The following is a 57,671-nucleotide window of genomic DNA, read 5'->3' as shown; positions in this document are numbered from 1 at the left end:
ATGGGATCACGCCGTAAATCATCACCAGGAATGCACCAAAGAATACTGACATGGTCAGCTTCTGCTTAGAGGTGAACTCGCCGTTGTCATCTTTTATATGAGAAAATTCATCATCAAATTCAATATCACTCAGCACTGAATTGGATTTGTCTGCTTTGACCTTGGCGGCATAACGCATCACATACCAGGAAGCCATGGCGATCAAGATGACGAGCTGGATCAGACGCAGGCCAATACCCTCACCGATCGGCAAATCAGCAAAACCGGATGCGATACCCGTTGCGAACGGATTCACCGTCGAAGCGAGTACTCCGACTCCGGATCCTAGTAAAATAATGCCGGCTGCCACCATACGGTCATAACCTGCCACGGCCATCACCGGTAAGATCACCGCCCAGAAAGCCACGGTTTCTTCTGCCATGCCATACGTCGAACCACCGATGGCAAACAAAGTGATCAATACCGGGATCATCATTTGCTCACGGCCACGGAATTTACGGACAATCGCCGCGACTCCCGAATCCATTGCTCCTGTGCGCATGGTCACGGCCAAGAAGCCGCCGATCACCAGGACAAATAACGCCACGTCCACCGCTTTATGGAAGCCTTTTATCGGCGCCATCAAGACATCAATCACCCCTTGCGGTGACGATTCCAGTTCCGTGTAACTGCCCGGGATCGGTAACAAACGTTCGCCCCCGTCGTAGGCAAGTACTTCAGCCGCCGGGATCACCTGATCGGTACCGTTGACAATATAGTCATACTTGCCCGACGGCATTATCCAGGTCAGTAACGCAACCAGTGCGATAATGATAAACAGGATGGTATAAACCGTAGGCATTTTAAATGATTTTTTTAATTTTCCAGATTCAGTTGCGGTGGTCATAATTCTACTCCCTGCAATTGATAAATCGCATTTGCATACACATTCATCGATTTAAGCATGTCATCAATAATCAAATATTCATTGGGCATGTGTTCCACTTTGTCACGTCCCGGAAATATCGCCCCGTATGCCACGCAGTTTGGTATCGCGCGGGCATACGTTGCGCCGCCTGACGTCATTGGCTGGCTTTCCAGATCGCCACTCACTTCCTGATATGCCGCCATCAAGGTCTTAATTACCGGGCTGTCTGCCGGCATATACAGAGAAGGCAACACATCAAATTCTTCGTATTGCAGACCATATTGTGCCGCTACGGCCTGAATATCGTTGTCATAGTCGTCTTTACTAAAAGTAACCGGCACCCGAATATCAATACCAAGCTTACTGCTCTGGGTATCAATGTATAATTGCGCCACATTGAACGTCAGGCGCCCGCTGACATCTTCAACCGGACCAAATATTTCCGTCGCGTTGGCATCCTGGCCGACTTGCTCTGCAACAAAGCGTACCATTGGGTGCATCACCCCGATTTTCTGCAAAGCCAGACACAAACGGGCAATCGCATTGACCCCTTTTACATCTGCGGAAGCCGAATGCGCAGCTTTACCCAGAACAGTAATCTCGCCATCTTCGACGTGAAAATCAAAGCCCAGCTCATCCAGAGCCCCGGCTAATTCCTCCCACAAAGGCCCTTGATATTTAGCCAGTTCGGGCACAGCATTTAATGCGCCACCACACTCTAATTCGACGTCAAACGAACCTGCGCCATGTAACCAGGATTGGATCAGCATTTTTTCAGCATGAATTAAAGGAAAGACAGAGTCAGGGGTGAAACCGCACTGAGGGGTTTCTTCTTTTTCAAGGTAACGGTCGATACAGCGCCACAATGTTTCTTCATCAGTACCGAAAATAAAGCGGATCCGCTTACTGAACTCAACGCCGCTTTCCTGCAAGGCTTTTACCGCAAACAGCGTCGCGAGTGTCGGCCCTTTATCGTCCTGCGTTCCACGACCATATAAACGACCGTCTCTGATCTCCGGCTCAAAAGGGGCTGATTTCCAAGTCGATAGATCCCCGACCGGCACCACATCCAGATGACCCAATATGCCGATCATCTGCTCCCCTTGCCCGACTTCGGCATACCCGTAGTAACCGTCCGGATCCTGATAAACGGTAAAACCTAACTGCTGGCAAAGTGCCAGGGTTTCGGTCAGGCAGTCATCAATAGGCTGACCAAAGGGTTTACCGCTATTGTCATCCTGATAGATGCTCGGTATTGCCACCAGACGTTTCACCGCGGCAATGTACTCATCGCGGATACCGTCAATATAAGATGCTACTGTTGCTTTCATCGTATCCCTCTTTGCTTCCTCCTGTATTTTAGCCTGCTCACCAACAACCATGCAGGTTAAAATAATGAAGGTTATTTAATTATCGGCATAAATATTAAGCACTTTTTCCTTGTACCGGTGAATTCTGCTACAGAGTTGCATAATGAACTGTGACAACTTTCACTCGATTCAGGATCAATATGGGATGTAAGTCAAAAAGCCAGCATTCTCTTTATTTGGTATATGGCAAGTTCTTCAGTTAACACAATAAAGAAGAAAACAGCGGCTAAATAGCAATTAATAACGCCGGCGAATAAGCTGGCCAGCACCTTGAAAGACGTTAAGGGATAAAGCTTGATTCATTATCTGATTCGACGACTGATGGCACCACTCTGCATCCTGCATATTGAGATCACTCGGGGATAGCTTTCTGACGTCCGGTTAGTTTGTGTATATACTTTGCGCCACTCAATACTGAGGAAAGCTTTTACTGATGAGACGTATAATGCAAACATTTATCCCGGGTAAAGAAGCCGCGCTTGAAGAATCGATTGAGCGTTACCAAACGCAATTAAAAAATTTAGGTTTCAACATCGAAGAGATCTCCTGGCTTAACCCTGTACCTAACGTCTGGTCAGTACAAATTCGTGACATCGATGCCCCGATGAACGTTTGCAGCGGTAAGGGGACAACAGAGAAAGCAGCACTGGCATCGGCTCTGGAGACATATTTCGAGCGTCTGTCTACCAACGATTTCTATGCCGATTACTATCTGGGGCAGAAGATTGCTGAAAGTGAATTTGTTCATTTCCCCAATGAAAAGTGGTTTGATATTGATGAAGATAACCTGCCGCCGGAAGGCATTTTGGATGAGCGCTTAACCCAGTTTTACGATCCAACCCTGGAGCTGCTAGGCACCGATTTGGTCGATCTTCAGTCAAGTCATATGGCGCGTGGGGTTTGCTGTCTGCCTTTCGAGCGCCAGGCCGATAACGAAACGGTCTATATTCCGGTGAACATCATCGGTAACCTGTACCCGTTTAACGGTATCGCAGCTGGTCATTCCAAATCCGAAGCGCGTAGCCAAGGCCTATCAGAAATATTGGCGTACGGACTCAAAAACCGCATTGTGGCCGAAGGTATCAGTCTGCCAGAGATCCCTGCTGACGTAATGGGTCGCTTCCCGGCCATCAAAGAGACGATTGATACATTAGCAGCGAAAGGCTTCCCCGTTGTTTGTTATGACGCATCACTCGGCGGTAAATACCCCGTTCTTTGCGCGATGCTATCCATCCCCGGCAATGATCTATGCCTGGCTGCTTTTGCCGCCCATCCTCGCTTTGAGGTTGCTCTTGAACGAGCGGTGACCGAATTACTGCAACACCGCGCTCTGGCACTTGCTCTAACAAACGATGCAGGCATCATCCCACAGCCTTCAGTCGATACTGAAGCCGTGGCCGCTCACCACGATCAAGCGGCACTGGTTAGTTACTCAACAGCGATGGTTTCTTGCGATCTGTTTAAAGCCGATGCTGATAATGTCTTTACCGACTGGAACTTCACGGGAAGCTCGGAAGAAGAGTTTGCTCATCTGATGGGGATGTTAACGGAAGACAGGGCTGACGTTTATATTGCAGATTACGACCATCTGGGCGTGGATTGCTGTCGTATTATTGTGCCTAGCTGGTCGGAAATTTACCCTACCGAGGCACTGATAGAAAGTAACAACAATGTCGCACTGGAGTTACGCGAGACTCTCCTGGCTTTACCGAGTGTGGATTGGGAAGGCGAGCAGTATGCTGAAATGTACGCGATTCTTGACGAAGAAGGCTTCGATGATAGCGTCCTTCTCCATGAGATTATTGGTTTGGTACCTCAAACCGGTGAAGCGTGGCAGACATTGCGAATTGGTGAGCTGAAATGCCTGTTGGCACTCGCTGGCGGTGATCTGGAATTGGCCTTAGAGATCGCCGCTTGGTGTCTTGACTACAATGTATCCACCTATAGCCCGGCCCGAACACAGTTCTTTCTCTGCGTTATTGCGAGCTTAAAGCTGGCTCTCGATGAAGACCGTGCTCCGGCACATGCTAAGGCTGAGTTCGAACGCCAGTATGGAACAGAGACGGTGGCCGCGGTATGGGGCTCAATTGAAGGCACGGTACGCTTTTATGGTCTGACGGCTGGTGATTTGACTATGAGTCAATTCCCGGCCCATCAAAAGCTGTTGGCCTCATACCATAAACTTCAATCCGCAAAAAAATTGAACATTCAGTAATTTTATTACATTTGTGTTAGCAAAGGGCTAATTCCAGCCAGCAATATCAATGCCAGCAAATTTTTGCTGGCATTCCGCGTTCTGGTTCTATTTACTGAACACCGCGTTCAAAATTTGTACGGCCCCTGCTACCCTTGGTATCAGGGAACCTATAGCCCGAAAATTACGAGCTACAAGCAATAATCTGTTACAAAATAAACACTTAACCCCAAAAATACCAACTGTGAGCTCATTCACATATTTATTTTTGTTATGCGCTTTCTTTCATTAATCATAATAACTGCTCTTCCCGCTCAATTTTTTTTGGTGATTTTCCTACATTTTTTTAAGCGTAGTGATCGAGATCAATTGTATTCGCGAGGCCAAGCTGTAGAATTTAGCAAAATTTGGTGAAATAATATTACACTAATAACTAACTCAAGGCTGAAGTGAAGAAGTTGTTCTCAGGTAAGAACGCTACATTACAGCAATAAACACAAGAATTATTTTATAACGTAGAACGAGGCAATTATGTCATCTGAAGAAAGAAGTTATCAGGAGCAACACCGCCCTGCCTCTGACTTCTCAAGTCGATCGGACTATCTTGACAACGAACTCAAGATAATGAAACCACGCCGCTTTGGCTTAAACCTGCCAGGCCGTGACTTCCGCTTTGAATGGGAAGACCTGGTACCCGCTTTAGCCGGTACTATTGGTATTATCGCAATGTACTCTGCGGTAATGATGTCTTGGGCTGACGGGCTGACCCAAGCCTGGGATCATGTTAATCTTGGCAAAGAATTCGCCATTGAAGTGGCACGAGTCGAAATGCTTATTCCTGCATTTCTTTTCTGTATTCTGGCATCCGGATTTATTAACCCCCGCGCCAACCTGGCAGGTAACCACGGTCCAATGATTCCGTTGATCGGTACCATTGCCCTTGCCGGTGCACACCCTCTTGCTCTTGCTCTCCTTCTTGGTGTATTCGGTCTGCTACTTAGTTACTTTAAAGGTGGCTCTAAACTGGTTAATCTGACCGGTGAGGGGGTTGCCGGCGGCTTGTTAGTGTTCCTTGGTTTTACCGGGGCCATGAGCCAAATCGGTCAGATCCAAACTTGGGCAACCGGCCTGGAAACTGCCGAAATTGCTAAAGGCAGCCTAGGCTATGTTGGCCTGGTTGTACTGGCGGTTAACATCGTGCTTTACGCTTTCCTTGCCCGTATCAACAAGCGTTGGTTAGCTATCCCGGCTTGTGCAGTAACAGGACTTCTGGTTGCTCTGGCGTTTGGTACCGGCTTTGACCTTACTTTCGAAACCAAAATGGGTCTGCCAAACCTGAACCCTGTATACTGGTGGGGCAGCACGGAAGAAGGCTGGATGCTTGGTCTGCCCAACCTGCAGCACTTCATTGCATCATTGCCATTTGCCATTCTGGCAGTAGCAATGTGGTCACCTGACTTCCTGGGCCACCGTATCTTCCAAGAACTTAACTACCCTAAAGGTACTGACAAAGTACTGATGGATGTTGATGACACGATGACGATGTGCTCTATCCGTCAAATGGTCGGTACTGCGGTCGGTGGTGGTAACATTACATCATCTTGGGGTACGTACATGATCCCGGCAGCAATCGCTAAGCGTCCTATCCCTGGCGGTGCTATCATTCTGGGCTCTTTGGTAATGCTTATCGCAATCCTTGGCTTCCCGATGGATGTTGCAGTATGGCCACCAGTAATGCGTATTGCTCTGCTAGTCGGTGTATTCCTGCCGCTGCTAGAAGCCGGTATGCAAATGGTTAAAGACACCAAAGATTCACAATCTGCTGGTATCTGTATCTTTGCTTCTGCAGTTGCCAACCCGGTACTGGCATGGGCACTAACTATGCTGCTAGATAACAACGGCCTGATTGGTGACAAAGAGCGTGCGAAGAAGCTTTCGTTCATGGACCGTATTGTTATTCCTGCCTCTGTGCTTATCATCTGTCTAATGGCGATGCTGGCGGTAGGTATGCTTGAAGGCAAGTACGGCATTCCAGCACTACTATAATGTGATGAGGGCAGTACGCTGCCCTCTCTTAACTAGGTTATTAGTACTAATACGAATAATGAAATTATCATTTTTGTTGAACTGATAGATTTGATTATCCGTATTATTGTTAAAGAAGTGTACTGTCCACCACTCGATGGTGATTAGCTCAACGGCTTCAAAATCAGTACGTATTTTTTCTACTAAAAAGGTAGGTATATCATGGCAGAGCAATTTGCTAAAGCTTGGGAAGGTTTTGCTGAAGGTGAATGGCAGAACGATGTTAACGTTCGTGACTTCATCCAGAAAAACTACACCCCGTATGAAGGTGACGAGTCTTTCCTAGAATCTGAAGCGACGCCGGCGACAGCTAAGCTTTGGGCTCAAGTAATGGAAGGCATTAAACAGGAAAACAGCACTCACGCTCCTGTTGATTTTGATACTTCTGTTATCTCTACCATCACTTCACACGATGCTGGCTACATCAACAAAGATCTAGAGACTATCGTTGGTCTGCAGACTGATGCTCCGCTTAAGCGTGCAATCATCCCTAACGGCGGTATCCGTATGGTTGAAGGTTCATGCAAGGTATACGGTCGTGAACTAGATCCAATGGTATCAAAGATCTACACTGAGTACCGCAAGACTCACAACCAGGGCGTTTTCGATATCTACACGCCAGATATCATGAAGTGCCGTAAGTCTGGTGTTCTGACAGGTCTTCCAGATGCATACGGCCGTGGTCGTATCATCGGTGACTACCGCCGTGTTGCACTATACGGTATCGACTTCCTGATGAAGGACAAGTTCGCTCAGTTTACGTCTCTGCAAGAGCGTTTCGAGAAAGGCGAAGACCTTCAGATGACTATGCAGCTTCGTGAAGAAATTGCAGAGCAGCACCGTGCACTAGGCCAGATTAAAACGATGGCCGCTAAATACGGTTGTGATATCTCTGGTCCTGCAACTACCGCACAAGAAGCGATTCAGTGGACTTACTTCGGCTACCTGGCTGCAGTTAAATCACAGAATGGTGCGGCTATGTCTCTTGGCCGTACTTCTACGTTCCTGGATATCTACCTTGAGCGTGATATTGCTGCTGGCACAATCACTGAAGTTCAAGCACAGGAAATGATTGACCACTTCGTCATGAAGCTACGTATGGTTCGTTTCCTACGTACGCCTGAGTACGATGAGCTATTCTCTGGTGACCCAATCTGGGCAACAGAATCAATGGGTGGTATGGGTCTTGACGGTCGTACACTGGTAACGCGTTCTAACTTCCGCTTCCTAAACAGCCTGTACACTATGGGTCCTTCTCCAGAGCCGAACATCACTGTTCTTTGGTCTGAGCAGCTACCTGACGGCTTCAAGCGTTTCTGTGCAAAAGTATCTATCGATACCTCTTCAATCCAGTACGAAAACGATGATCTGATGCGTCCTGACATGGAATCAGATGACTACGCAATCGCTTGTTGCGTATCGCCAATGGTTGTTGGTAAGCAAATGCAGTTCTTCGGTGCGCGTGCTAACCTGGCTAAAACGATGCTGTACTCTATCAACGGTGGCGTTGATGAGAAATTGAAGCTTCAGATTGCTCCTAAAGCAGCGCCAATGACTGACGAAGTGCTTGATTACGACAAAGTAATGACAAGCATGGATTCGCTAATGGACTGGCTTGCTACGCAATACGTGACTGCTCTGAACAGCATTCACTTCATGCATGACAAGTACAGCTACGAAGCGTCTCTAATGGCACTGCACGATCGTGACGTTAAGCGTACAATGGCTTGTGGTATCGCTGGTCTTTCTGTTGCGGCTGACTCACTAGCAGCAATCAAGTACGCAACGGTTAAACCAATCCGTGACGAAAACGGCATTGCTATCGATTTCGAAATCGAAGGCGATTACCCTAAATTCGGTAACAACGATGCTCGCGTAGATGACATTGCTTGTGAACTAGTAACAACGTTTATGGAGAAAATCCGTAAGCTTAAGACTTACCGTGATGCTGTGCCTACTCAGTCTATCCTGACTATCACTTCAAACGTGGTATACGGTAAGAAGACGGGTAACACTCCGGACGGTCGTCGTGCTGGTGCTCCTTTCGCTCCTGGTGCTAACCCAATGCACGGTCGCGATGAGAAAGGTGCGGTCGCTTCACTGACTTCTGTAGGTAAACTACCGTTTGCTGATGCTAAAGATGGTATCTCATATACTTTCTCTATCGTACCAAATGCACTTGGTAAAGAAGTTGAGTCTCAAAAAGCTAACCTTGCCGGTCTGATGGATGGTTACTTCCACCATGAAGCAGGCAGCATCGAAGGCGGTCAGCACCTGAACGTTAACGTTCTTAACCGTGAAACGCTTGAAGATGCAGTTAAGCACCCAGAGAAGTACCCACAGCTAACTATCCGTGTATCGGGTTACGCCGTGCGTTTCAACTCTCTGACCGTTGAACAGCAGAAAGACGTTATCGCACGTACTTTCACTGAGTCTCTATAATCTAGAGTTCAGTCTCAAGGGGTGAGAAACTAGAGTCTGATAACTCGAAATCCGCCACTTAAAAGTAAGTTTAAAAGCCGATCTCTGATCGGCTTTTTTTGTTTTTCTGGATTATCCCAATATATAAACCATCCGCCCCTTCGTGCACCCGCTCCCCAAAATTATGGCAACACCTAAGCCACGTCAAAATACAGGCTTCAGCACATCTTGAAGCCGTTTAGGCATACTTATTAAAGACAACAGCAACCTCGCTGTATTATTGCTACTTTAGCCTGCCATTCTGTAATAAAATGACAGGTATAAAAACACGCCCATGCGGAGAAGTAAGCAATGTCAGTAAAAGGCCGAATCCACTCTTTCGAATCTTGCGGAACCGTCGACGGACCAGGCATCCGTTTTATTGTATTCATGCAAGGCTGCTTGATGCGCTGTCAGTATTGCCACAACCGCGATACCTGGGATCTTAATGGCGGGAAAGAAATCACTGTTGAAGAACTCATAAAGGAAGCCGTTTCATACCGCCATTTTATGAACGCCTCTGGCGGTGGTGTTACAGCATCCGGGGGAGAGGCGATGCTTCAGCCTGAATTTATCCGCGACTTTTTCCGGGCGGCTCAAGCAGAAGGTATCCATACCTGTCTCGACACTAACGGGTATATCCGTAAACATACCGATGTCATTGATGAAGTTCTAGACGCAACCGATCTGGTCATGCTCGACCTAAAACAAATGGACGATACCATCCATCAAAATCTTGTTGGTGTTCCGAACAAACGCGTTCTGGATTTTGCCGAGCATCTGCACAAGCGCGGGCAAAAAACCTGGATTCGCTACGTGATTGTTCCGGGGTATACCGATGATGAACGCTCAGCCCATATGCTGGGTGAATTTATCAAAGATATGGACAACATCGAGAAAGTTGAGCTGCTGCCATACCACCAGCTAGGCGAACATAAATGGGAAGCGATGGGTTACGACTACCCGCTCTCTGGGGTAAACCCGCCATCAAAAGAAACCATGGAAAAAATGAAAGACATTCTCGCCAGCTATGGCCACAAGGTAATGTACTAGCGCGAAACGGCCTGATACTAAAGGTGCTGAAGCCGAAAGAAACATCAAAACCGATACAACACTAAGCCATTATGAGCAATTGGTTATAAAAAAGCCTACCCGCATATCGCGGATAGGCCTTAGTTAATTCGGGACATTTTACGAAAATGCTTACAACGCAGTTTCCAGTACCTTACGGCTAACTTCTGGTGTCATGTCGCCATGTTCACCCAGTGCTGTCATCCCGTGAAGTTCAAGCTGCTCCAGCACATTTTCAATACTGGCGGCATCGAGAGCTTCATCACTCAGGCGTACCGGCATGCCCATCGCTTTGAAAAATGCTTCTGTTTTCGCGATAGCCTGATCAATCACTTCTTCTTCAGTACCGTCAAACAGGTGCCAGACACGTTCTGCGTACTGGATTAATTTACCGCGTTTCTGCTCACGCTGTACTTTCATTACCGCAGGCAGAATAATCGCCAATGTACGCGCATGATCCATACCGTACTGACCTGTCAGCTCGTGGCCGATCATGTGGGTACTCCAGTCTTGCGGCACACCCGAACCGATTAGACCGTTCAGGGCCATCGTTGCCGACCACATCACATTCGAGCGCACTTCAAGATCATCGGGGGTTGCCAGGGCTTTAGGACCTTCCTCTATCAGGTTCATCAGTAAGCCTTCGGAGAAACGATCTTGTACCTTTGCATTTACCGGGAACGTTAGGTATTGCTCCATGGTGTGAACAAACGCATCAACCACGCCGTTAGCAACCTGACGCTCAGAAAGGCTCAGGGTCACTTTAGGATCCAGGACGGCAAAGATCGGGCGTACATAAGGCGACATAAATGCCAGCTTCGTCGTACCGCGGGTAACCACGGAGCCGATATTACTTTCCGAGCCTGTTGCCGGCAGGGTTAATACACACGACAGCGGCACAGCGTCTTCTACTGGTGCATTTTTCGCCAGAATATCCCAAGGTTCATCCCCCTCAAAGCGGGCCGCCGCTGCAATAAATTTAGTACCGTCAACGACTGAACCACCGCCAACCGCCAGCAAATAAGTAATTTGCTCAGCTTTAACCACTTCCACAGCTTTCATTAAAGTATCATATTGCGGATTAGGCTCGATGCCTGAAAATTCAATCCAGTTATGCTCTTTCAGCGCATTGCTGACCTGCTCATATACGCCGTTGGTTTTGATAGATCCCCCACCGTAAGTGACGAGAATTTTAGCATCCGCGGGGATCTCTTTTGCGATAGCTGCTATTTGGTCTTCGCCAAAAAAGATTTTCGTCGGGTTATGAAACGTGAAGTTAAGCATTGCTCGTTCCTTTGTATTCAAGGGATTAATTATTAATTTGTCTCTATTGCTCTATGTATATTTAGATCTTCGTTTATCTGGCTAACAGGGTCAGAAGTGCTTCTGCAACCGCTTCTGATGATGCAGGGTTCTGCCCTGTAATTAACATACCATCTTGAATGGCGAGCGGATTCCAGTCTTGTGCCGATTCAAACTGTCCGCCTCGGGCTTTTAATTCATCTTCCAGTAAGAAAGGGACTACCTCGGCCAGACCAACAGCCTTTTCTTCTGAATTGGTAAAGCCCGTGACCGCTTTGCCAGAAATGATATATTCACCGTCTTGATCCTTCGCATTTAGCAGCACCGCCGGGGCGTGACATACCGCCGATACGGGTTTTCCTGCTTGCCAAAAGGCCTCAATCAACGCGATTGAATGGCTGTCGCTCACCAAATCCCACAATGGCCCATGACCACCAGGGTAGAAGATAGCATCGTAATCTTTTTCATTTACGTCGGCCAACTTTAAGGTATGTGCTAACACCTGCTGCGCTTGTTCATCGTGATTGAAACGCACTGTGGCCTCGGTTTGTGATTGCTCTAATTCACTGTTGGGATCAATCGGAGGCTGACCACCTGCAGGTGAGGCGAGAGTAACGTCAGCATTGGCATCTAAAAAACAGTAATACGGCGCGGCAAATTCTTCGACCCAAAAGCCCGTTTTATGATCAGTCTCACCCAGCTTATCGTGGGATGTTAGCACCATTAAAATTTTCATTATCAACCTCGTCTTGTTCGATTAAGCGCGTGATGAAAGTCTATGCCTGAACGATTAATCAAACAATGGTGATAAATTGAGAATCATTGTTTTAATAATTAGAACAGTGGATACTATTGGCGTATATGCATCACTCATTCAATCAACAACAGATAAGAGCAGAGTCAAAATGGATGTTTCCTTTGAGCAGCTAAAAAGCATGGTGGTATTCGCACAAATTATTGAGCAAGGCAGCTTCTCGGCTGCTGCAAGACAACTGGGACTGTCCCGCGGGGTAGTGAGTTACCATTTAAAAAAGCTCGAAACGCATATTGGGATCCCCTTGCTCAACCGTACCACCCGCAGCATTAGCCTGACCGACGCAGGCCAGCGTTATTACCAGCGTTGCAAGAACATCAGTGACGAAGCGGCCGCAGCCAATCAGCAAATCGAAAATTTGCGCGAAGAGCCGGAAGGAAAACTCATTATCACCGCTCCGGTTAATATCAGCATGTATACCATAATACCGGCTCTGGATACCTTCAAAAAACAATACCCCAAAATTGAAATCGATCTGAACCTGACCGATGAAATCGTGAATATCATACAGGAAGGTGTCGATTTAGCGATTCGGGGAGCGCCTCTCGCGGATTCAGGCCTGTATGCCCGTAAGCTAATGACCATGAAAAATATTCTTTGTGGTGCCCCGAGCTATTTTAGTCAATACGGCCTGCCCCACACGCCGGCAGAGCTGGCTAATCATGAATGGGTCGTCTATAAAAAAACGTCCCGCATTCAGACCCTGTCGAAAGGCAGCCGCTCATACAATGTCAGAATGCAAGGCAGTATTGCCACCAACAGTGCATCGGCAAGAACGGCTTTTGTGTTGGGCGGCCATGGCATCGGGCGATTACCCATTTACGATGCCCAGCCATTAATCACGTCGGGACAACTCACCCCGATCCTGGAGGAATACCAGCTGAGTGATATCAATATTTACGGTGTTTACCCGCCGAGAGCCGCCAATTCCAAGAAAATGCGCTTATTACTGGCACACTTGCAGGAATATTTAACCAAACTCCCGGCTGCACTATTTCAAACCTCAAGCGCAACAGACCATCAAGGATATGAATACCAATAAGCAATTAGTTTTATATTTATTTCTTATGTCCAACCCGACGTAAAATCCAGACACGGCCTTTATGCCAGCCTGTTATATAAACAGACCGATATACCACTTCAGGCATATCAAGCCCAGTAAAGAAGCCACGGAAGCTCGCGTTTGGTAATTGAACGTGTCAAACGCCCAAATAAAAACACAAGTTTATATAAATTATGCGCATATTGATGTATCAATAAAATTGATAGTGATTACATCTCTCTTTTGCTTTCTCGAATCATGCGCAGAGCTTCACGCTTAATACAGTCGCGTAACGGATTTTCGACAGAATCAGCTCGCCATATAAACGACAAGGTCCGCTCCATATTTAATTCTGGCACATTCAAGGCAACCAGTTCACCGCGCTCAATGAACTTGACAACATCCAGGTATGGCAGGCAGCTCAAGTACAAACCATTCGCGACCAGCGTACGAAGCACGGAGACTTGTTCATATTCACGGCAGACATCAAGGTCATCAATCACACCATGGATGGCACTCTCGAAAATTTTCCGTGTGCCAGCCCCTTGTTCACGCAAGACCCATTTGGCCTGCTCCATTTGGGCAAAACTGACTTTTTCATACTTTGCATACGGATGATGTTTAGAAGCGATAATCACTAAATGGTCGTGGCACCACACTTCTTGCTGGAGACGGCTATCATCACAGCGCCCCTCTATGACACCAAACTCATAATCAAAGTTCTTTATACCATCGATAACTTTCTCTGTATTTTTTACTATGAAGTTAATACGCAGCTCAGGAAAATTGCTATCTATATTGCTGATGAGCTCAGGCAACAAGTGCTCTGCGGCTGTCTGGCTTGCTGCCAGCGCAATTTCGCCACTGATTAAATGCTGCTCATAGAAACCTAATTCGATCTGCTGGGCGTCAAATAATAGCTGTTTTGCCTTTGGCCTTAACCATGTTCCCCAGTATGTCAGCGCCATTCGCTTTCCCTGACGCTCAAACAACGGCCTGCCAAGTAATTTCTCTAACTGAGCTAATGCCATACTGGCTGCTGACTGAGTAAGCGCTAACTGATCAGCAGCTTTACTGACACTGCCCGAGCTGGCGACTTCTTCGAATACCGCCAATTGCTTCAAAGAGTATCGCATTGCGACTCCTTCCTTCCTGAACCCTATGATTAACCGGTACTTTACCATTATCTAGTATCAATTTTTATGATTAGCCATAAGAAAAAAATCAATTTTACTCACACCTTTATCCCCCCTTAAGCTGAAGTCACGTTAAACACACATCTCGATATAAGGAGAAGCTATGACTCAGTTACCCCCTTTTTTGTTTAATTCACCCGGCAACGTTGTCGAATCGACCTGGAGATCATATCGATGAGCTCGGCAATCAATACTGATTCCAATTACAGCCCGATGGAAATGATGAAACAGGCTGAAAAATATGCTGTCAGTAAAGCATCAAAGTCGACGAGCAAAACAATCGCATTAGCGATCACTGCCGGAGTTTTCATTGGACTCGCCTTTGTTTTCTACCTTACGGTGACGACAGGTAATGGCGAAATCAACTGGGGGATCAATCGTTTATTTGGTGGGTTAGCCTTTAGCATGGGGCTGATTTTAGTCGTCATCTGCGGCGGTGAGCTGTTTACCAGCACGGTGCTGTCTTCTATCGCCAGAGCCAACAAACATATCACCACCGGACACATGCTAAAAACATGGGCAAAAGTGTATTTCGGCAACTTCCTGGGCGCGATGCTGCTATTGCTTCTGGTCTCTATGGCCAGCCTGTATCAGCTCGACGGCGGCCAGTGGGGATTAAATGCACTAAACGTTGCCCAGCACAAACTGCACCACCAGCCTTTGGAAGCTTTCTCTTTGGGTGTTTTATGTAACCTATTGGTCTGTCTTGCCATCTGGATGACGTTTTGCTCAAGCAACATGATGACAAAAATGGCAATCATGGTTTTACCGGTTGCGATGTTTGTCAGCACCGGTTTTGAGCACAGCGTCGCCAACATGTTTATGGTGCCACTGGGTATCACTATCCAGAACATCGCCCCAGACTCATTCTGGCTAAATCTCGGTGTCTCGCCGGAACAGTATGCCGATCTCAATATCCACAACTTCATCTTTGCCAACCTTATCCCCGTTACGCTGGGCAATATCGTTGGCGGCGGCGTTCTCGTCGGTCTTAGCTACTGGGCTATTTTCAGCTCGCCTAAAGAACACCATGCAACAGCTACCATCATCACACCCGACTTCTCACATTCTACCGTTTTAAATAAGGACACTATTATGCTTCAGGACAACCTGCTTGTTAACGACCACATGCACCCTGCAACGACAACCCTTCTACCAGGCATGCCTGTTGCAGAAGCCCTTGATATCCTGATTAACCAAGAGCTTTCAGGTGCGCCGGTACTCTCAAGCGATAAGCGTCTAGTCGGTTTCTTCTCTGTCCATGACTCCTTGGTTGACCTTTGGTGTAGTGACTATATGCCAAATGCTGAAAGCAAAGTGCAAGACTTAATGAAGCATGAAATCCAGACCGTTAGCCCGGATAACACAATTCTTGATATTGCTGAGTATATGAGTATCGACAAAAATATTCTGTACCCGGTCACAAGTGGCGGTATTGCAACCCGACTGACGACGCTTTCATTGAATGAACGTGCCCGTACTATGGTGGTAAACCGCCCGCACAGCTTCCCTGTCGTTAAAGATGAGGTACTCGTCGGTATGATCACCCGCAATGACATTATCAAAGCGCTTCGCCCGGTCTATGGCAAACAAATACCCGTTATCGCCCCAGAGAAAAAATCCCAGGAGTGTGAAGTCGCCTGATAAGCAAACCCACAGACTATTACCCCAATCGGGGGTAATAGTCTGGCTCTATACCTCGTATCTCATACCTCGAGCATCACGGATCGCCTTCACGCCAAGCACCAACATTTATCCCGCCATTACTCTATTTATTCATGATAAAATTATGGTATAAACGCAAAGCAAACGATTGCGCTCCTGTTGAAGCAATCTGATGCAGTATATCCGTTGTCACGATTCACTGTTGTCATTGCTATGAGGAAATGAGCCCATATGAAAAGCGACATTCAAATTTGCCGCGACACCCTACTCACTCCTATCGACCAGATTGCCGAAGTTACAGGGATAAAAGCTGAAGATCTGACCCTGCAAGGCTCCTTGAAAGCCAAGGTTAAGCCTTCGATTCTTAAACGTCTGGCTGATAAACCTGAGGGGAAGTTGGTGCTAGTGACAGCCATCACCCCGACGCCACTCGGTGAAGGTAAGACGGTAACTACCATTGGCTTATCTCAAGGGCTAGCCAAAGTGGGGAAAAAAGTCATTGCCTGTATTCGCCAGCCTTCTATGGGACCGGTCTTTGGCGTGAAAGGCGGCGCGGCCGGCGGAGGCTACAGCCAGGTCGCCCCGATGGAAAAGCTAAACCTGCATTTGACCGGTGATATTCATGCAGTCACCGCCGCCCATAACCTTGCGGCGGCAGCAATTGATGCCCGCCTGTACCATGAAGAACGCCATGGTTATGAGCAATTTTCCCGGCGAACCGAGCTGACACCGCTGCGTATCGATATTAACCGTATCGTCTGGAAGCGAGTCATGGATCATAATGACCGCGCGCTGCGCAAGATCACCGTGGGGCTAAATGAACCGGGAAAAACCATTAATGGCTTGGAACGCGAAGACGGTTTTGACATTTCTGCCGCTTCGGAGCTAATGGCAATTCTGGCCTTATCCAGAGATCTTGCCGATATGCGTGCGCGAATCGGCCGCATCGTACTGGCTTATAATATTGATGGCCAGGCAATCACTGCCGACGATCTTCACGTTGCGGGTGCCATGGCCGTCACTCTGTGCGAAGCTATTGAGCCGACACTGATGCAGACGCTGGAAGGTGTGCCGACCCTTATTCATGCCGGACCATTCGCCAATATTGCCCATGGCAACTCATCCATCATTGCCGATCGTATCGCGCTGAAATTAAGTGAATTCACCGTTACCGAAGCCGGTTTTGGCTCTGATATGGGGTTAGAGAAAGCCTGTAACATCAAAGCGCAACAAGCCGATCGCGGCCCTGATTGTGCGGTCATGGTTGCCACACTGCGCGGCTTAAAAGCCAACTCAGGGCTGTATGATTTACGTCCGGGTCAGCCACTGCCCGACGCGATTTTCGCCGCGGATGAAAAAGCACTCCACGCGGGTTTTGAGAACCTCAAATGGCACATCCATAATGCCGCCAAATACGGCTTACCGGTTGTTGTTGCCATTAACCGCTTCCCGCAAGACAGTGATGCCGAACTTGCACAGCTAAAAGCGATGGTTAACGACCAGGACTTTGGTACTTATGTGGATGTGGCGATCAGCGAAGCTTTCGGTAAAGGCGGTGACGGGGCCATTGCACTGGCTCAAGCCGTGGTGACAGCCTGTGAAACACCGGCTGACTTTAAACCACTTTACCGCCTGTCACAGACTTTAGAAGAGAAACTGATGACGGTCGCCGAGGTGGGATATGGCAGCCGGGGGATTGAATTATCTGAACGAGCCAAACAACAACTGGCAGAGCTGAAAGCTCAGGGCCATGATAATTTAGCGGTCTGCCTGGCAAAAACCCCCTTATCAATCACCCATGATCCCAGCGTGAAAGGTGCCCCGAAAGATTTCCTTCTGCCGGTCCGTGAACTGAAACTCTGTGCGGGAGCGGGATTTGTTTATGCTTTATGCGGCAATGTCATGACTATGCCTGGCTTACCTGAAAAGCCGGCCTATATGGCGTTAGATCTTGACGACAATGGTAATATTATTGGCTTAAGCTAACCGTCTTAAAGCCAGTAAGGCACAGAACGCCTCCTGTCATCAAACGCTAAAGGGCTACACTCAGTGGCTCTTTCTTTGGCCTGCCCGCTGTAAATTTGTCATTCCGCCTCTATTGCCTTCCCCCCGATCCATTACCTACACTACGATTGTAGAAGGGAAAAATGATGCAGTACCCTTATAAAAATAATGGTTAAAAGCCTTGTGAATCAACAATATAATCACTTACTGCTTAAGCTTTCATCACTCGGTTTTATTTAGTGAAAAATCAGCGACCACACGTCGTCAGATCAATATTTTTTAAACTTAACCTGATAATCTCAACTTCAGAATATAACAATATTAAGGCCTTCTATTATGGAAATGACAAACGCTCAACGTCTTATTCTTTCTAACCAGTATTCTCTGATGTCTCAGATGAGCCCTGAAAACGCAGAAAAATATCGCCGGCTTCAGACCATTGTTGAGCGCGGTTATGGCCTGCAAATGCGCGAACTGAACAAAGACTTCGGCTGCCTTCCCGAAGAAGACTGCCGCAATGTTATTGACTTCATGGAAATGCATCACGCGCTGCAGGAATCGTACAAAATGCTCGATGAGGCCAACCAGCAACTGGTTGAACCTCGCCGTCTGCAGTTTCTGGGCTTTGATGCCGCCACGGAATCACAACTGGTTCACTATGTCCGGTTCTTAACCGATGAAGAAGGTCTGTATCCTCAGTTTGATAAATCTGAGCACCAGTTCAACAGCCAGGTACCATTGCTAGAAAAATATCAGCGTATGCTGCAAACTTGGCGCAACTGTCCCCGCCAATACCATTTATCCGCTACTGAGATCCAACAAATTCTGAATGCCTAGTGATATTTTTATCTAGCAGTATTTGGACATAATATTCTTCTGTATACATTTAAAAAACCGGAGTCCATCCTCCGGTTTTTTTGTCTACAAACAAACACCTAGTGGCAATAGAACGAAACCAAAACACTTAAATCCCTCCCTCACCGGTCAATATTTTGTTGTATCGGTTACCGTTATAAATACGTACCCTCACCCCGATAATGAGTCAGTAATGACACATCCAAATCATTCGACCGATAAAAACCACCAACATCTTAGAAGATTGAAAATAAGCGCCGTTATTTAGGTATAATCTCGCAAACTAACCTTGTATATAAAACCTATCAATAAAAAGGATAGTATTCACTACCATGATTCGATTGCTTCTGTTATTGCTAATTATTTCACCAGGTTGCATTGCTGCACCAACGAATCATTTAATTATTCTGACAACATTTACAGAATCATCCATTACGCCGATACTTCTGGAATTTCAGCAGCAATACCCAGAAGCAAAGATCAATGTTCTTCACCGCCGGGTAGAATCCGGTGTTCGCTTACTGGAAAAAAACAGTCCTAGTATTGATATTGTGATTTCATCCTCGCAATCTTTACTCCAACCTTTGATTGAACAAAACAAGCTAATTGAGCTGAATGCCAATATCGCTCACTCACAACTCATCGACCCATTTAGGCAGAGTCAGTCAGATAACATTGTTAGCTTCGGTTACTCGGGCTATGGCCTAATGTGGAATTATGATTACCTAGCCAAACATAATCTTGATATCCCGGCCCGTTGGGAAAGTCTGACCCACCCCCAATATTTTCGGCATGTGATCATGAGTAGCCCATACCGATCTGACACCACGCATCTAATGGTTGAAAACATTCTGCAACGCCATGGCTGGAAAAAAGGCTGGAAACTTCTCTTACAAATTGGTGGTAACTTAGCTTCGATTTCTGCCCGCAGTTTTGGGGTAAGCGATGCCATTTCTCGCGGCCTGGCCGGTATTGGTCCCGTCATTGACAGCTTCGCCTACGAAAGCCAGAAACAGTTCCCTTTTATAGGGTTCAATTACCAGAACCACAGTCCGAAGATCCCGAGTTATATCGCAGCCGTCAACAATACCCATCACTCCAAGCACAGCCTGGCATTAATTAATTATTTGCTCTCTGATGAGGTGCAGGAAAAATTGCCGACGAGTTCGCTGCACAAATATGGCTTAAAGCAAAAAACGGTACAACCTTATGCACTCCAACCACTGGATATGACCCTGACTCGTCACCGGGAAGTACTGGTAAAACAACTATTTGAACAAACAGTCAGTCACCAATTAGTCTTATTGAACCAGGCTTGGCAGCTGATCCACAAGCTCAACACGGCGCAAAACCTGACAGACGAACAACGCCGCCAATTCAATTTAGCGATCCGCCTTGCTTCGACTCCACCGGTTACTGAAACTCAGGCCAATAGCGATAGCCATCATGAACTGTCGCTATCCCGTACACATGTGCAAACTGCAAGGCGCATTAATGCCTGGCGCGGTATTATGAGTAGTCAACTTATGCAATCAATCGCCCTCAGCCAGAAAATCATTGCTGAGCGCGAAGGGAGCAAATGATGCTTCGCAGGAAAACAATTGGATATCGCCTGATTGCCGCGATTGCCTTTATGGCTTTTCTCACCATCAGCGTAAGCTTAATTTCCCTGGTCAACTGGGAAGCCATCGATAACCAGATTAAGACTATCGTTGACAAAAATATGCCCACTCTCAAGGCAAGTTATCAGCTAGAAAGAAACACCGCTGGCCTGCAGGCCAGCCTCCATCGGCTCAGCCACAATACCGACCCCGTCACGCATAACGATCTGAAGCTGAAGATCAACATTAAGCTGGAACAGATCACCAATGCGATCACTGACACCGTCGGCCTCAATTCTTACCCATCGATAAAGACTCAGCATGAAATCTTGGTACAAGATATCGCTGTTTTCGCTGACTTACTTAACCAGCGTAACACGCACCTGTACTCGCTAACACAGACCGAAAACACCATCAGATGGCTCCATCAGGATTTGGTCGATGAACTGACCCCGCTCCGTCAGGAGGTGGAATGGCAATTAACGCGGATGCTACCCAATGCCGTTAACAGTGACGTCATGGCTGATGTCATGACCGAGTTTTCGCTGATCCAATCGATCACCATTAATGAAAATAAGCTGCACCAATTGGTTCTGGAAATCATTCAGCAACACCAACACCGTGATCTCAGTAATGCGTTCTATTTTATTGGTTACAAAACCAATGAAATCAGAACAATGAGTCAAAAACTGCATCACTACCCCTCAACGATTTCATACCGGCAATTACTGCAAGAATTTATTGGGTTAGTTGAACCTGGCGGTGTACTTGAAAAGCGGCTTAAAAAAAATGTACAGTTGCATATAGATATCAGCCGGCATGAAAAACGTATCCAGACCCGGCTGCAAGATCAGGAAGGTCGGATCCAGAACATGGTGGAACAAGCCGATACCTCACTGCAGCAATTAAATGATGAAACCAGACAATCCATCATATTTAGCCGTGCGATGATGCTTGGCTTCGTGTCTCTGTCGATATTATTATCCATTATGCTGTCAATCCACTTGGTTGGCAGGGGAATTGTAAAACGCCTGAACCTACTAAGTCAGGATCTTGATTCAGTTACCAAAGGTAATTTGAATGCCAATATTCAGGTTACTGGCGATGATGAAATCGGTTTGCTCGGTGATAACCTCCGTTATTTCTGTCGCCAGATGCAGGAAATGCAGCAAAGTAATGCCCTGAACCTGATCAACAACACGCAAGCCTGCATCATCACCTGCAATTTAAACGGTGTTGTGGAATCCGTAAATCCCAGCGCCTTAAAGCTGTTTAGCTACGATACCGCCATGGCCGATATAACCATTTGGGATTTCTTTAATGAAAACATGCAGCAAAGGCTTAAGTACCTTTTTGCTGATGGCAGCCCGCTAGTGGAAAAAGGGGCCTGTAACCTCACCCTAAAACAGAACTACCAAGAAAAAACACTGTACCTGAGGCTTGATTTTCGTTTATTTAAACAAGGAAATAGCGATAAGGTTATCATCACGATGACAGATATCACCGAGCAGGAAAATGCCGCTCGCTGGTTAGAAAATATGGTACGGGAAAAAACACAGTCTCTGACCAACAGTAACCGACAGTTGAGGGCAGAGGTGGATGATCGTAAGCGGGTTGAAGATGACTTACGCGCAACACAAGATGATCTCATTCAAGCGGCAAAAATGGCGGTAGTCGGCCAAGCCATGACATCGCTCGCACATGAATTAAACCAACCTCTTTCAGCCATCTCAACCCATGTTTTTGCGACTAAAGTGGCAATTAAAAAGCAAAATCACGATCGGCTGGCAACGAGTCTGGACAAGATAGAGCACCTTACCGTACGAATGGGCAATATTATTTCCAGCTTACGTAATTTCGCTCGCAAACAATCAGCGAGCAACCCGCTGATACGCGTTAATATCCATGAATCAATACATCAAGCCATGCTGATTGTTGAAAGCCGGGCGAAAGTTCAAAAAACAACCATTATCAATGAGGTTGATACAGCGCTCTATGCGCTAGCCGATCAAGTGCAGCTAGAGCAGGTTCTGGTCAATTTAATGGTGAATAGTTGCGATGCTGTCGCTGCAAGCGAACGGCGAGACATCACGATAAGTACGCTTGACACTATCGGTAGCCCTCTGCGTATGATGGTCAGTGACACCGGGGAGGGTTTTGCTGCCGAGAGCATCAAGAAACTTTTTATTCCTTTTACTACAACGAAAGACGTCGGGCTTGGCCTGGGGTTAAGTATTTGTCGTTCAATTATGACCCGTTTAGGGGGCGAGATTTTCCTGGCTTCAAACCTTCACGGTGGAGCTATGGTCGTATTGGAGTTAAATAATGATGATAATGAATGATGATATTGAAGTACTGATTGTTGACGATGATCAGGATGTTGTAGATGCTTATCAACATTTGCTTGAAGTCTCTGGCTATAAAGCACAAACCACGACAGATCCGACCCAGGTTTTGGGGATGCTAGATAAAAACTGGCCGGGGGTCGTCGTTACCGATATGTATATGCCTGGTCTGAACGGCATAGAATTACTGGATAAAATTAAAAGCCTGGATGAAGAGTTGCCCGTTATCATGATCACAGGCCACGGTGATATCCCGATGGCGGTCGATGCGGTAAAAAAAGGGGCAATCGATTTTTTACAAAAGCCACTACAGCCAGCGGATCTTCTGGCGTTATTAGAACGGTTCCTGCCTCAGCGTAAACAGGTCGTTAATCAGCGTAGAACCATCCACCATACTTCATCAAAACAATTAAATGGTGACAGTCCGTTAATCGTTAAAATTCGTGAGCAGGTAACACAAATCGCACTCACAACCAAAGATGTGCTGATTGAAGGGGAAACCGGCACCGGTCGTCATACTGTTGCCAAACTGCTGCATAAAAATAGCATTATTCATCAGGGACCTTATATCAACATCAATGGTTCAGCCATTACTTGTACCCCGGATCTGCAACGGAGCATGATTTCCGCCCGTAGTGGCTGTTTGTGTCTCAACAATCCGCAGGACATGCCAATTGAAGCACAACAGTGGTTATGTCGTTTCTTGTTGGAGCAAGAACGCCAGTGCAAAAAGGAAGTGAGGGTGTTAGCCATTGTCGAAGGCGAGGCGGAAAAGGTGGTAGAAAATGAAAAAATGTTACCTGAACTGTTCTACTTCTTGAGCCAGGTACGCTTTTCTTTGCCGCCCCTACGGCAACGCAACTGCGATATTACACCGTTATTCCGACAGTTCTTGAAGCTGAGCTGCCAAAAGCTCAATAAGGCGATTCCTGCTGTTGATAAAGCCTACATCAACACCCTTAACCGTCATGAATGGAAAGGGAATGTACTGGAACTGAAAAACGTCGCAGAACTGTATGCTATTGGTATTGTCAAGCTGACCGGACAAGAGCGCTCTAAGCCATTAGAACAGATGAGCAGTCCGTTAGATGACCTGGTCGATGACTATGAAAAACAACTCATCGAAGATGCATTGTACCTCTTTACCGGACGTATCAATGAAGTGTCTTCTTACCTGCAGATACCACGCAAGAAACTGTACTTAAGAATGAAAAAACATGACTTGGATAAAGCCGAGTTTAAAGTCCGGCCATCGAATTAACGGCGAAAAAAAACGCTCGCCACTTTTTGCAAAGTAAGGCGAGCGAAAATAATCGATCAATAACGCCAGTCAAAGCCAACAGTGATCACTTCGGTGGAGCGCGAAGTATCACCACTAAACAACACACCGATCTACCGGCAAGAAATCAGATTAAGCGGCTACTGGCTCCGCCGTCTTCGTTAATTTAATGAATCGACAAATATCGGTATCCCCAACATTTTCGAGTGATTCAAATTGCGTTAAGATCAGCGAATCAATATCGTTTAACATCTCGGCATAATAGAGAACAGATTTCACCTCTTCTGCCAGCACTAGCCCTGACTTTCCGGCATGCTCGAAATAAACCGGCGTAACACCTCGCAATAATGCCAATTGACGTAAAACACGAGGGTCATGAGACAGTGCCCAAATCTGCTGCTTGCCCTGCCAGCGAGACATTAAGCGGGGTGTGTCACCCTGCTCGGTAATAATGGCCACACCTGATTTTTGGGTTGAGTTTGATACCGACAGCATGGCCGCTAACGCCATGCTTTTTCGCGGCTCTGAGCATAGATTCAGTAAGTTTTGCCAATTGTCACTGGCTTCGCTGATACGCTCTTCTGCGCTACTTGCAATATCAGCCATATAAGCAACGGCTTCAACCGGGTATTTACCCGCGGCAGATTCGGCCGATAACATTACGGCATCCGTCCCATCAAGCACCGCATTGGCAACATCCAATACCTCAGCTCGCGTTGGCATCGGATTCTCAATCATCGACTCCAGCATTTGAGTCGCCGTGATCACCGGACGGCCATGATAACGCGCCCGCTCAATCAACCGCTTTTGTATCAGAGGTAAATTGACATCACCGATTTCAACGCCCAGGTCCCCCCGTGCAACCATAATCACATCAGACGCTAAAATAACATCATCCATTGCTTTCACTGAGGCCACCACTTCAGCCCGTTCCACTTTTGCCACGATTGCGGCATGACAGCCAGCCGCTTTAACCAACTGGCGAGCTTCATGTAAATCAGCTGAATTACGAGGAAAGGAAACGGCGATATAATCGGCATCAAGAGCCGCTGCAGTGATGATATCCTGCTTATCCTTATCGGTAAGCGCAGGTGCCGAAAGGCCACCACCAAGCAGATTGATCCCTTTTCGATTAGACAGCACCCCAGCATTTAACACTGTGGTGTGAACTTTCCCGCCATCAATGCCCGTTATTTTCAGACGAATACGTCCGTCATCCAGCAGTAGAATGTCGCCTTGCTGCACGTCGTTGACTAATTGGGGAAAGTCCAAACCGACGCTGTTTTTTGTGCCGGCATCTGAGGCCATGTTTACATCAAGGGTAAATGTCTGATCTTTTTCAAGCATCACCTTGCCATCACGAAAAGCAGCAATGCGAATTTTAGGCCCTTGCAGATCAGCTAATACCCCAATATGGCGCCCTAACCGCAAAGCAATTGCCCGAACTAATTCAGCGCGGGCAATATGCTCTTCAGCGGTACCATGAGAGAAATTCAAACGAACGACGTTCACACCCGCTAAAATTAATTTTTCAATCGTTTGCGGATCATTACTGGCGGGGCCTAGCGTGGCAACAATTTTGGTTTTGCACATAGGTATTACCTTAGAGAATACGTAATTAGACAAGTAGCGGCATCACGCCGCTACTTAAAATCATTTATTTCACAACTACTATTTCGCTAGAGCAGGCTCGCCAGGTTCATCAATCATGGTTACCTTCTTGGCATTCCAAACCGTTAAGGCTAAGAATAGCGATACAATTGATGCACCAATCCAGAAATACTGTGCAGCACCAAAGTCATACACTTTCATCGTTTCACCGGCCTCATTCACTACTTCAGTTACCGTGATAAGGTTTGATGAAATCAGCTCCTGCGCCGATGCTGCCATGTACGAGAACAGACCGATGAAGCCTTTCACCGCACCCACTGCGTTTTTAGGCATAAGATCACATGCTGTCAGGCCAGCCAGGAAGACAACCAGACCACCAATTGCAAAGCCAATCAGTGTCAAGGCTGCAGCATCCATCATTCGGCTTGGTGGAGCAAAGAATAGTAAGAACATCCCGATCACGTTGGCTATTCCATATAACAACGTTGGAATATGGCGGTTCGCGTTAAAGATTTTGTCTGACACAATTCCTGATAGAACCGCACCGACAAGACCGGCAATCGGGTAAGCTGACATTGCAAAACCAGCATCAATCAGGCTATAGCCTTTGACTTCCTGCAGATATAACACCGCCCAAGAAGAGATTGCATATCGTGAGGTGTACATCGCCGCACATGCCAGTGCAATCAGCCACACCGTAGGTTGCTTCAAAATGAACAGTTGAGCGCGGCGGGTTTCTTTCGGATCATTGCCTTTTTTAAATTCAGGCTCTTCACCAAACGCAGTTGCCGCATCAGGCAGACCATAAGTCTGTGGGCGGTCACGCAGAACGAAGAACATGCATAGCCCAGCAATCACCGCAGCAATACCGGCACCAATGAAGCCTGCACGCCAACCGAAGTAGCTCACCATGGTCGCGGTCAGAATCCAGGTAATACCTTCACCGATATTACGAGAGCCGCCCCAAATCGAGTAACGGCTGCCTCGCTGCTTGGGAGAGAACCACTGGAAGAGGGAAACGCATGAAGGCGCCGAGCCTACAGATTGGAACCAGCCGTTTAATCCCCATAAAAGGATAAAGAAAAATGCGGTGGTATTCATCCCCATCGCGACGGCTGTAAAGCCAGACAGTATGAGAGAAAATGACATAAACCGACCGATGTTGGCATAATCGGACATAAAGCCATTCGAGAACTTACCAATTGCATAAGTGAAAAAGAAAGCCGAACCCATAATACCCAGCTCTGCTTTGGTCACAATTTCCGCATCCAGCATCGGCTTTTTCACAACGCCCAAACTCATACGTACCACGTAGAAAACGGCATAGCCAAAAACTAAACCTAAAAATACAGACCATTGGTGGCGTTTAAAAACGGACTGAATTTTATCAGGGCTTCCTTCCATAACCGGTTTATCCGGTCTGGTTTTAAAAAAATCAAACATATTAATCTCCATGCATATACTGTTATTTGTAATGTAAAATAATCAAGCTGTCGTGCTTTGAGATGGATAATAGGCCGTTATTCATATCCGGCAAGGAGGCGGTTTTGGGATCAATCTTTCCCAAAATTAATTTAACGTCGGACAACAAAAGGACATTTAAACTGGAGAAGTCTGGTTATATCAAAGATAATGATTCACAACGGACTTGAGAATGTCCCAAGAATGGACCATGCCCTTTTCTAAATAATATTCTCTTATTCCCGTAATTTTGATAGGGCGCACAAAACGCTAAATTTAGGGTCTATTTTCACTATGTATTATTTAAAAGCGACCATCATGGCCAAGATGAAGATTATTAGAACACTCACGACACTGTTAATATTCTTATTGGTTACGGGGAATGTTTTTGCCACTGAAAGTAAACCAATCGTGATACTTACAACCTTTTCCGAGTACACAATTTCTCAACAAGTCGAACAATACCGGCAACTGTTCCCGAATACTGAAGTACGTGTCATATTCAGGCGTACCCGCTCGGCCTTACGACTGTTAGCAAAAGATGATGCTCAGAATATTGATATCATCATCTCATCATCTCCTGTGCTATTTAATCACCTTTCAACCAACAAGCAGCTCTATGCCATTAACTCACCGCATCAGGTTCCGAGCTGGCTATCACCTCATGTTATTGATATTTCAGGTGAAACAACCGCATTCGGCTATTCTGGGTTTGGTCTGATGGCTAATCGGCAATATCTGGCCAGCCATCATTTACCGACGCCGAAATCATGGGAAGATTTAACAAATGCAATGTACTTTCACCATATCACCATGAGTACCCCTTCTCGGTCTGGCACAACAAGTCTGATGGTTGAAAACATACTTCAGCATTATGGCTGGAAAGATGGCTGGGAATTGCTCATGCAGATCGGGGGGAATATCGCCTTTATTTCCTCACGAAGTTTCGGTGTCAGCGAGGCTATTTCAAAAGGATTAATTGGCGCCGCTCCGGTAATAGACAGTTATGCTATAAACAGCAAAAAAGTATTTAATTACATCGACTTTAATTATCTGCCCAACTCTATTCTGATGCCGGCTTATGTGGGTATCGCGAAGAAAAGTCATTCGATTTCAAATGCTAAAAATTTCGTTGATTTTTTACTTTCGGACTCCGGCCAGCGTGCACTGGAAAAATCATCTATGGCTAAATATTCTCTTAATCAGCCACAATTAGCAGAAAGCACATCTTTTATTTTAAATAAACAACTGTTACATCGCCGAGATGCGCTCATTTCCCTGCTCTTTGATCAAGCAATTACAGAGCAACTACATCAACTTAATAGTACCTGGGCCTCCATCCATCAATTAGAGGCTACAAATAATATGCCTGCTGAGGCTCACAATAAACTGTTACAGGCAAAACAGTATGCCGCTAAGGTTCCCGTTACCGAAGAACAATCCAGATCCCCTGTTTACTTGGCACAATTTCATCGTGACGGTGCAAAGCGCGGCAGAGATCCGGTTGTTGCCGCTGAAATTCAGCGGTGGAAAGAAGCCCTTAAGCAAAATTTGCAGCAAGCAAATCATCTGCTCAATCAAATAAACCAAGAGTAAGTTACCGTGTTGTTCAAATTCACTACGATTGGCTCACGCCTTGTCGCTGCCTTTACTTGCATTCTACTGATGGTTTGCTTAGTCAGCATTGTTGCCTTTACCACTTGGAAAACCTTGGAAAGTCAGGTTGATCTGATGGTTGATGAAAATATCCCGGCACTGAAAGCCAGCTATCAACTGGAACGCAGCAGCGCAGAACTACAGGCATATCTGAATGAAGTGTACACAACGAACAACCAGCTAAGACTGAACCAGCTCAAAGTCAGGCTTGAGAACGAAATGGCAGATCTCAACCGTGCGACGATTACCTTAACGTCCCTGCCGCTGGTCAACACCTTGAGGCAAGAATATCGCCAGCTGGCCAATGATATTCAGCTCTACACCACACTGCAGGAAACTAAGATCGATCTGAAGCTGAAGCTGAATAAAACCTCTGAAACTATCTTATGGCTTCATCAGGATATCGTTGATGAACTGACACCGTTGAACCAGGAGTTAGAATGGCAAATTACCAATTCACGCACAGCAAGTTTAAACTCAACAACCCAAACCTCGCTCTATAGTGATTTTTCAGCGTTACAACAACTAACCGTTAACGAAAATGAACTAATTTCTCTGGTTCAAGAGGTCACCCGTCACCATCAGCAGCGTAACCTCAGCAGTGCTTTCCAATTTATTGGATACAAAACCAAGGAAATTAAATCACTGAGTGATGCTTTGCTACATAACGCTACCAGCATTACTCACCACCAGTTACTACTTGAACTGATTGCCATTGTTCAGCCTGACAGCAAGCTTCATCAGCTTCTTCAGAATATTGTCGCGATCAATCTCCAGACCGACAATCAAAAACAGACGATTAAAACCCGGCTAAACTTTCAGCAAGAGCAAATAAATAAACTGGTCAATCAGGCAAGTCGAGAGCTACAAGGTATTAAACTCGAGGCAAAAACAACCGTCAGGACCGGTAATCACGTTCTCTTTATTGTTCTGCTCTGCGCCTTATTGTGTAGTGCGTTTATCTGTACCTATTTTGTCCGCAAACGTATTGTTGGCCGGTTACATGATCTGAGCCTGGCACTGAGTGCCGTTGTAACGGGTGAAGTCGAACTGCCGGTTTCGGTCACAGGCGATGACGAGATCGGCAAACTCGGTAGCAACCTGCGTAATTTCTGCCTGCAACGACAGGAAATCGAAAAAACCAATGCCCTGAACCTGATCAACAACACCCAGGCAAGTATCATCACCTGCACGACAGACGGGATGATTGAATCGGTCAACTATCAGGCCAAAGAAATTTTCCCCCTGCTCACGTCACCACACGTCAAATCAGAAACGATTTGGGATTTATTCGAACCACAAAAGCACCAGCAGTTGAAATCAATATTCACTTCACAGAGTACACTGCTCAGAGAAGGTGCTTACTGTTTAACCATGGCGATGAATGATGAATATCGTCAGACACGCTACTTCCGTCTGGATCTGAGGGTTTTTCAACAAAATAAGATACCTAAGGTCATTATTACCCTGACCGATATTACCGAACAAGAAAATATTGCCCGCTGGCTAGAACATAAAGTCGAAGAAAAGACACAGTCATTATCAGCCACCAACGCTGCGCTGCACGATGAAATTGAAGAGAGAAAACGCGCTGAGGCCAATCTTGTCACGGCACAAGATGAACTGATCCAATCGGCCAAAATGGCTGTCGTTGGTCAGGCCATGACAACACTGGCACATGAATTAAATCAGCCGCTTTCTGCGTTGTCGACATACATTTTTACTGTACAGATGACTTACAACGAGACCCAATATCCCGATCTGAACGACACACTGGCGAAAATGAATGAGATCTGTGAACGCATGGATCACATCATTGCCAACCTGCGTAACTTTTCAAAAAAAACCACAACATCTAAACTGAACAGTGTCGTTAATCTGTATCAAGCGACGCAGAATGCCATTGATATCGTCGCCTATCGGGCCAAACAACATAACATTCAGTTCAATAATCAGCTTACACCATCGAGTACCGGCATTGGTGAACCGATTCAAATTGAACAGGTTCTTGTGAACTTACTGGTCAATAGCTGCGATGCCCTCGCACCTTTAGTCAACGTACATGGCCACGTCGATATCATCGAGCTAGGACGTTCAGATCAACACCTAACCATCGCCTGTTGTGATAACGGGCAAGGCTTTGACAAAGACATTATAAATACACTATTTACCCCGTTTACCACCACCAAGGAAGTAGGGTTAGGGCTTGGGTTGAATATTTGCCGTTCGATTATGATCCGGATGAACGGCTCGATTCAACTGGCCTCGACACTAAACGGCGGTGCTATGATTGTTTTGGAGTTCCCTATAAATGATGCTCAGTAATGATATTCAAGTTGTACTTATCGATGATGATCAGCACGTGCTGAACTCATGCCAGCATTTATTGCAACTTGCAGGTTATAAAACACGTGCCTTCCAAGATCCGCGCATGGCTCTCAAAGAGATCCATCCGAATTGGTCAGGCGTGATCCTGACTGATATCTATATGCCCACCATGAGTGGCATGGAATTGATTGACAAGGTAAAGGCGATCAGTCCACATCTTCCTATCATCACCATCACCGGACATGGTGATATTTCGATGGCTGTTGAAGCAATGCAGAAAGGGGCTGTCAATTACTTAGAAAAGCCTTTAAAACCCAAAAAATTGCTTAACTTACTGGAAAAAGTCATTGCAGAGCGGAAAAATCTCGTCGAGCAGTGGCAAATCATCGAAAACAGCCTCCCTGAACAACTTCTCGGTACCAGTACTGAAATTGAAGAGCTGCGCAACCACATTAAACTGTTGGCCAGCGCAGACAAAGATGCGCTGATTCAAGGCGAAAGCGGAACCGGACGATATACCACCGCCACCCTGTTACATGAGCACAGCCCACGTAGTTCACAGCCGTTGGTGGTTAGAAATGGTAATTCTATTCAATCGGTTAAAGCACTGGAATGTACATTAGAAGAAGCAGAAAAAGGTAGCTTGATATTACAAGACCCAGGCTCCATGCCAGCAGAAGTGCAACGCTTTCTCAGTCACTTTTTATTGAATCAAGAACGTTCGGGGAAACGTTCGGTGAAGCTGATCGCGATATTTGGCGAGTGTCCGGAAAACGAATTAAAAGAACACCGCCTGCTGCCAGAGTTGTTCTATTTTTTAAGCCAAGTCCGCTTTGCTATCCCGCCATTGCGCCAGCGTAAAGAAGATGTCATTCCACTGTTTCGCCATTTTCTAAAAAAAAGCTGCGCCTTATTAGGCAAGCAACGGCCTAAAGTGGATAAAGCGTATTTAGACACACTGAAGCGCCATCAATGGCCGGGGAATATTAGAGAGTTAAAAAGTGTTGCCGAGCTCTATGCGATAGGGATGGTAAAGCTCTCTAACGCCGATCGTACTCAGCCGATAGAACAAATGACCAGCCCATTAGATGACCTGGTTGAACAGTATGAAAAACAATTAATCGAGGATGCGCTCTATTTGTACGCCGGGCGCATCAACGATGTGTCAGAATATCTAAAAATTCAGCGCAAAAAACTCTATCTCAGGATGAGAAAATACGACTTAGACAAAAACAATTACAAAGTGAATTAAGATCCAGCGATTTATCCCACCTTCAAACCATTAATACGCCTGATACTATTCAGGCATATTAATTCCCTTGAGGCCTAACCCCACTCCGACTATATGTTATTTAACCTTTTTTGGCCCTTTTTGCCTCATAAATACATAAATCAAAGAGACAGTATTCGATAGCCTTCTCAGTACCCGCCAAATTAATTGTTACCATTCACCATCATCTATCGCTGGCTACAAAAAGATAAAAACAACCAATATTTATCTGTCCAGCCAGTAATCAAAGCCACGTTTCAAATGAGTATAAAAAACACTCGATATGTTACGATCATGAGGAATGTCTTCTGATGAAATTCAGAGAGCTTACGCTTAACGCAAAATTATCACTGTTACTTATCTTAATCGTGCTGACCGTAACGACCACATTGTCGCTGCAGGCAGCCAGCACCTTAAAAAATCACACCACTGAAGAAGCCCGCGCCATGATGGATAATGTATCCCGCGTGGCCGCACTCAACCTGAGCGTATGGATGGATGACCGTCTCAATACGCTTAAAAACCTGTCTAAACCTCTTGATAAAGCAAGCCACTTAGATGCCCTTCAGCAAGCACAGCGCTCGTTAGCACTTGATGATGCCTATTATGCTGATGCACAAGGCTATTATATTCGTTCGTTCCCCTCACGGGTCAAGCAAGGCTATGATGCCAGAATCCGCCCTTGGTACCAGAACGCCATCACCGCCAATCGTCTGGTCATTTCCAAGCCTCTTATCGGTAAAAACTCCGGCATTATGAAATTTATTTTATCGATGCCCACCACGATAGACGGTGTTCCTGGTGTTGTTGGCGCGGCCATCACGACCGACTATTTAGTCGATGCCCTGCAGCAATTTAAGCTCAACGTAAGCAGCCATGTCTTCTTGCTCCATCAAGACGGAACCATCATCGCTCATGATGATCCCGAGCTTGTTCTCTCTCCGGCATCAGAACTGGACAGCCAGCTTTCGCCTGCCGCCATTGTGCAAGCAGCCCAGAATGATGAACTGTTAAACGTAACGTTAAACGGTCAAAAACACCTGCTCTCACTGACCAAAGTGAACAACTCGGAATGGTATTTAGCCATCAGTCAGAACGAAGAGCTGACGTTTTCCGCTTATCACTCATTATTAAAAGAACAAGCCATTATCGCGACAGGCCTGACCCTTATGGCCATTTTTATGGTGACACTGCTAATCAAGATGATGCTGAAGGGGCTGGTACAGCTCACGAACGCGCTAAAAAACATCAGCCATGGTGATGGTGACTTAACGGTGCGTTTACCGGTAGAAAGCCGTGATGAGGTTGGACAGTTAGCCGATGCATTTAATCACTTTGTCAGCAAACTACAAATTATGATGAGTGATACCAATACGATTTCAGTTAGCCTGTCTGAACAAGCGGCTAATACCTCAGCCTTAAGCAAAGCACAAAATCAAAAAGTCCATGAGCAATATAAGCAGATTAGTTGCGTAGCAACAGCCGTCAATCAAATGGCTGCTGCCACCCAAAGTATTGCCAGTAATGCTGAGGCCACGGCCCGTCAGACGCATCAAGCTAGTGAAATGTCGGATGCAGGTTACCGGCAAGTATTAAAGAGCCAATCAGCAATCACCCACTTAGCCAATGAAATCAAAAATACGGGTACCACAATCAATCAATTAAACTTTCAAGCTCAGAATATTTCAGCCATTTTATCGACTATCAGAAGCATTGCCGAGCAAACTAACCTACTGGCGTTGAATGCGGCCATTGAAGCGGCACGCGCCGGCGAGCAAGGTCGGGGATTTGCCGTTGTGGCCGACGAAGTTCGGGTACTAAGCCAGCGTACCCACTCTTCAACCCAAGAAATCCAGTCCATGATTGAAGAACTGCAATCCACCACAGGCCTTGCCGTGAAGTATATGGAGGAGAGTCAGGGCATCGCTAAAGTCAGTGTTAATGAATCAGAAACGGCTTGCAACAGCCTGCTACAAATCACCCATACCGTTTCCAGCATTACCGATATGGCAACTCAAACCGCCAGCGCCGCAGAAGAACAAAGCCTGGTTACTGAAGAAATCACGCGCAATACCGAAGCACTAGAGCAGGTTGCCAACCAAATTGCACAAGATACCGAGTCAGGCCACCAGCAGGCAGAGGCTCTGCGCCACCTCGCCGATGAGCTTAACCACGAGGTGAATCAATACAAGATTTAACCGAGATTCACTGTTCAGCAATTTGATCGCAATTGGCCCGGAACAAACCGGGCCAACTTGCAGGCCGATATCGAGGGGTTTACAATATCTGCCGTCTCTTAATCGCCTGGCTTACACCATGTCTTACCAATGTCCACTTTGTCACTCCGCACTTGTTCAACATTCTCAATATTGGCGCTGTGAAAATAATCATCAGTTTGATCAGGCCAAAGAAGGGTATGTGAACCTCATGCCGGCTCACCATAAAGGTTCGAAGAACCCAGGTGACAATCAGGAAATGATGCAGGCACGCCGCTTGTTCCTCAACACTGACCATTACAAGCCATTGCGCGAAGAAGTCGTTCGTCACCTGGACGAACAACTTTCTGAAGATGCCGGGCAGATACTGGATATTGGCTGCGGTGAAGGTTACTACACATCTGAATTTACCCGGTTAAATACCCGTCATCCCGAGCTGGCCGTTCATGGCCTGGATATCTCGAAAGTCGCCGTTCGCTATGCTGCAAAACGCTATAAAAACTGCCACTTCTGTGTTGCCTCAAGCCACCGCCTGCCTTATCCGGAGCAATATTTCGATGCAATTGTCCGCATTTATGCTCCATGCAAGGCCGAAGAGTTACAGCGCACCATGAAAAAAGGCGGGGTTTTAGTGACCGTCACGCCTGCGGCACGCCATTTATACCAATTAAAAGAGCTGATTTACGATGGCGTTCGCTTACATGATATGGCACCGGAAGTCATTGAAGGATTTGATCTTATTGTTGATCAGCAACTACACTATGACATGCAGCTAAGCGGTGAAGAAGCGACCGCGCTGATGCAAATGACGCCATTTGCCTGGAAAACATCAACCGAGGTGTGGCAGCAACTGGCAGATTCACCGACGTTCAGCTGCGAAGCCGATTTCGCACTTCGTGTTTATCGCCGTCAGTGATCTCCGCATGATATAGACAGAGTACGCCCAGACAGAGATGAAATTAAGCCTCAGTTTCATCTCATTGCCCTGTCTGTACCGTCTACAATTATACCGACATAGTCTGAACCATTATGGGGCTGTAAAATAATGAAAAAATGGTTTTCTCTGGGATGGGTAAGTTTGCTTATGGGCTGTGCCGGTCAACCCGTTTCAACCGCCACCTCAGCATCCCCCCTCGCGCCGACTATGTATGATTACTCAATCTCATCAGCCCAAGGCACACCGCTCAGCCTGGACGAACTCAGCCTGGCTATCACAGGTGCCGATATTATTTTAGTCGGCGAATGGCATGGCCACCCTGGCGTGCATTTAATGCAAGCGCAACTCTTGGCCCAACTTTATCGCCAGAATCCAAATATCGCACTGTCGATGGAGCAATTCACCCGAGATCATCAATCGGTGCTGGATCAATATCTGGCAGGAACAATTGGCGAGCAAACCCTGATCAAAGACGCTAATGCATGGCCAAATTACATCAGCGATTACCGCCCGCTGGTTGAATTTGCCAAACAGCATAATTTAGATGTGATTGCAGCGAATGCACCAAGATCCATCGTCCGTTGTATCGGGCAGAATGGCGCAGCATACCTCGATCGCCTGCCGCAACATGAACGGAAGTGGGTGGCCGAGCAGCTTACCCTGACACCCGATGCGTACCAGACCCAATTTACGACTTTGATGCACCATGGCGAGGAAGCCAAAACGCAGCACCTGTTTGCCGCACAAACCGCATGGGACGATACCATGGCAGAGAGTATGGTGAATTATCTGGCACAGCACCCGGGTCGGCAGATCATTCATGTGGCAGGCCGATTTCATGTCGCAGAAGGTTTGGGAACGGCTGCTCGTATCAAAGCCCGCAACTCTGGTTTGGACATAGTGATGGTGACACCGGTTACTGACACATCCCGTCTTTCCGCACAAGCGCCAGATTACCGCGTCAGCGTGATGCCGTTACCCGAAGACTACGTCAATAAAGATAATATGATGGCTGCGATGAAAGGGCTCCATGGCAGAAACAACGCTTTGAAATGTTATAAATAGCTAATGGGGTTGGTATAACGAAAAGAAAAGAAAAGAGAAGAACAGAACCCCATCGGCGGCCAGGCACATACCTCTTTTCATGGACTTTGAACCGGTCATCATCCATCAACATTGGTACTGGGGTTCTTGGGAGAGAGACCGCTAGTATCTCTATCACATCTAAACTACCTTATGTTCCTTACCCTTAGCTGAACAAGCATTCTATTACCTCGTGACACAGTACTGATCGACACATCAACAAAATGCCAAATAAGTATGATTAACCACAATCGCACTCGCCAGCCAGTACTTAAACTAAATCAAGAAAAGTATTTGGTTATATATATCAACAAAACACACAAAAACCCTATATATGGCATGTCTCTTGTTTCTATTTTGTTAAAAATTAGATGTTCTTTCTTTTCCCTTTGCGATAAAACAATATTCTGACAGGGACAACATGGCATCGGGCAAGACAAAGACACCAACAACATGCACAAATGATTTCGCCATGATCTGAATAAATAGAAGCAAGGAGCTCGCAATGAAGGGAAAGAAACTGCTTACCGCAGCGTGTGTCACAGCATCACTGGTATTATCAGCATCAGCACTGGCCGGTATGGCTAAAGTCGCCGTATCACAAATTGTTGAACATCCGGCGCTTGATGCGGCTCGTCAGGGCCTGTTAGATGGCCTGAAGGCAAAAGGGTATATTGAAGGAACAAACTTGGAATTCACCTACCAGACCGCGCAAGGTAACCCCGCCATTGCCGTACAGATTGCCAAACAATTTGTGGGGGAGCGCCCCGATGTACTTGTGGGTATTGCGACACCAACAGCGCAGGCTCTGGCAGCATCTACCCGCACAATTCCTGTCGTGTTTACCGCCGTAACCGATCCCCTCGGCGCTAAGCTGGTCAGGAACATGGATAAACCCGGTCGTAACGTAACCGGTTTATCGGATCTTTCTCCTGTCGCCCAGCATGTCGATTTAATGCAAGAACTTATCCCGGATCTGAAAAGTATCGGGGTTGTCTTCAATCCCGGTGAAGCCAATGCGGTGGCACTTGTTGAACTGCTACGCGCAGCGGCTGATGCCAAAGGGCTGACCGTTGTTGAAGGCACCGCGCTTAAAAGTGCCGATGTTCAGTCTGCCGCACAAATCGTCGCTTCAAAAGCGGATGTTATCTATGCCCCAACCGACAACACGGTGGCAAGTGCCATTGATGGCTTAGTCAACGCGGCTAATCAGGCTAAAAAGCCCATCATTGGTGCATCAACCACTTACATTGCCAACGGCGCACTAGCCGCTTTGGGATTCGATTATTACCAGGTTGGCGTGCAAACGGCTGATTATGTCGATGCCCTTTTAAAAGGAACCCTAGTCGCAGATCTGCCCGTTAAAGTCGCCAAAGGCTCAGATCTGGCACTTAACCAAAAAGTGGCTGATCAATTGGGCATTACTTTCCCGGCTTCGGTATTAGAGCGTGCTACGACAATAGAGAAGTAAATATTAGGTTGCGAGTAACGAGAAGCGAGATATTTCCAGTCACTCGCCTCTCGGTACTTGCCTCTATCTCTCTAAAGACAAGGAGTGTTTTTGATGTCTTTCTTTGCCTTCATCGGTACGCTGGAAATAGGTTTAGTCTATGGCTTGGTTGCCCTTGGGGTTTACCTGACCTTCCGGGTATTAGATTTTCCCGATCTGACTGTCGATGGCAGTTTTCCCATGGGTGCCGCTGTTGCGGCAACCGCTATTGTTGCGGGGATCAACCCTTGGTTAGCCACCTTACTGGCGATAATTGCCGGTGGAATGTGTGGCCTGGTAACGGGCTTCCTGGCGATCCGTTGTAATATTTTACATCTGCTCGCCAGTATCCTGACCATGATTGCCGCCTTCTCGATCAACATCCGTATTATGGGACGTCCCAATCTTGCCCTGCTGGGTGAAGAGACTATTCTGACGCCATTCGAAACCTTCGCCATGAACAACGGGTTAGACTCAGATCTGATCCGCTTACTGGTTGTTGCCCTGCTCGTCGGCTTAAGCGCCTGGTTCATTATCCGTCTGCTCGCCAGTGACTTTGGTTTAGGTCTGCGGGCAACGGGGGTGAATAGCCGCATGGTCAATGCCCAAGGGGGAAATACGGCACTGTACACTTACCTTGGCTTAGCCCTTTCTAACGGATTTGTCGGCTTCTCTGGAGCCTTGTTTGCTCAAACCAACAGCTTTGCGGATGTCACTTCCGGTGTCGGTACAATTGTTGTCGGCTTAGCGGCGGTTATTCTGGGTCAGACGCTGATCCCCGGCCGAAAAATCTGGGTCGCTGTTGTTGCTGTTATCGTGGGTTCGGTTCTTTACCGTCTGGCTGTTGCCTTTGCATTAAGCTCTGGCATGTTCGGCCTGCAAGCATCAGACCTTAATCTGATCACTGCAGTACTGGTCGCTGCCGCGCTGATTGCCCCGCGTATGAAAAGCAGCTTTCACCGTAAAAAGAAACGCGTCATTGCGGCAAAAAAACTGGCCTAGGTGGTAAAGCTAAAGATGATTGAATTAAATGATATCCGCGTTACCTTCAATGAAGGCACTATTTTAGAGAACCAGGCCCTGCGAGGCGTCGGCTTAACTGTCCCGGAAAAACAGTTTGTCACCGTGATCGGTTCAAACGGTGCGGGTAAATCAACCTTACTCGGTGCGGTGAGCGGTGAAACCCCGATGAGCGGCGGGCAGGTATTGATCGATAATATCGATGTCACCGACAAGTCTGTGCATGAGCGCGCTCAGTATGCCGCCCGTGTTTTTCAGGATCCCCTTGCAGGCACCTGTGCCTCACTGACAATTGAAGAAAATATGGCGCTGGCCTATAAGCGAGGCAGTCAGCGCAGCTGGAAAATGGCACTTTCTTCCCATCGTCGAAAGCTGTTTCAAGAACGGATCAGTATCTTAGGCTTAGGGCTGGAAGATCGCCTGGGCGACAGTATTGGTCTGCTATCGGGAGGTCAGCGTCAGGCGGTAAGTCTGGTAATGGCCACCCTTGCTGACAGTAAACTGTTACTGCTTGATGAGCATACTGCGGCACTGGATCCGCGTATGGCGGCATTCGTTCTTTCGCTGACTAAAAAAGTGGTTGAAGAGTTCGATCTGACAGTCATGATGGTCACTCACTCAATGAAAGATGCGCTGGCCTATGGCGATCGCACTGTCATGCTCCATCAGGGCGAAATCGTGTTAGATGTTGATGGCCATGAACGGGACCAGATGGACGTGAAGCATCTGCTGGAAATGTTCAGCAAAGTACGGGGCGAAGAACTGGCAGATGATAGTTTGCTGTTGAGCTAACGAGTATCGAGAGGCGGATTCGAGTGACGAGTATCTCGTTACTCGAATCGAGTTACTCGCAACGTCTTATCCCTAGAACCTCAGGTCCATAGGACAGCTCTTAACTAAAACCACCGCTCTAACGACGTCTTGTCCAGTTGCTGAAATGCCCGGTTCAGTACTTCAGCCAGTTCCAAATAGCGAGGCTGCTTTTTCAATGGCTGCATCGCATATCCTTCATTTTTTATCTTTTCGTAAATTTCGCGATACCAAGTTGCTAATGACGGTGGAAGTACAGTGCGACTTCGCTTGCCTAACCACCATAACCCCTGAAGCGGCATACTCAGCGCAAAAAAGGCCACGACAATCGCCTGAGGCAATGCATCATAGTTGTTGAATGCCATTTGGCTTAGCACACTCATCACTGCAATAGCCGGCATCACACGGGTCGCAAATTTTGTTGCTTTAATATATCGCGGCTCAGGGAACATCAAAGCGAGCTCTTTGCGTATCGGCCATGTTGCCATATATTGCTGACCGTTTTGAAAATTCTGCCAGATCGTTTCTTGACTCATAAAACACCAACCATCAAAAAAAACTGTAAAAATTCAAATTTAGAGACAATAAAGTTGATTCAAATTAAATTTTTCTAAAAATCTTTTTGTTATATTGCATAACAATCGCTATCCTTAGCGCGCCTTAAAGTAATTGTTGCCTGTATTTATCATTCTGGCAACCCATGGCACTCTCAAGGATGACCCAGAATTGCGGGTTACTCAATTCTCTATTATACGGACAAAACGAATTTGACCCAGATTAGGTCGACTAAATACATTGTCGTCTACTCCATGGGTACTTTTTTTATTCAATTTGAATATCAACTTTCAGACAGATTATAGGTAGTCACTCATGTCTAAGCTGGTTCTAGTTCTTAACTGCGGTAGCTCTTCTCTTAAGTTCGCAATTGTTGACGCTGTTTCAGGTGATGAGCACCTGACAGGTCTTGCAGAATGTCTGCACCTTCCAGAAGCTCGTATCAAGTGGAAACTTGATGGCAAGCACGAAGCACAACTAGGCGACGGTGCTGCGCACGAAGAAGCTCTAGCATTCATGGTCGATACCATTATTGCGTCTAAGCCAGAGCTGGCAGATAACCTGGCCGCTATCGGTCACCGTGTGGTTCACGGTGGCGAGAAGTTCACTCAGTCTGTACTTATCGACGAAGCGGTAGTTAAAGGTATCGAAGATTGTGCAGCACTTGCACCTCTTCACAACCCGGCTCACATCATCGGTATTAAAGCGGCTCAGAAAGCATTCCCAGCACTGAAAAACGTGGCTGTATTCGATACTGCTTTCCACCAGACAATGCCTGAAGAAGCGTATCTATATGCACTTCCGTACAACCTATACACAGACCACGCTATCCGTCGTTACGGCATGCACGGTACTTCTCACCTGTTCATCACGCGTGAGACAGCTGAGATCCTAGGCAAGCCTGAAGATGAACTGAACATCATCAACTGCCACCTGGGTAACGGCGCATCTGTTTGTGCAATCAAGAACGGTAAGTCTGTAGATACCTCTATGGGTCTGACGCCGCTTGAAGGCCTGGTAATGGGTACGCGTTGTGGTGATATCGATCCTGCGATCATCTTCCACCTGCACGACACACTGGGTTACTCTGTTGAGAAAATCAACAACATGCTGACTAAAGAGTCTGGCCTTCTCGGTCTGACCCAAGTGACTTCTGACTGTCGTTTCGTTGAAGATAACTACGGCAAGAAAGAAGAAGCAACTCGTGCGATGGACGTGTTCTGTCACCGTCTGGCTAAGTATGTTGCTGGCTACACAGCCTCTCTAGAAGGTCGTCTGGACGCGATTGTATTCACTGGTGGTATCGGTGAAAACTCTGCACCGATTCGTGAGATGGTTCTGAACCGCCTTGCTATTCTGGGTGTGGAAGTTGACGGTGAGAAAAACCTTAAAGCACGTTTCGGCGGCGAAGGTGTTATCACTACAGACAACAGCCGTGTACCAGCAATGGTTGTGTCAACTAACGAAGAACTAGTGATCGCAGAAGATACCGCGCGCCTAGCTGCAATCTAATTTAACGATTACCAAAACGGCTGGCCTAGGCCGGCCGTTTTTTCATGTGTTTTTACACACTTTATGTGGTGCTGCTCTATAGTTGTTCGATGAGTAATTATTTAACCGCACTGTATTGTTCAATAGTTTGAGGAATTCATAGTGTCCCGTACTATTATGCTTATCCCAGTTGGCGCTGGTGTTGGCCTAACTAGCGTTAGTCTTGGTGTTGTTCGTGCAATGGAGCGCAAAGGCGTTCTCGTTTCTTTCTTTAAGCCTATCGCCCAGCCACGTCACGGTGGTCCACAGCCTGATCTGACAACAACGATCATCCGTGCTAACAGCGATATGAAAATTGCAGAACCATTTTCAATGGCGCATGCAGAAGAACTTATCCGTAACGATAAGAGTGATGTACTGCTAGAAGATATTGTTGCCCGTTTCAAAGAAGCGACAGCAAGTTCTGAAGTTGCCTTAATCGAAGGTCTGGTACCGACTCGCAAGCACCCATTTGCTAACCAGATTAACTATGAAATCGCAAAAACGCTGGATGCTGAAATCGTCTTCGTTGTGGCGCCAGGTACAGATAACCCAGCACAACTTAAAGAGCGTATCGAAGTAGCATGTTCTAACTTCGGCGGTACTAAGAACAAGCAAATCTCTGGCGTTATTGTTAACAAACTAAACGCACCCGTCGATGCTGAAGGCCGTACTCGTCCTGATCTGTCTGAAATCTTTGACGATGCAGAAGCGACTATCCCTTCAAATGTTGAAGTCATGCAAGTGTTCAACTCTAGCCCAATCCGTGTACTTGGTTGTGCGCCATGGAGCTCTGAGCTAATCGCAACACGTTCAACGGATATTGCAAAGCACCTTAACGCTGAAATCATCAACCACGGTGAGATCGCGACTCGTCGTATTAAGAGCATCACTTTTTGTGCGCGTTCTATCCCGAACATGGTTGAGCACTTCCGTCCGGGTTCACTTCTGGTCACTTCGGCAGACCGTCCTGACGTTATCGTGGCGGCATGCCTTGCTGCAATGAACGGCATGGAAATCGGTGCCCTGCTTCTGACCGGCGGCTATGAACTGCCGAAGCCTGTGATGGATCTGTGTAGCCGTGCATTCAAAACAGGCCTGCCTGTCATGACGGCACAAGGTAACACTTGGCAGACGTCTCTGAACCTGCAGAGCTTCAGCCTGGAAGTACCTGCTGACGATAAAGAACGTGTAGAACTCGTTAACGAATACATGGCCAGCCACATTGATGGTCAGTGGATTGACTCGCTATCTGAGGGCTCTTCTCGTGAACGCCGTCTGAGCCCCCCCGCATTCCGTTACGAACTAACGGAGCTTGCGCGTAAAGCGGCTAAGCGTGTTGTTCTTCCTGAAGGTGACGAGCCCCGTACCGTTAAAGCGGCGGCAATCTGTGCTGAACGCGGCATTGCTGAGTGTGTGCTTCTTGGTAACCCACAAGAAATCAAACGTGTTGCTGAACAGCAAGGCGTAACTCTAGGTGCCGGCGTTAAGATCATCGATCCTGACCTCGTTCGTGAGCAATATGTTGCTCGTCTGGTTGAGCTACGTAAGAGCAAGGGCATGACTGACGTCGTTGCTCGTGAAAAACTGCAGGATACGGTTTTCCTTGGCACAATGATGCTAGAAAACGACGAGGTTGATGGCCTTGTTTCTGGTGCCGTCCATACGACTGCTAACACAATCGTACCGCCGTTCCAGATCATCAAAACCGCACCTGACGCATCTATCGTATCTTCCGTCTTCTTCATGCTGCTGCCTGATCAGGTACTGGTATACGGAGACTGTGCAATCAACCCGGATCCAAACGCTGAGCAACTGGCTGAAATCGCAATCCAATCGGCAGATTCTGCGAAAGCATTCGGTATCGAGCCTCGCGTTGCGATGATCTCATACTCTACCGGTACTTCTGGTAAGGGTGCAGACGTAGACAAAGTACGTGAAGCGACCCGCATTGCTCAAGAGAAGCGTCCTGATCTGATCATCGATGGTCCTCTCCAGTACGATGCGGCAATCATGGAAAACGTAGCGGCTTCTAAAGCGCCGGACTCTCCGGTAGCAGGTAAGGCAACGGTATTCGTATTCCCAGATCTGAACACCGGTAACACGACCTACAAAGCGGTACAGCGTTCAGCAGAACTCGTTTCTATCGGTCCTATGCTTCAGGGCATGCGTAAGCCGGTTAACGACCTTTCTCGTGGCGCACTGGTAGACGATATCGTCTACACCGTCGCACTGACTGCGATTCAGGCGAAACAAGCTGAAGACGCAGCTTAATAATTTGCTCTTAGGCTGATACAAAAGCTAATCAAATAAAACGGCCTCGCATTGCGAGGCCGTTTTTTATGGTCTAAATAATGTCATTACCACTATATTAGCCCGATGACATTAGGCTTCACGCAGGTAAATCAGCCAGTAACCGATACCAACAAAGACACCACCTCCGATAATATTGCCGATCGTCACAGGAATGAGGTTGTTAATAATGAAGTTACCCAGCGTTAAGTCAGCAAAGTCAGCCGGATTCATTCCGCTCATTTGCCAGAATTCAGGCGAAGCCAGTGTCTTGATGCCAATCGCCATTGGCACCTGAAACATATTTGCAATACAGTGCTCAAAACCGGCAGATACGAACATTGCCACAGGCAAGATCGTAACCAATATTTTATCCGTCAGGCTTCGCCCACTGAAGGTCATCCAAACTGCAATACAAACCAGCACATTACACATAATACCAAGGGCAACCGCCTGGAAAAAATCGTGATGTAACTTGTGCTGGGCAATTTTCATCGTATTAATACCCACACCGCCATCGGCCGACATATACTGTTTTGTTACCAGCATAATACCCACCAAAAGCAGCGCACCAATCAAGTTACCCACGTAGACCATAGTCCAGTTAACGCAGAGGCTCTTCCAGGTTATTTTACCGCTGGCTCTCGCAACTAAGGTAAGGACAGAGCTGGTAAATAACTCGCCACCGGTAATAATAACCAGAATAAGTCCCAGACTGAAGGCAATCCCGCCAACCAACCGGACCATGCCCCATGCCATATCATCGGCTCCGGTTGTTACGGTTGTATAAAAAACGAAAGCAATTCCGATATGAAGACCGGCAGTAATCGCCAGCATAAAGGACTTGATGGGATCTTTGGTCGCTTTACTTACCCCAATATCTGCCGCTTTTTCCGCCATTTGAGGCGGTAAAAGGGAATCAAACTGACCCTGACTCATAAACTCGCACCTGATGCTCACTGAAACACATAAAAAAGTGGCTGGATAGTGGATCTAATCCAAACAAAATTCAAGACTCGATCACAATAAAAACTCGATATAACCGAATCAATACCTCGAATATACCGAATCAACAGATTTAGTAAACATAGTTAAACATTTCAGTAATTGTATTAATCAATTCGATCAAAAAAGCCCTCACAATCATTAATCCATTCCTCTGAAATTTTCATGAGACCCGCCACTTCCCATACCATTGCTGCTCGCTGACCACTGAGTTAATTTGGATACTGACAGTTACGGATACAAAGCGAGAGATTGTTCTGACGAGGTCGTGGTGCGGCGGGCATGTATGTTTCGGTGGACTATCCAGGAGGTTACTGGGGTATAACGACTTTCAAGCTACTTCATGGTGTCTGAAAAGCGGCGGCTCAGCCGCTTTCGCTGCGATAAGTTGGCTTTTACGCCAACTCAGTCTGACAAACTATGCCACCGTCAAAGGTAACTACCTTAAGGGTATTGTCTTCAAGCAAGCCAAAACTTGCTTGGTAGTCTCCGCGGGGCATGGTGACCGAGCCTGGGTTGAAAACAAAAAACTCACCTTTTGGCTCTGCCAGAGGAAGGTGGGTATGGCCAGAGACAATCACGTCTCCCGCTCTTAACCGCGGATGCTTATCGCCATTATAAAGATGGCCGTGAGTCAGAAATAAGCGTCTGCCATGAGGCAACAGCACCAGGTTATAATCTGCCATCATTGGAAAATCGAGCAGCATCTGGTCGACATCACTATCGCAATTTCCCCTCACCGCAGTAATTCTATCCGCGTACTGATTCAATAACTCAGCCACCTCTGTCGGTGCATACCCTTCAGGCAATGCATTCCTTGGCCCGTGATTTAACACGTCCCCCAGCAAGATTAAGTGTTCAGCGCCACTGTGTTCAAACGCAGTAAGCATGGCCCGGGTGCTCACGGCACAACCGTGAATATCGGAAGCAAAAAATAGTTTCATGAAAAAAATCACAATATATAGAACGGAATAACCTGAAATAGTACGCCGATAGTGACGATATTTCTATGTTGACTCCTAATGCGTCTAATCTATTGAGACGTCCTCGTGCAGCATGCCATTCAGCACGATATTGTTGTAGCTGACCATTCCCATCACTTTGCCATCTTCTATCACCGGGGCTCGACTAATGCCAAACCGCTCGAACAGCCGTGCGCAATAACGCACATCCATAGAGGCATTCACAGACAAAGCGGGCTTAGTCATTATCTCATAGACATTGGTACGCTTGGGTGAATGGTCCTGGGCCAGCACTTTCTTGGCAATATCATTCATCAACACAATGCCATATTCATCGTCGTCATGGCGCTTGTTAACAATCAGTGCTTTCACCTGACGCTCTTTGGCAATCACAATCGCCTCTGCCACCGTGGTGATCCCCTCGACAATCGCGTAGGTATTCGCCATCACATCCCGTACCCGAACAATCGGCTGTTTTCTCATAGTTTATCCTCCACGACCTTGGTCAGCTCTTCAACCTGATGAGCGACACCTACGGCATCCTCTACATCTAACTGAACGGCTATCCCCTCTCCGTTTTTATTATCAAACTCACCGACTTTTTCAATGGTTTCCAATATCGAGCGAGCAAGATGTTCTTCAACCACCAGTAATAACACATCACGCTGTACTTCGAGGGTCAGGCCAAAAAAAGTTTTCCTTTTACGTAACCCTTCACCGCGGGCATTGTTGATGACCGTCGCCCCGGTCGCACCCGCCTCGCGAGCCGCATCCAGAACAGCATCCGTTTTTGTATCTTCGACAAAAGCGACTATTAATTTAAAACGCATTATTCAGATCTCCTTTGATTTCTCTCGCCAAGCCAGGCCGACAACTGGGCATACCCCATCACTGTTATCATCGGAAATAAACTGGCAAAGGCAATCAAACCAAAACCATCTAACATCGGATTACGTCCTGGTACGGTAGACGCCAATCCAAGCCCAAGAGCGGTAACAATTGGTACTGTTACTGTTGAAGTCGTCACACCACCGGAATCATAAGCGAGTGGAACAATCGATTTCGGTGCAAAGTGAGTTTGCACCACCACAATAATATAACCCGCCATAATATAGTAATGCAGCGGATCACCCACGACGATACGGTAGCTGCCTAATGCAATCCCTGCCGACACTCCTGTTGCAACAGCGATACGTAATCCACTCACCTTGATCGTACCACCGGAGACCTGATTCGCTTTGATTGCCACTGCAATCAAAGACGGTTCCGCCACCGTAGTACTAAAACCAATGGCCGCCGCAAACAGGTAAATCCAGTAATAATCTGACCAATGAATATTCTCCGGGATCAACGCCCCTTCACCAAACAAAAATGTGGGATCGGTCAGCTGCGTTGCCATTGATTCACCTAACGGAAACAAAGCCAGCTCCAAACCCATCAAGAATAGTGATAAACCCAGAATGACATAGAAAAAGCCCAGAGCAACTCGGTGCCAGTTCGCGACCGGGCGGCGCAATACGGCTAACTGAAAGCCAAATATGATGATCGCAATCGGCACCACATCCCTGATCGTTGTCAGCAATGTGCCCGTAAAATGGGTAAGGATTGAAGCGAACTGCATCATTGCTACCGCGACTCCTCACTAACTCAAAAACATGCCGTACCCCATGACGAAAATCATCGGAGTCAGCGAAGCAAAGGCGATTAGCCCGAAACCATCAACCATCGGGTTCCGTCCCTTAATAGACGAAGCCAACCCCACCCCCAATGCCGTCACCAAGGGCACGGTAATGGTCGATGTCGTTACCCCCCCGGAGTCATAGGCAATTCCGATAATGCTGGGAGGGGCAAACCAGGTCATTGCCATCACCACGCCATAGCCACCGATAATCATCCATTGGATCGGCCACCCTTTCAGAATCCGCAGCACCCCGATCATAATGGCAAAGCCAACAGAAAAAGCGACGGTTAAGCGTAAGCCGGATGCATAGTCTTTCTGGGAGGATTCATCTTTAGCGATCATCCCCCCTTCAGCGGCGACTTCTGCCGCTTCATGAGCTACGGCAGTCAAAGCGGGCTCAGCAATGGTGGTGCCAAACCCCAGACAAAAGGCAAAAATGAGTAACCAGACCAAGCTCCCTTTGCTGGCAAAAGCACGGGCCATCGTTTCGCCAATCGGGAACAATCCCATCTCTAAGCCGAAGATGAAAAATGTCAGCCCTATTACCACGAAAAGTAACCCGAGCAAAATGGTGCCCCACTCAGGTAAAGGCTGTTGCAAAACAACCAGCTGAAAGAAGCTGATAACACCGATGATGGGAAGCAAATCACGCAAACTCAGTAGCATGGATCGAAATAAGGCGACGATTGCTTTCACTCCTCCCCCTATATGCTGCGCAGACATCAATCAATACGTTATATTAATAACCCTTTACCTTGGCAAAACAAATATTAATGTATGAGTCGGGAAGTTAAGCACATAATTGAATACCGAACAGACAAAGATCTTGCCTTTCATTAGGATAAAACACATTCTGCTATCAGGTCGGTATCAGTTATGGCCGCAACCGTCCTAACAATCCTCCATACCGTGCAAGAATCCCCCACACTAATAATTAACTCATTGAATAAAAATAATTAAAGAATAAATAGTGAACAATAACTATTGTTTATACTTATACCTAAGGCGCTTCAATTGGCATTAAGTACATAATTAAGGATGAAGTACGATAATGAACATTCTAATTACAGGTGGTACCGGGTTTATCGGCAAGGCACTGCTCCCTCACTTTAATCATGATCATGTCACCGTACTCAGCCGGAACCCCACGAAGGCTTATCAACGACTGGGGCACCATATCAAGGTCATTACCAACCTGGACAAACTTGGCAACCTGAATGATTTCGACATCGTGATTAATCTGGCGGGTGAACCCATCATCAATAAACGCTGGAGTGAAAAACAAAAGCAGATCATCTGTGAAAGCCGTTGTGTCATCACGGATGCGCTAGTGAAAAAGATCAAAGAGAGTGATACCCCCCCTCACACTTTTATCAGCGGTTCGGCTGTCGGTATTTATGGTAACCAAAACTCCGTCTCTTTCGATGAGAGTCTGGAAGTCAGTAATAACGGCTTTGCTCACCTGGTTTGCAAAAAATGGGAAGACGCGGCATTAGCCGCACAATCAGAACAAACCCGCGTTTGCCTGTTACGCACAGGTATTGTACTGGCTAAACATGGCGGGGCTCTTGCCAGAATGTTACCGGCTTATCAGCTGGGATTAGGCGGACCCATTGGCAATGGGCAACAGTATTTTCCCTGGATCCACCTGCAGGATATGGTCAAAGGTATTATATTTCTGATCAAGCACCCTGACGCCCGGGGGGCATTTAATTTCACCGCGCCGAATCCGGTCACTAACAAAGAATTCAGTCGGACTCTGGCAACCGTACTGCGCCGGCCACACCTTTTTTTCATCCCGGCCTGGTTATTAAAACTCGGACTTGGCGAATCCGCGACTTTATTGCTTGATAGCCAGCGGGCCCTTCCCGCAAAGCTGCAGGAGCAGGGATTCCATTTCTGTCACCCAGAGCTGGAACATGCCCTGAGAGACATCCTGACCGAGTATAAATAAACAGGCCTGATCACTCACCGGTATACTATGCTCGTAACGGCTGCAGTAACTGCCTCAACATCGTGCTGATCATCATCAGCACCAGGCCAAGGGCCGCTACCGGCAAGATCAACCATAATGTCGGATGCCATTGTACTGGCAGTTCAAACCCCCACGTTACCAACGCCGCCACAACGGCTTCGGCACCGGCGACAGCCATGATCCCGGCCAAGAGTGCCATGATGCCGTATTCGCCCCAAACCGTTGCAGAAATACGCTGTTTACTGGCCCCCAACGTGCGGTATAGCTTTATCTCTTGCTGGCGTTGAGACAGACTCAATCGTAATAATGTCATGACTAGCAGTAAGCCACTGACTACGCCTACCCCCGCCAGCACCGACAATGACAAAGAGACCTGCTGCAGCATCAGCTGGATCCGTGAAGCCATCGTGCGCAGATCCAACAAGCTGACCGTAGGATAATCCCGCCCGAGCTGATTAACCAGCTCGTTCTGATCTTGCTCTATACGAAAACTGACCAGCCAGGTTGCAGGTAAATTCGCCATCACATCAGGTGTGAAGATGAAATAGAAGTTTGGCCGCATATTGCGCCATTCCACCAGGCGAATACTGTTAACGGTCGCGGTAAAGGGCTGACTGTTGACATTAAAGCTCAGCTCATCACCCAACGAGATCCCTAGTCGCTCAGCCAACCCAGCCTCAACCGAGACCCCTGTGGTGGTGGTCCATTCACCCTCAACAATCTGATTATGGACAGGTAAGGTATCGCGCCAGGTGAAATTTAACTCTCGTCTCAGCGCTTCATCACGTTGCTCCGGATCGTGCTCCTGACCTAAGGCGTCATTGTTGTTAACCGCCACCAGACGCCCCCGGATCACCGGATATCCCTCAGAGCGAGGTACTTTGTTGTTATCCAGATCTGCGAGGTAACGCTGCTGCTGATCCGGGCTGATATTAATCGCAAATACATTCGGCGCATCAACCGGCAAGGTATGTTGCCAGTCAGCCAGTAGATCCGTTCGCAGCAACCAAATTACAGCCAGCAACATCAGCGAACTGGTGAGCGCAGCCAGTTGAGCGCCTGTCGTCAGGCGGCTACGACCAATACGGCTCAGGGCCAGTGTCATAGCAGGCCCCCATGTTCCTTTGCGCAGCAACGACACCACCGCAACCCCTAAGACAGCTAACAGGAGCAGCACCACGGCTAGCCCGGCCAGGGTCATCCACATAAATTTATTATCACCAAACCAGATCAGTGCTGCGGCAACCGGGAACAGTAACAGGCCGTAACCTTTGCGCGGTTTCGGCCAGTCGGCCTGCTGCTGAATAACTGAGATGGCGGGTGTGTCCAACAGGCGAAGAAGAGAAATCCCCACCCCGGGAACAGCCACCAGCAAAGCAACAAAAAGACTGATCAGTAATGGCGAGAATCCCATTGCCGGCAGTGGGTCCGGCAAGACATCAGCCAAGGGCAAACGCAACAACGCTTCAAGCCCCCAACCGATAGACACACCGGCAACGGCAGCCAGTGAAAATAACATCGCCAGCTGCCCCGACAACCACCGCCATAACCAGCGTTTGCTTGCGCCTAAACTCTTCATCATGGCAACGGTTTCAATACGCGTTGACGTATAATGCTGACACGTTAAGACCAGCGTTGCCGTTGCCATCATGATCACCAGGATCAGGGTAAGAGAAAGATATTGCCGTGCCCGCTCGATCAGCTCCCCCGTTCTCCCCTGAGTCGTTTCACTCAGCCAGCGTTGACCCGGTTGTAGCTCGATGCCTTGCTGCAGCGCGGCTAACGTGTCGTCACTCCCCGTAAAATAAGCCCGGTATTGCACTCTGCCGCCGGGCTGAATCGCGCCCGTACTGGCAATATCATCATAATGAATTAATACCGCAGGCATCTGACTGAACGGATTGAAAGAGAGCTCCGGCTCTTGCTCAATTTTACCAGACACTTTTAGCTCAGTATCACCAATCGCGACAACATCCCCTTGCTTCACTTCCAATAACGAGAACAGTCGCTCCGCCAGCCACAGCTCACCCGGCTGCACCCGGTTACGTTTATCCTGCAAACTTTTCAGCACCAGCTCACCACGTAAAGGGAAATCACCCTCAACAGCCTTTACACTGACTAATTGCATCTGGTGTTCACTGAATGTCATGGTGCCAAAACGGGTTTGCTGAGAAAGCGTCAGGCCAAGCTCCTCAGCTTTGCTGATCAATGACGGTGCGATCGGATTACCTGAAACCAGCACCAGATCAGCAGCAAGGACAGATCGGCCCTGATCCGTCATGATCTTTTCAACCCGAACCACCAGCGCGGCAAGAGCAAACACACAGGCAATAATCAGGGTAAGTGCAACCGCAACCGGCCATAGCTGGCCATGCCATAACTCCCGCCAGCTCCATTTTAAAAGCAACCCTTGTCTCGGTTGCCCTGCCGCCAGACGGGTACCACTCTGCTCTGTCATGCTGCCTCCACCTTACCGCCATGGATCAGCAAAGTACGGTCGCACCGTTCAGCCAGCTGAGGATCATGAGTTACCAGCACTAAAGTGGTGCCATGGTCACGGTTTAGCGCAAACAGTAAATCAATGATCGTCGCAGCCGTATACTGGTCAAGATTCCCGGTCGGTTCATCAGCAAATAGCACCTTGGGCCGGGTCATAAAAGCACGCGCCAACGCCACCCGCTGCTGTTCACCGCCGGATAGTTGCGATGGCAGATGTGTTTCACGCCCGGTCAGTCCAACCTGATGTAAAAGCTCAGCAGCACGTGCAGCATCCCCCGCCTCCCCTTTGATAAGCGCCGGTAACATGACATTTTCAAGGGCATTTAAAGACGGAATGAGTAAGAAGCTCTGGAATACAAAACCAATCGCATCACTGCGCAACGCCGCACGCGCCTCATCATCCAATTGTGAAAGCATATTACCGAGCAGTTCAATTTCACCGGAGCTCGGAATATCCAGCCCTGCAAGCAGGGTCATCAAAGTCGATTTACCAGCCCCCGACACACCAACTAAAGCAATCGCCTCTCCCTGCTCGACCTCAAGAGAAACATCCTGCAAAATGGTCAGTGATGACGTTGCCGTCGTCACCTGTTTGGAAACAGATACAGCCTTAATCACGGAAGTTGACATAATGCGAATCCTTTCAGTTTTATTGATCTATTTATTTTCACTAAACGCCTGGAGCAACACGCTATTGGTCGTTGGTGACAGCCTGAGCGCAGGTTACCAAATGCGCGCAGATCAGAGCTGGCCTGTACTATTAGAACCAATGCTACAGCAACAAGGACATAACATGACCGTCGTTAATGCCAGCATCTCTGGTGATACGACAGGCAACGGATTAGCCCGGCTGCCAGCCTTATTACAACAACATAACCCAGACTACGTCATTATTGAGCTCGGTGCGAATGATGGTTTGCGCGGCTTCCCGCCAGCCACCATCCGCAACAACCTCAGCCAGATGATAATCCAAATTCAGGCGATGGATGCCAAGGCCCTGCTGATGCAAATCCATGTCCCCCCGAACTACGGTAAACGCTACAGCGAAACATTCAGGACAATTTATCCGCAGCTCAGCAAAGAATTTGCAACGCCGCTACTGCCTTTTTTCCTGGAAAGGATCATTTTAAGGGATGAATGGATAATGGCTGATGGTCTTCACCCTAAAGCCGTTGCCCAACCCTGGATTGCAGAGTTCATGGTTTCACAATTAACCCCTTACCTTTAAATACGGACAGCTATGACAACCTCTATACTTATTACCGGCTGCAGTACTGGTATCGGACGCCACTGCGCCCTGGCACTTCATCAGGCTGGCTACACGGTTATCGCCAGTTGCCGCCGCGCTGAAGACGTCGCAGAACTTCAGGCACTGGGACTGCATTGTGTCCAGATTGATCTCAACTGCAGCCAATCTATTCAGTATGGCCTGACAGAGGCACTTAAAATTACCGGCGGCAGATTAGATATATTGTTTAATAATGCCGCTTATGGTCAGCCAGGCGCACTGGAAGACTTGCCCACCCAGGCACTGCGTGAGCAATTTGAAACCAACCTGTTTGGCTGGCATGAATTAACCAAAGCGGTGATCCCGTTGATGTTGCAGCAAGGCCGCGGCAAAATTGTTCAGAACAGTTCGGTACTGGGGCTGGTGGCCATGAAATACCGTGGCGCATATAACGCCAGCAAGTTCGCTCTGGAAGGCTACACCGACACACTGCGGCTGGAGCTGGCAGATACCCCGGTTGAGGTTAGCTTGATTGAACCCGGCCCTATCAAGAGCCTCTTCAGGGAAAATGCCAAACAAAAATTTGAGCAGTACATCAATATAGCGAATTCCCGCCACCAGCCGAGTTACCAAAAGACGCTGGAGAGATTGGGCAAATCCTCGCCATCAAATAAATTTACGCTCTCTCCTGAAGCCGTTTTAAAACCGTTGCTACACATAATTAGCAACGATAAGCCAAAACCTCGCTATTTCGTTACTCAGCCGACTTATATCTTCGGCTTCCTGCGTCGATTACTGCCTACGCGCTGGCTGGATAAATTACTGATAAAAAGTAATTAAGCCTTATATAACCTGGTTTTTATCGCTATTTGCACGGTTTGGTATCCAGACCAGACTGTGTCGCCTATCTTGTCGCAACGGCGTCTGCGAACAGCTAAAAAACATGTTAGCCGATTCAAAAACAGCTCGGATTAATGCGCATAAGCTAAATTAATAGCCCTTAATGCCAATCCTTCGCTCGACACGACAAAAAGATACAATAATGTCACATTAGTGTCATATAAAAAGAGTACCTTACTGGATGTAGGCTGAAGGAACCCCGTATTGATCATTTTCCTCCGGCACATTCAACACATGATATATATTGAGGGGGAATTATGACATTGCGTCAGATAAATCTGCTTTGCGTCTTCGTGACACTCGCACTACTGTTAACATTCCAAAACTGAAAAGGAGAGCGACCAATGCTCTCCATTTTCACTGCCAACTGCGCGACTTCTTGATAATCCTGAATCTATCCCCATATCTTTAGTACCAATCGCATCAAATAACAGCTTATTCAGTAATAATGCGATAGAGATAACTAAACAGTCTATGGAATGAATGGCATGTACGAAAAATTAGCTATTGAACTGAATGAACAAAACCTGCAACAAGTGATTGAGCAGTCAATGCAAACACCCGTTGTCATCAGCTTTTGGGCTCCCTCAATGCCTGAAACTGCGGAAGTTAATGCATTACTAGAAAAAATCACAGCGCAATATCAGGGACAACTTGTACTTGCAACTCTGGACTGTGAACAGCAACAGGCGGTCGCGGCACAATTTGGTGTTCGGGGGCTGCCAACGGTTGCCCTGTTCAAGAATGGCCAGCCGGCAGATGGCAGCGCGGGTCCGCAAACCGAAGAAAGCTTACGTGAAATGCTAAGCAAGCATTTGCCGAGCCAGGAAGAAATGCAACTGAAACAGGCGTTAGCCCTGGTCGATAACCAGGATTATGCCCAGGCATTGCCAGTACTTCGCCAGCTTGCCACCAGCTTCCCGAAAAATAGTATTGTCGCTTTAGCCATTGCTGAATGTTTAGTTGAAACGGCGCAATTTGATGAAGCTGAACCCCTGTTAGCAACCGTGCCGATGCAGGATCAGGATGCTAAATTCAAAGGCTTAATGGCAAAACTTGAGCTGCACAAACAAGCAAGCGATTCACCGGAAATTCGTTCACTGGAAGAGAAACTGGCAACTAACCCGGCTAATGCGGAAGTCTCTTTTGACTTAGCTGTACAATATAGCCAGGTAAACCGTCAGGAAGAAGCCCTCGAACTGCTAATTACAATTCTGCGAAAGGATCTGAATTTCGCAGACGGTAATGCAAAAAAGACGATGATGGATATTCTGGCCGCACTGGGACAGGGCAATCCTGTGGCAGGCAAGTACCGTCGCCAGCTCTACTCCCTGCTTTACTAACAGATAAAAACCACTTCATCTAGAAAAGGCCATGCTCTATTGGCCTTTTTACCTCATATCCCCCCATATTGCAGTACCGCTCAATATGGCAAAAGACGGCAGATACTGATATAACAAAGTCAGCTGTTTAATGGTCTGAACCTATTATGTTTAAATCGTTACTTTCAAAAGCACTTCTCATACTGCCTTTTTTCTCCAATTCAGCTTTAGCTGAACCCATCGTATGGCTGGCTAAAGATGCCCAGCGCCAGTTCGTTATTCTCGGCTCCATCCATGCCGGCACAGACACTATGTATCCATTGCCCAAGGCTTTTTTGCAACAGTGGCAATCAGCCGACGGGTTGATCGTCGAAGCCAATATTCTGAATCCACCGCCAATGGATATCGAAACTTCGGGACCAACATCTCATAGCCAGTTAACCACTGAAGAAATGCAGAAACTCACGGATATCGCCAATCAATTAAATCTTCCTTACCGCGCACTCAGCGATAACCCGCCTTGGTTAACTGTCGTGAGTCTGCAAATGGCACTGGCCAATCATATGGGCTTAAATACGGAACAAGGGATTGACTATATATTGTTAAAAAGAGCTGATAACCAGGGCCTGCCGATTTTCGAACTGGAGAGTATCGAGCAACAATTAACTCTGCTGCAAGATTTACCCGACCATGGGAAAGAAATGCTGGTAAGTACAATCAATGAATGGGAACAAATGCGAGGTGAATTATCTTGTTTGATCGAAGCATGGCAGACCGGTGACAGTCAGCAACTCATTCAATTATTTGAAGAGAGTCATTATTCAGATGAAACCGATAATCGACTTATTTTTAATAGGAATAAGCATTGGGCAGATACACTGGCCAACGATAAACAGTATCAGCAGGGGCACTATATGGTTGTCGTGGGGGCATTTCATCTGTTCGGCGAGCAAGGCTTACCAAATTTACTTAAGCAGCGCGGTTTTACCGTTACGCGTTTGACTCAGGAAATGTCCGCTAACTGCGACTAAAAGAACTGGCCGCTATCGATCAGAAGCCGGAGATACACCGCCAAACTGCGCTGGTCACTGAATTTTGACCGAAAGAAAGCCCCGTCTTTTGACGGGGCTTTCTTTATATGGTCGGTGAAGAGCCAATTCAAGGTCTGGTGAACCCCCGCCCCTCTGGTCCGCTATTTCTCAGAAGCCGGAGATGCGCCACCAAACTGCACTGTTCACTGAATTTTGATCGAAAAAAAGCCCCGTCTTTCGACGGGGCTTTCTTTATGTGGTCGGTGAAGAGCCGATTCAAGGTCTGGTGAACCCCCGCCCCTATGGTCCGCTATTTCTCAGAAGCCGGAGATGCGCCACCAAACTGCGCTGTTTACTGAATTTTGGTCGAAAAAAAGCCCCGTTTTTCGACGGGGCTTTCTTTATATGGTCGGTGAAGAGGGATTCGAACCCCCGACCCTCTGGTCCCAAACCAGATGCGCTACCAAACTGCGCTATTCACCGAACAGTTTTAGGCTTATTGCCAAGGAAATGCATGCATTACCTGAATATGGGGTGGCTAACGAGGCTTGAACTCGCGACAACCGGAATCACAATCCGGGACTCTACCAACTGAGCTATAGCCACCATTGTAAGTGGTC

The 57,671-nt window shown here is 47.3% G+C and carries 43 protein-coding genes and 2 tRNA genes (1 of these 45 running past the window's edge); 27 read left to right on the top strand and 18 right to left on the bottom strand.

What is annotated here, in order from left to right; translation table 11 throughout:
* Positions 1-886: the 5' portion of a YfcC family protein gene (locus R3289_RS18675; protein ID WP_318927333.1), read on the bottom strand. 596 nt of this gene lie to the left of the window's left edge; the window shows 886 of its 1,482 coding nt (coding positions 1-886); it begins with the start codon at positions 884-886; its stop codon lies beyond the left edge, outside the window.
* Positions 883-2,238, bottom strand: a complete 1,356-nt coding sequence (locus R3289_RS18670) for a M20 family metallopeptidase (RefSeq protein WP_318927331.1) — start codon at positions 2,236-2,238, stop codon at positions 883-885. Before R3289_RS18670 ends, R3289_RS18675 begins: the two co-directional genes overlap by 4 nt.
* 484 nt (positions 2,239-2,722) lie before the next feature.
* Between R3289_RS18670 and ycaO the strand changes: the two genes are divergently transcribed.
* The 4 genes from ycaO to pflA all read left to right on the top strand — a co-directional run bounded on the left by ycaO (position 2,723) and on the right by pflA (position 10,069).
* Positions 2,723-4,492 carry a 30S ribosomal protein S12 methylthiotransferase accessory factor YcaO gene (gene ycaO, locus R3289_RS18665; protein WP_318927330.1) on the top strand — a complete coding sequence of 590 codons (1,770 nt, stop codon included), beginning with the start codon at positions 2,723-2,725 and terminating at the stop codon, positions 4,490-4,492.
* Positions 4,493-5,002: 510 nt separating this feature from the next.
* The gene (locus R3289_RS18660) at positions 5,003-6,517 is read left to right on the top strand and encodes a DUF3360 family protein (RefSeq protein WP_318927328.1); all 1,515 of its coding nucleotides are present in this window, start codon (positions 5,003-5,005) and stop codon (positions 6,515-6,517) included.
* A gap of 201 nt (positions 6,518-6,718) precedes the next feature.
* The gene (gene pflB / locus R3289_RS18655) at positions 6,719-8,998 is read left to right on the top strand and encodes a formate C-acetyltransferase (protein WP_318927326.1); all 2,280 of its coding nucleotides are present in this window, start codon (positions 6,719-6,721) and stop codon (positions 8,996-8,998) included.
* A gap of 330 nt (positions 8,999-9,328) precedes the next feature.
* A complete protein-coding gene (gene pflA / locus R3289_RS18650; protein ID WP_318927324.1) occupies positions 9,329-10,069 on the top strand; it encodes a pyruvate formate lyase 1-activating protein in 741 nt (246 codons plus the stop codon).
* A gap of 150 nt (positions 10,070-10,219) precedes the next feature.
* Here the strand turns inward: pflA and R3289_RS18645 are convergent, their stop codons facing one another.
* The gene (locus tag R3289_RS18645) at positions 10,220-11,371 is read right to left on the bottom strand and encodes an iron-containing alcohol dehydrogenase (RefSeq protein ID WP_318927323.1); all 1,152 of its coding nucleotides are present in this window, start codon (positions 11,369-11,371) and stop codon (positions 10,220-10,222) included.
* Between the two features lie 73 nt (positions 11,372-11,444).
* Complete coding sequence (locus R3289_RS18640) at positions 11,445-12,125, bottom strand: type 1 glutamine amidotransferase domain-containing protein (protein ID WP_318927321.1); 681 nt, start codon at positions 12,123-12,125, stop codon at positions 11,445-11,447.
* Positions 12,126-12,294: 169 nt separating this feature from the next.
* Here R3289_RS18640 and R3289_RS18635 point away from each other — a divergent pair, with 169 nt between their 5' ends.
* Positions 12,295-13,245, top strand: coding sequence for a LysR family transcriptional regulator (locus R3289_RS18635; RefSeq protein WP_318927320.1), 951 nt, complete (start codon positions 12,295-12,297; stop codon positions 13,243-13,245).
* A 230-nt stretch (positions 13,246-13,475) separates the two neighbouring features.
* Here R3289_RS18635 and R3289_RS18630 read toward each other — a convergent pair whose 3' ends face one another.
* Entirely contained in the window at positions 13,476-14,381 is a 906-nt protein-coding gene (locus R3289_RS18630; protein WP_318927318.1) for a LysR substrate-binding domain-containing protein, read from the bottom strand.
* 234 nt (positions 14,382-14,615) lie between these two features.
* On the opposite strand from R3289_RS18630, the gene focA (R3289_RS18625) reads away from it, so the two are divergent.
* The 6 genes from focA (R3289_RS18625) (at position 14,616) to R3289_RS18600 (ending at position 24,172) form a co-directional block, all read left to right on the top strand.
* Positions 14,616-16,085, top strand: coding sequence for a formate transporter FocA (gene focA, locus R3289_RS18625; RefSeq protein WP_318927315.1), 1,470 nt, complete (start codon positions 14,616-14,618; stop codon positions 16,083-16,085).
* Between the two features lie 252 nt (positions 16,086-16,337).
* Positions 16,338-18,092, top strand: a complete 1,755-nt coding sequence (locus R3289_RS18620) for a formate--tetrahydrofolate ligase (protein ID WP_318927314.1) — start codon at positions 16,338-16,340, stop codon at positions 18,090-18,092.
* A gap of 354 nt (positions 18,093-18,446) precedes the next feature.
* On the top strand, positions 18,447-18,947 hold the full coding sequence (locus R3289_RS18615) for a YfbU family protein (protein ID WP_318927312.1): 501 nt from the start codon (positions 18,447-18,449) through the stop codon (positions 18,945-18,947).
* Between the two features lie 350 nt (positions 18,948-19,297).
* A complete protein-coding gene (locus R3289_RS18610) occupies positions 19,298-20,548 on the top strand; it encodes an ABC transporter substrate-binding protein (RefSeq protein ID WP_318927309.1) in 1,251 nt (416 codons plus the stop codon).
* Positions 20,548-22,908, top strand: coding sequence for an ATP-binding protein (locus R3289_RS18605; RefSeq protein WP_318927308.1), 2,361 nt, complete (start codon positions 20,548-20,550; stop codon positions 22,906-22,908). Before R3289_RS18610 ends, R3289_RS18605 begins: the two co-directional genes overlap by 1 nt.
* A complete protein-coding gene (locus R3289_RS18600) occupies positions 22,895-24,172 on the top strand; it encodes a sigma-54 dependent transcriptional regulator (protein WP_318927355.1) in 1,278 nt (425 codons plus the stop codon). The genes R3289_RS18605 and R3289_RS18600 overlap by 14 nt, the downstream gene beginning before the upstream one ends.
* A 150-nt stretch (positions 24,173-24,322) precedes the next feature.
* Here the strand turns inward: R3289_RS18600 and pyk are convergent, their stop codons facing one another.
* Positions 24,323-25,783: a pyruvate kinase gene (gene pyk / locus R3289_RS18595; RefSeq protein ID WP_318927306.1), complete on the bottom strand. Its 1,461-nt coding sequence runs from the start codon at positions 25,781-25,783 to the stop codon at positions 24,323-24,325.
* A 78-nt stretch (positions 25,784-25,861) separates the two neighbouring features.
* Positions 25,862-27,244, bottom strand: a complete 1,383-nt coding sequence (locus R3289_RS18590; protein WP_318927305.1) for an MFS transporter — start codon at positions 27,242-27,244, stop codon at positions 25,862-25,864.
* 312 nt (positions 27,245-27,556) lie between these two features.
* Between R3289_RS18590 and R3289_RS18585 the strand changes: the two genes are divergently transcribed.
* The 9 genes from R3289_RS18585 (at position 27,557) to R3289_RS18545 (ending at position 40,053) form a co-directional block, all read left to right on the top strand.
* The gene (locus R3289_RS18585; protein WP_318927304.1) at positions 27,557-28,858 is read left to right on the top strand and encodes an ABC transporter substrate-binding protein; all 1,302 of its coding nucleotides are present in this window, start codon (positions 27,557-27,559) and stop codon (positions 28,856-28,858) included.
* A gap of 6 nt (positions 28,859-28,864) precedes the next feature.
* Positions 28,865-31,243 (top strand): ATP-binding protein, encoded by a 2,379-nt coding sequence (locus R3289_RS18580; protein ID WP_318927302.1) that lies wholly within the window; start codon positions 28,865-28,867, stop codon positions 31,241-31,243.
* Positions 31,230-32,498, top strand: a complete 1,269-nt coding sequence (locus tag R3289_RS18575; RefSeq protein WP_318927301.1) for a sigma-54 dependent transcriptional regulator — start codon at positions 31,230-31,232, stop codon at positions 32,496-32,498. Before R3289_RS18580 ends, R3289_RS18575 begins: the two co-directional genes overlap by 14 nt.
* Before the next feature lie 329 nt (positions 32,499-32,827).
* Entirely contained in the window at positions 32,828-34,714 is a 1,887-nt protein-coding gene (locus tag R3289_RS18570) for a methyl-accepting chemotaxis protein (protein ID WP_318927299.1), read from the top strand.
* Between the two features lie 118 nt (positions 34,715-34,832).
* The gene (rlmA, locus tag R3289_RS18565) at positions 34,833-35,648 is read left to right on the top strand and encodes a 23S rRNA (guanine(745)-N(1))-methyltransferase (protein ID WP_318927298.1); all 816 of its coding nucleotides are present in this window, start codon (positions 34,833-34,835) and stop codon (positions 35,646-35,648) included.
* Between the two features lie 129 nt (positions 35,649-35,777).
* On the top strand, positions 35,778-36,734 hold the full coding sequence (locus R3289_RS18560; RefSeq protein ID WP_318927297.1) for a ChaN family lipoprotein: 957 nt from the start codon (positions 35,778-35,780) through the stop codon (positions 36,732-36,734).
* A 523-nt stretch (positions 36,735-37,257) separates the two neighbouring features.
* Entirely contained in the window at positions 37,258-38,223 is a 966-nt protein-coding gene (locus tag R3289_RS18555) for an ABC transporter substrate-binding protein (protein ID WP_318927295.1), read from the top strand.
* A 93-nt stretch (positions 38,224-38,316) separates the two neighbouring features.
* Positions 38,317-39,243, top strand: coding sequence for an ABC transporter permease subunit (locus R3289_RS18550; protein ID WP_318927293.1), 927 nt, complete (start codon positions 38,317-38,319; stop codon positions 39,241-39,243).
* Positions 39,244-39,258: 15 nt separating this feature from the next.
* On the top strand, positions 39,259-40,053 hold the full coding sequence (locus R3289_RS18545; RefSeq protein WP_318927291.1) for an ABC transporter ATP-binding protein: 795 nt from the start codon (positions 39,259-39,261) through the stop codon (positions 40,051-40,053).
* Positions 40,054-40,157: 104 nt separating this feature from the next.
* Here the strand turns inward: R3289_RS18545 and yfbV are convergent, their stop codons facing one another.
* On the bottom strand, positions 40,158-40,607 hold the full coding sequence (yfbV, locus tag R3289_RS18540; protein WP_318927289.1) for a terminus macrodomain insulation protein YfbV: 450 nt from the start codon (positions 40,605-40,607) through the stop codon (positions 40,158-40,160).
* A gap of 334 nt (positions 40,608-40,941) precedes the next feature.
* On the opposite strand from yfbV, the gene R3289_RS18535 reads away from it, so the two are divergent.
* Positions 40,942-42,138 carry an acetate kinase gene (locus R3289_RS18535; RefSeq protein WP_318927288.1) on the top strand — a complete coding sequence of 399 codons (1,197 nt, stop codon included), beginning with the start codon at positions 40,942-40,944 and terminating at the stop codon, positions 42,136-42,138.
* A 141-nt stretch (positions 42,139-42,279) separates the two neighbouring features.
* Positions 42,280-44,430, top strand: a complete 2,151-nt coding sequence (pta, locus tag R3289_RS18530; RefSeq protein ID WP_318927286.1) for a phosphate acetyltransferase — start codon at positions 42,280-42,282, stop codon at positions 44,428-44,430.
* 111 nt (positions 44,431-44,541) lie between these two features.
* Here pta and focA (R3289_RS18525) read toward each other — a convergent pair whose 3' ends face one another.
* From focA (R3289_RS18525) to R3289_RS18500, 6 genes are all read right to left on the bottom strand, one after another.
* Positions 44,542-45,387 carry a formate transporter FocA gene (focA, locus tag R3289_RS18525; RefSeq protein ID WP_318927285.1) on the bottom strand — a complete coding sequence of 282 codons (846 nt, stop codon included), beginning with the start codon at positions 45,385-45,387 and terminating at the stop codon, positions 44,542-44,544.
* Between the two features lie 461 nt (positions 45,388-45,848).
* Entirely contained in the window at positions 45,849-46,397 is a 549-nt protein-coding gene (gene yfcE, locus R3289_RS18520; protein WP_318927284.1) for a phosphodiesterase, read from the bottom strand.
* Between the two features lie 84 nt (positions 46,398-46,481).
* A complete protein-coding gene (locus R3289_RS18515) occupies positions 46,482-46,898 on the bottom strand; it encodes a CBS domain-containing protein (protein WP_318927282.1) in 417 nt (138 codons plus the stop codon).
* A complete protein-coding gene (locus tag R3289_RS18510) occupies positions 46,895-47,245 on the bottom strand; it encodes a P-II family nitrogen regulator (RefSeq protein ID WP_107284219.1) in 351 nt (116 codons plus the stop codon). Before R3289_RS18510 ends, R3289_RS18515 begins: the two co-directional genes overlap by 4 nt.
* Positions 47,245-48,039, bottom strand: coding sequence for a DUF1538 domain-containing protein (locus R3289_RS18505; RefSeq protein WP_318927280.1), 795 nt, complete (start codon positions 48,037-48,039; stop codon positions 47,245-47,247). Before R3289_RS18505 ends, R3289_RS18510 begins: the two co-directional genes overlap by 1 nt.
* Positions 48,040-48,057: 18 nt before the next feature.
* The gene (locus R3289_RS18500; RefSeq protein ID WP_318927279.1) at positions 48,058-48,792 is read right to left on the bottom strand and encodes a DUF1538 domain-containing protein; all 735 of its coding nucleotides are present in this window, start codon (positions 48,790-48,792) and stop codon (positions 48,058-48,060) included.
* Between the two features lie 355 nt (positions 48,793-49,147).
* Between R3289_RS18500 and R3289_RS18495 the strand changes: the two genes are divergently transcribed.
* On the top strand, positions 49,148-50,050 hold the full coding sequence (locus R3289_RS18495) for a TIGR01777 family oxidoreductase (protein ID WP_318927277.1): 903 nt from the start codon (positions 49,148-49,150) through the stop codon (positions 50,048-50,050).
* A gap of 25 nt (positions 50,051-50,075) precedes the next feature.
* Here the strand turns inward: R3289_RS18495 and R3289_RS18490 are convergent, their stop codons facing one another.
* Complete coding sequence (locus R3289_RS18490; RefSeq protein ID WP_318927276.1) at positions 50,076-52,529, bottom strand: ABC transporter permease; 2,454 nt, start codon at positions 52,527-52,529, stop codon at positions 50,076-50,078.
* Complete coding sequence (locus R3289_RS18485) at positions 52,526-53,200, bottom strand: ABC transporter ATP-binding protein (RefSeq protein WP_318927275.1); 675 nt, start codon at positions 53,198-53,200, stop codon at positions 52,526-52,528. The genes R3289_RS18490 and R3289_RS18485 overlap by 4 nt, the downstream gene beginning before the upstream one ends.
* Between R3289_RS18485 and tesA the strand changes: the two genes are divergently transcribed.
* From tesA to R3289_RS18465, 4 genes are all read left to right on the top strand, one after another.
* Positions 53,199-53,798 carry a multifunctional acyl-CoA thioesterase I/protease I/lysophospholipase L1 gene (gene tesA / locus R3289_RS18480; protein ID WP_318927353.1) on the top strand — a complete coding sequence of 200 codons (600 nt, stop codon included), beginning with the start codon at positions 53,199-53,201 and terminating at the stop codon, positions 53,796-53,798. The two genes, R3289_RS18485 and tesA, sit on opposite strands and share 2 nt — an antisense overlap.
* A gap of 12 nt (positions 53,799-53,810) precedes the next feature.
* Positions 53,811-54,638, top strand: a complete 828-nt coding sequence (locus tag R3289_RS18475; RefSeq protein ID WP_318927273.1) for an SDR family oxidoreductase — start codon at positions 53,811-53,813, stop codon at positions 54,636-54,638.
* Positions 54,639-55,186: 548 nt separating this feature from the next.
* Entirely contained in the window at positions 55,187-56,041 is an 855-nt protein-coding gene (locus R3289_RS18470; RefSeq protein ID WP_318927272.1) for a co-chaperone YbbN, read from the top strand.
* 146 nt (positions 56,042-56,187) lie between these two features.
* Positions 56,188-57,051 (top strand): TraB/GumN family protein, encoded by an 864-nt coding sequence (locus tag R3289_RS18465; RefSeq protein ID WP_318927271.1) that lies wholly within the window; start codon positions 56,188-56,190, stop codon positions 57,049-57,051.
* Between the two features lie 406 nt (positions 57,052-57,457).
* Here the strand turns inward: R3289_RS18465 and R3289_RS18460 are convergent.
* Positions 57,458-57,534: transfer RNA gene (locus R3289_RS18460), tRNA-Pro, on the bottom strand.
* A 47-nt stretch (positions 57,535-57,581) separates the two neighbouring features.
* Positions 57,582-57,657, bottom strand: a tRNA-His gene (locus R3289_RS18455).
* Positions 57,658-57,671 lie beyond the last annotated feature (14 nt).

It is taken from the genome of Photobacterium sp. (assembly GCF_033720175.1).
Taxonomy (GTDB): Bacteria; Pseudomonadota; Gammaproteobacteria; order Enterobacterales; family Vibrionaceae; genus Photobacterium.
The sequence above is the reverse complement of the archived record's forward strand: the minus strand, read 5'-3'. Positions and strand labels throughout refer to the sequence as shown.

What these genes read in the sequence shown, in the direction of transcription:
- R3289_RS18670 (WP_318927331.1), bottom strand. Translation starts at nt 2,238, where the DNA reads ATGAAAGCAACAGTAGCATCTTATATTGACGGTATCCGCGATGAGTAC.
- ycaO (WP_318927330.1), top strand. Translation starts at nt 2,723, where the DNA reads ATGCAAACATTTATCCCGGGTAAAGAAGCCGCGCTTGAAGAATCGATT.
- R3289_RS18660 (WP_318927328.1), top strand. Translation starts at nt 5,003, where the DNA reads ATGTCATCTGAAGAAAGAAGTTATCAGGAGCAACACCGCCCTGCCTCT.
- pflB (WP_318927326.1), top strand. Translation starts at nt 6,719, where the DNA reads ATGGCAGAGCAATTTGCTAAAGCTTGGGAAGGTTTTGCTGAAGGTGAA.
- pflA (WP_318927324.1), top strand. Translation starts at nt 9,329, where the DNA reads ATGTCAGTAAAAGGCCGAATCCACTCTTTCGAATCTTGCGGAACCGTC.
- R3289_RS18645 (WP_318927323.1), bottom strand. Translation starts at nt 11,371, where the DNA reads ATGCTTAACTTCACGTTTCATAACCCGACGAAAATCTTTTTTGGCGAA.
- R3289_RS18640 (WP_318927321.1), bottom strand. Translation starts at nt 12,125, where the DNA reads ATGAAAATTTTAATGGTGCTAACATCCCACGATAAGCTGGGTGAGACT.
- R3289_RS18635 (WP_318927320.1), top strand. Translation starts at nt 12,295, where the DNA reads ATGGATGTTTCCTTTGAGCAGCTAAAAAGCATGGTGGTATTCGCACAA.
- R3289_RS18630 (WP_318927318.1), bottom strand. Translation starts at nt 14,381, where the DNA reads ATGCGATACTCTTTGAAGCAATTGGCGGTATTCGAAGAAGTCGCCAGC.
- focA (WP_318927315.1), top strand. Translation starts at nt 14,616, where the DNA reads ATGAGCTCGGCAATCAATACTGATTCCAATTACAGCCCGATGGAAATG.
- R3289_RS18620 (WP_318927314.1), top strand. Translation starts at nt 16,338, where the DNA reads ATGAAAAGCGACATTCAAATTTGCCGCGACACCCTACTCACTCCTATC.
- R3289_RS18615 (WP_318927312.1), top strand. Translation starts at nt 18,447, where the DNA reads ATGGAAATGACAAACGCTCAACGTCTTATTCTTTCTAACCAGTATTCT.
- R3289_RS18610 (WP_318927309.1), top strand. Translation starts at nt 19,298, where the DNA reads ATGATTCGATTGCTTCTGTTATTGCTAATTATTTCACCAGGTTGCATT.
- R3289_RS18605 (WP_318927308.1), top strand. Translation starts at nt 20,548, where the DNA reads ATGCTTCGCAGGAAAACAATTGGATATCGCCTGATTGCCGCGATTGCC.
- R3289_RS18600 (WP_318927355.1), top strand. Translation starts at nt 22,895, where the DNA reads ATGATAATGAATGATGATATTGAAGTACTGATTGTTGACGATGATCAG.
- pyk (WP_318927306.1), bottom strand. Translation starts at nt 25,783, where the DNA reads ATGTGCAAAACCAAAATTGTTGCCACGCTAGGCCCCGCCAGTAATGAT.
- R3289_RS18590 (WP_318927305.1), bottom strand. Translation starts at nt 27,244, where the DNA reads ATGTTTGATTTTTTTAAAACCAGACCGGATAAACCGGTTATGGAAGGA.
- R3289_RS18585 (WP_318927304.1), top strand. Translation starts at nt 27,557, where the DNA reads ATGTATTATTTAAAAGCGACCATCATGGCCAAGATGAAGATTATTAGA.
- R3289_RS18575 (WP_318927301.1), top strand. Translation starts at nt 31,230, where the DNA reads ATGATGCTCAGTAATGATATTCAAGTTGTACTTATCGATGATGATCAG.
- R3289_RS18570 (WP_318927299.1), top strand. Translation starts at nt 32,828, where the DNA reads ATGAAATTCAGAGAGCTTACGCTTAACGCAAAATTATCACTGTTACTT.
- rlmA (WP_318927298.1), top strand. Translation starts at nt 34,833, where the DNA reads ATGTCTTACCAATGTCCACTTTGTCACTCCGCACTTGTTCAACATTCT.
- R3289_RS18560 (WP_318927297.1), top strand. Translation starts at nt 35,778, where the DNA reads ATGAAAAAATGGTTTTCTCTGGGATGGGTAAGTTTGCTTATGGGCTGT.
- R3289_RS18555 (WP_318927295.1), top strand. Translation starts at nt 37,258, where the DNA reads ATGAAGGGAAAGAAACTGCTTACCGCAGCGTGTGTCACAGCATCACTG.
- R3289_RS18550 (WP_318927293.1), top strand. Translation starts at nt 38,317, where the DNA reads ATGTCTTTCTTTGCCTTCATCGGTACGCTGGAAATAGGTTTAGTCTAT.
- R3289_RS18545 (WP_318927291.1), top strand. Translation starts at nt 39,259, where the DNA reads ATGATTGAATTAAATGATATCCGCGTTACCTTCAATGAAGGCACTATT.
- yfbV (WP_318927289.1), bottom strand. Translation starts at nt 40,607, where the DNA reads ATGAGTCAAGAAACGATCTGGCAGAATTTTCAAAACGGTCAGCAATAT.
- R3289_RS18535 (WP_318927288.1), top strand. Translation starts at nt 40,942, where the DNA reads ATGTCTAAGCTGGTTCTAGTTCTTAACTGCGGTAGCTCTTCTCTTAAG.
- focA (WP_318927285.1), bottom strand. Translation starts at nt 45,387, where the DNA reads ATGAGTCAGGGTCAGTTTGATTCCCTTTTACCGCCTCAAATGGCGGAA.
- yfcE (WP_318927284.1), bottom strand. Translation starts at nt 46,397, where the DNA reads ATGAAACTATTTTTTGCTTCCGATATTCACGGTTGTGCCGTGAGCACC.
- R3289_RS18515 (WP_318927282.1), bottom strand. Translation starts at nt 46,898, where the DNA reads ATGAGAAAACAGCCGATTGTTCGGGTACGGGATGTGATGGCGAATACC.
- R3289_RS18510 (WP_107284219.1), bottom strand. Translation starts at nt 47,245, where the DNA reads ATGCGTTTTAAATTAATAGTCGCTTTTGTCGAAGATACAAAAACGGAT.
- R3289_RS18505 (WP_318927280.1), bottom strand. Translation starts at nt 48,039, where the DNA reads ATGATGCAGTTCGCTTCAATCCTTACCCATTTTACGGGCACATTGCTG.
- R3289_RS18495 (WP_318927277.1), top strand. Translation starts at nt 49,148, where the DNA reads ATGAACATTCTAATTACAGGTGGTACCGGGTTTATCGGCAAGGCACTG.
- R3289_RS18490 (WP_318927276.1), bottom strand. Translation starts at nt 52,529, where the DNA reads ATGACAGAGCAGAGTGGTACCCGTCTGGCGGCAGGGCAACCGAGACAA.
- R3289_RS18485 (WP_318927275.1), bottom strand. Translation starts at nt 53,200, where the DNA reads ATGTCAACTTCCGTGATTAAGGCTGTATCTGTTTCCAAACAGGTGACG.
- R3289_RS18475 (WP_318927273.1), top strand. Translation starts at nt 53,811, where the DNA reads ATGACAACCTCTATACTTATTACCGGCTGCAGTACTGGTATCGGACGC.
- R3289_RS18470 (WP_318927272.1), top strand. Translation starts at nt 55,187, where the DNA reads ATGTACGAAAAATTAGCTATTGAACTGAATGAACAAAACCTGCAACAA.
- R3289_RS18465 (WP_318927271.1), top strand. Translation starts at nt 56,188, where the DNA reads ATGTTTAAATCGTTACTTTCAAAAGCACTTCTCATACTGCCTTTTTTC.